A 57,671-nucleotide genomic window follows, 5' to 3' on the forward strand; every position below is an offset into this window, starting at 1 on the left:
AGCCGGTCGGCCTGCGCCTGTTCGGCGGTGATATTGGCCCAGGCCACCTGGGCGCGCGCCGCCTTCTCTCCAAAGCTCATTACCGCATTGCGGATCGCATCAATCCGGCTTTGGATCTCGGTTGCAAAGGCTTCGCTCACGCCGGGCGCAAGCTTCATATGCGACAGGGCCGTGTCAAGATTGGTGATCACTTCCTTGCCCTCGTCGGTACGCGCCGTGTCGGGCGAGGGTCGCCCTGCCTCGGCACTGAAATCGCTTTGCGCCAGAAAGGCAAAGGCCTGATTAAGGGCGGCAAGGTAATCGGTACGAAATTCCGGGTCAAACCGGCCTGGCTGCGCTGCCATCACCGCCCCCAGCCCGGCATAAAGATCAAACGCCGCCCGCCACGCCGCAATCGCATCCTGCCGCAAGGCCAATCCGTGCCGGGCCGCGTTCAGCGAAGCGGCATCAAGCATCCTGATTTCGGTGCGCATGGCATGGATGTCCCCCTTAAGCTGTGCCTCGTGATAGCCCTGAAACACCAGTCGCTCCAGATCGCCGGGAGAACTGAGCTCGAGTTCACGGCTTAAAAGCTCGCGCTGGATATCGGCGGTAAATCCGGCAAACAGGGTCACGACAAACCCGACATACAAAACCACCACCAACCCGGTCAGCATGACAGAGCCCAAAATCGCCGCCCCGCGAACATATAAAACCCGGCCAAACAGCACGCGCCAGATCAAATCGCCCAATCCTTTTGCGCCCGATCTGCCACCGGATGCACCAGAAGCGCCAGATGACCCCGGCCGTGCCGCAGCCCCCGAAGATTGCCGGTCATTCTCCTCTGCCATGGTCTGCGCCTTGCACTCCGTCCGGTTATGCCGTGATCACGGCGCCACGCGCCGCGTCAAACCTGACGCCCCCAGACCCGTCCTTGTGAAAGCGGCCTCTCCCTCATGCGCTTCCCGTCGCCCCCATTAATCCCGCCCCGGCACGCCCGCAAAGTCCAGAACCCATCGCTCCCCACAAAATAGCCTCAAACCCCGCCAATACTCCGACCGCAATTCAACCAACAGGTCAAAGATTTACGGAACAAAAGCCAGCCCCGCCGCTTTTACAAAGACAGGTTTTCAAAAAACGGCCCCAACCGGCACCATTCCGCCAACCGATCCGCCCGCAACAGCAGAGGATTTCCCATGTTCCATCGCGAAAACATCTGCCGCCCCAAATCACGTATTGCCGCCATCCCCACCAATAATGCCTACGACACTCGCCGCATGGCGCTGGCCGCCACGGCGGCCCTGCTTGCCCTTGGTGCGGCGATGGCGCTTATGCCCGGCCATGCCAGGGCGGGCGAGGAAGCCCAATCAAACTTTATCAATACAAGCGGTGCGGAAATCGGAACGCTGACGGTCAATGGCGTGCCGGATGCCGCGATCCTGAAGATCGCGCTTCGCGACCTTCCGCCCGGTCAGTGGGTGGCGTTTCATATCCATGAAAATGGCGAATGCGATGCACAGGGCGGCTTTAAATCCGCCGGCGGCCATTTCAACCCGATGAACAAATCCCACGGCCATGAATTTGCCGACGGCCCGCATGCGGGCGACATGATGAACCAGTATGTCAATGACAAGGGCGAACTTTACGCCCAGATTCTCAATAACGCCGTACGCTTTGACGGCAGCGGCGAAACCGACATCCACGGCAAGGCCGTCATCATCCATGCCGGGGCGGACGACTATAAATCCCAACCCTCAGGCGATGCCGGGGACCGGATTGCTTGTGCGGTGATTAAATAGAAGAAAAATCGTACGCCACTCAAGCGCTGCTCCGCTTTTCAAAAGAAACTATCTCCCAGCAAATCCAAGAAACCTTGCAACGATCTAGGTTTATATCCAATAGTTTCATCTCCTTAATTTTGAAGAGCATTTTTAACGTGTGGCACCACCTCTCCCCAGACTGGCTGAATTGGGCAGATCAACTCGCCCCCGCGGCACAAAAGATCAATCGACATCTGGTCGAAGCACTCGATCTGCCAGCTTTGGCGCAGGCCGCCGGCGGGAAAGACTTGGTTGTGCTTGATCTGGCGTCCGGGGTTGGGGAACCGGCCTTCGGGATTGCGAGGATCCTGGCTAGCGAAGATGATCCCGCCCTGCGCGGCTATGTGATCGCCTCCGACATCGTGCCGGGCATGTGTGCCGGATTGGTGGAACGCGCCGTGGCGGAGGGGATTGGCAATCTGTCGGTGGTTGCCGCCGATATGGAAAAGTTGCCCTTTGGCGCGGGCACGATGGATGGGATTTCGTGCCGGTTTGGCGTGATGTTCTGCAATGATCCCGATGCCGCGCTTCGCGATGCCAACCGGGTGTTGAGTACCGGTGGCCGGGCAGCTTTTATGTTATGGGCACCGATAGTCGATAATCCGTTATTTGCCGCCATGGATGGGATTCTGGGCAATATCCTTGGCACCGGCTTTGCCGATGCCGGGCTTGACCTGTTTGGTTTTGCTGATCCCACGTTGGCGACTTCGCGCGTGGTTCGCGCTGGGTTTGGCGATGTTACAATCACCACCCATAATCCCGCCGGGCGCATCCCGGAACGCGCGGCATTCTGGAAGCCGCAGATGGAAATGCTGTTTGGGCCGCAATTGCGCGCCGCCACGGATGCGGAACGCGGGGCGATTGATGCCGCGATGTTCGAAGCGCTCCGTCCTTATTTGACGGACGGGCATTTTCAGGTTCCGATTTGTTTTCATGTACTTGCCGGGGCAAAGGGATAAACCCCTGCGCAAAAGCAGCGTTTTTCCCTTGATTTCCGTGATCCTTCGTGTCAAACCGCGCGCCTTGGAAGGGATGTTTCCTTCCCCTGTCGTAGCACCAGGTTAAAAACACGAAAGACATGACATATGAAGACGATTGTCGTCTGCTCTGGCGGGCTGGATTCCGTCACGCTGGCCTATAAGGTCGCGGCCGAGCATAAACTGCATTCCCTGATTTCGTTCGATTATGGCCAGCGCCATAAAAAGGAACTTGATTACGCCGCGCGTGCCGCACGCGATCTTGGCGTCAAACATCACATTGTAGATCTGACGCCGGTTGGTGCACTCCTGACCGGGTCGTCATTGACATCTGATGATATCGATGTGCCCGACGGCCATTATGCCGAGGAAACCATGCGCATCACCGTGGTCCCCAACCGCAATGCCATCATGCTTGCGGTTGCGTTCGGGGCTGCGGCATCGGCCAGGGCGGATGCGGTGGCGGCCGCCGTTCATGGCGGGGATCATTTCATCTATCCCGATTGCCGTCCCGATTTCATCAAATCGTTCCAGACCATGCAGAACCACGCCCTTGAAGGTGTGCGCGATGTGTCGCTTTATACGCCGTTTCTTCACGGGTCGAAGGCGGATATCGCCGCAGAGGCCGGGCGTCTTGGCGTTCCGATTGATCGCACATGGTCCTGTTACAAGGGTGGTGAAACCCATTGCGGGCGATGCGGCACCTGTGTCGAGCGGCGCGAGGCGCTTGAACTTGCCCGTGTGCCCGATCCAACGGTTTATGTGGATCGCGACTACTGGAAACAGGCAAGGGCGGAGCATATGGCGCGCAGCCTTGGGGCTTCCCCCATCCCTCCCGCACAGGCGGGAGCCCATACGACTTCCGGGGACTAAGCCGCAGAACCGGGCACGGGGAACATCCCCATCGCCCGTATCGCCACACGTAACCGCCTTAACCAGATAAGACCAAACCGGTCGCAAGCCCTCCGCCATATCGCGGGCACGGGCGCGCCGTATCGAAAGCCATCATGATGTTTACTATCACCAAACAATTCGCCTTTTCCGCCAGCCACCAGTTGGCCGGGCTTGATGCCGACCACCCGTGCGCACGCCTGCACGGGCATAATTACATTGTCGAGGTCGAGCTTCGCGGTGACAGCCTTGATGCACGTGGCTTTGTCCGCGATTACAGCGAACTGGGCCCGCTCAAGAAAATGATCGACGACGAATTTGATCACCGCCATCTGAACGAGGTCCTTGGCCACGATCACGCCACCGCCGAACGGCTTGCCCTGTTCTTTTACGAATGGGCGCATGACCGCTGGCCCGAAGTCAGCGCGGTGCGGGTTTCCGAAACCCCGAAAACATGGGCGGAATACCGGCCATGAGCGGGACGGAACTTGCGCCAGTGCTTGAACCAGAGCTTGTGACGGATAAAATCCGCATATCGGAAATTTTCGGCCCGACAGTGCAGGGCGAAGGGGCACTGATCGGCATGCCGACGGTGTTTGTCCGCACCGGCGGCTGTGATTTTCGCTGTTCATGGTGCGATACGCTTTATGCCGTCGATCCGGCCTTTCGCGCCGACTGGAAACCGCATACGGCGGCCGAGGTCATGGCCCGCGTCCGTGCCCTTTCGGGCGGCAAGCCGATCCTTGTGACCCTTTCGGGGGGCAACCCGGCGATCCAGCCCCTAGGCGGCCTGATTGCGCTTGGCAAACGCGATGGTTTTACCTTTGCCATCGAAACCCAGGGCAGCATCGCACGTGACTGGTTTGCCGATCTTGATTACCTGACGCTAAGCCCCAAACCGCCAAGCAGCAGCACCGATTTTAACCCCGACGCCCTTGCGGCCTGCATTGAGGCGGCACGCGCCAATGGCGTGCTTGACGGCCCGGCGATCACGCTTAAATTCCCGGTCCGCGATGATGCCGATCTGATGTTTGCCGACCATGTCCGCAAACAGCACCCCGATATCCCGGTCTGCCTGCAACCGGTCAACACCACCCCCGCCGAACCGCACCCGGACGGCGCAAATGGCGTTGATATTGATGGCCTGACCGAACGCTATCGCTGGCTGGTGGATCAGGTCGCCAAACGCGGCTGGTTCGATATGCGGGTTTTGCCGCAATGGCACGTCCATGTCTGGGGCAACCTGCGCGGGGTGTGATTTTCGGCGGTCGCGTTATGCGATGTGGCGAAGGCTCCGCCCCCGCAGCAGCCACCGCACACCCTTTCCGATTACTTCCGTCCTCATACCGTCCCTCCCGCAAAGGCGGGAGTCCATGGTGCCAAGCTCTCCCCACCAACACCGAACCCGCCGCACAACATTCGTTATACGAGCAGTAATTTCTGGAAAATAAACCATAAATTGAAATAAATCCCGTGGCAAATGGCAAGCAATATCAGTTGATTACCCGACTTCGCCGGGTTTCGCTGCCGCCCCCGGTTTGCTTTTGCGCAGCGTTCTGACCATTTCTAGAGGGGAGGTCTATTTTGCCCTCCCGAACAGAAAGCAGGACAAAATGTCTTTTCGCAGCTTTTCACTGAATCATGTGAAGTCCGGGAAGCAAAAACCCGCAGAACCGCTGGAAGGCCGCCCGGTCGATATCCCGGAGGCCCAGCCGGAACATTCGCCGCTTGAAGGTCCGCCAACCGTCAAACAGGCAGAGAATTCAGCCGCGACATCCGTGCCACCGCAATAGCCGGTTTCACAAACAGGCGGGGGGATTGCCCCCTCCGCCGGTTTTGGTTCCTGTGTCACAGGCGCAAGGAGCTTGGATCATGACCATCACCCGCACCACGCATCGGACCGTCACGTTTTTCCATCCATTCCGGCTGGAAGGATATGACGAGCTGTTTCAGCCTGGTACTTACGAGGTCGAGACCCTTGAGGAACTTGATCTGATGGCTGCCACGCGCAGTTATAAAAAGGTCAAGAGCAACCTGCATATCTGGTCACGCGATGACAAAACGACCTCGGAACGCGTGCTGGTTCTTGATCCCGTCATTCTTGATAGTGCCCTGGTTCTCGATTCCGATCCCCTGCGCGAGGAAGAACGCGCCCGGATGATTGGCGAAACCGGCAACGATGCGGGGCAGGATGATGGAGAGGGTCCAGGGAATGCAGGGGACGACGACAGCCCAAGCCACACGACCGAGCCTGGCCGGGCCTTCCGCCTTTCCCAGCCCGATCAAAGGACGCCTTGAAATCATGCAGATCAGGATCGAGTTTTTTCGTGTGCATGACGGCTCTGACGCCCGTGCGCGCTTAAACCGGATTGATTGCGTCACACCCGATATCGAAGCGGCGATTGCACAAGCCGAAGACCTTTTGAAAGGGGCTGGCATGCCGCAAAAACCTGATGCCTTTGCGATTTTTGATGATCTCGGGAACGAGCTTTATCAGGCCCGCTTCACCCCGACCAACCCGCGATAGCCCCTTTGATCGCGCCTCATCCCATTCATGAAATTGATATTTTTCACATCGCCAAGGAACCCGCATGACCATAGATATGACCGAATTTTTCAAGATCACCGCCAATGCCCTGTCGCTTCTGGTTGCGACCGTGTTTGTATTCTGGATCACGCTTGGCCACGCATAAGCTTAGGGCAAATACACCAGCGGCGTGATCAAGCCCTGTTCCTGCAGGATTTTCACCCCCTCCAACACCGGCCCGGCGATCAGGAACCAGCAGCCATCGCGAATGGTGCGCAGAAATAACGGCGGCTGGCAAAGCAACGGATTTTCATCGCACCAGCGAAACGTTGCCGGGCGAAACCGCGGCACCGTAATCAGGTAACGGTAATAGCGGGGGCCGAAGCTCTGCTTTAACACCGCCTCCTCGCGCAGGGTCACCTCGCGCAGGACAATCCAGCAGACAATGGCAAACAGTCCGGCAATCACAAGGCTGCCGCTTTGCGCCCCCGCGCCGAATGCACCTATGATCGAAAACAGATAAAGCGGATTGCGGCACAGTGAATAAGGGCCCGTCATCACAAGTTCGGTCTTTTTGCGCCCGCCGATATAAAGCGCACACCAGCCCCGCCCGATGATGCAGATCATGATGGCGATAATCCCGGTCGCCTCGATCACATCATGGATGTTTGTCGTGCGTTGCCAGCTTGCCTGCGCGAGCATCACCAAAATCAGCATCATCAGACCGCCGATCCGAAAGGTCCGCTTGCGGATACGCTGCACATTCCGAAGGCCATCGTCATAGCCGCCGGTGGCGTTTATGACGGTGCCGGTTCGGACAACCGTGTTTCGGTCATTATTTTCGCTTGGTTTGCTATTGGTATTTTGGCTGGGCTTGAAATGGTTTTTTGGGCGGATCATGTAGGCAGGTTCCTGTTTTGAAATCCTGCCAACCCTGCCCTATTGCGCCACGTCCGGCGTCCGGCCCTGCCCATCCGGCCCGTCCGGTGTCACTCCGGACGCTTGGGTTTCTGCGGCCAGCCGTGCGTTTGCCCGCACCGCACTTGGCGTATCCCCGGTCAGCTTTTTGAACGCCAGATTAAAGGTCGATTTCGAATTGAACCCGACACTTAGCGCCACATCAAGGATCGTCCGGTCCGGCTCGGCCAGCAGCACCGCCCGGGCCTCTTCGATCCTCGCCCCATTGACATAGTCGAAGAAATTCTGCCCGACATGGTGATTCAGAACATAGGATAACTGATTGGGCGAAACCCCGACAGCACGGGCAAGCTTTGGCAGGGAAACCAGCGGGTCCAGCAGCAGATCACCGCGCTTGCGAATATCATCAAGCCGCCTGCGCGCCAATGCCACACCATCTTCGTCAAGCAACGGCCGCGTGATCGGCTCCACGTCGGAACCCGTTAGAGAAGGCGCAGCAGAAACCACCGCCGAAACAGTGCTGTTTTCGGAACCTTGTACTGGCTGGGTCAGGTCTTCTTCATCTACCTCGCCCTCGCCCGGCCAATCAGGCATGACAAACAAAACCGGCTGGGTCGCGATTTCATAACTAAGCGCGAACAGCAGCACCAAAAATGCCACCCCGGTTCCCGACATCGCTAGGTCTTCAACAAAGAAAAATGCCGCAATCTTACCGATCAGGGCTGTCAGGAAGATCAGGCTGACGCCACCAAGAATGACGCCCATCCAGCGGCACATCGCGTTGCGATCCGCGCCGAGCTGTTCCTGTGCCTGACGGAAATATCGATGTGCCACCTTCCAGATCAGCAAAACATAAATTCCCGCCTGCGCGAAAATCGCAAACCAGCAAAAACTGCTGATGGCGGCAGGAACAGTAAAACTATGTTGAAAATCATCAGAAATGGGCATGCCATTGGTGATCGACCATGCCATGAGATTCAGGATCACACCAGCCAGCACAAAATGCACCCAAGGCTGACGCGACGGCACACCCGAAACTTCGCGGAAGTAAAGATAAATAGCCGGGGCAATCAGGAAATTGGCCGGAATGAATATCATTTCGACAACCTGATAGCTCTGCGGGGAAAAGAAGACCTCGGCGACATCTTCGAACAGATTGAACGCCACGGCAGCCAGAAAAAGCATCATCCAGCGATTGGCGCGCAATGCACGCGCGCCTTCCGACCGAAGCAGCAGACAAAGGAATGCCGCCTGCGCGATGCCAGCGACGGCCACAATCAGATCAACATAGTCATATATATCGTTCATGAACCTGTCTTATCCCGTTTGATCGGAGCCCGGCATTGCCCCCTTGCCGGGATGAAGAATTATCGTCCTATATCGTTTCAATATGCACAAACAAACACAATCGGCGTCCGACAATGCACAGCCGGACGCCCAAACAGGCGAAATCAGACAACTTGCATCTTCGACCTGCATGGCTGCCCTGAAACGGATGATAAACATTCGTCAGTTTTGTAACAAACCACCTGCGTCAATCGTCATGAAACTATAAGGCACATTAAATTGACTATATCAGTTCGATATACTAAGAATCGACATATATCGAACTGATATAGTCATTCCGACACCTTTCCCTTGGGAATGATGATCGGATCGAGACGCATAACAGGATGGATACCGAACAGAATATGGATGTACGCACTTTGTGCCTTGGCGCCCTGATGGGTGGTGAAGCAACCGGATACGAGATTCGCAAAATGTTTGAAGATGGCACCTTCAGCCATTTCCAGATCGCGTCTCTTGGTTCGATTTATCCGGCACTGACCAAGCTGACGCAGGACGGGATGGTAACCTTTGTCGAACGCGAACAGGAAAATCGTCCCGACAAAAAGGTTTACCAGCTGACCAGTGAAGGCCGTAGGACATTCCTGCGGACACTTTTGCAGACCCGTCCGGGCGAGGATCGCTACCGGTCCGACATCCTTTTCATGCTGACCTTTGCCGAGGAATTGCCGATCGAGCTGACCGAGGCATTGATAGATGAATTTGCTGCCCGCCACGAAATGATGAAAATCGATATTGATCCGGACAATCCGCAAAAGGATGAATGTCCGCTTGCCCATGGTCGCGATGAAGACGGCCAACCGACCCCCGGGTGCCTCTTTGTCGCCGGACTTGGACAGGCGATGTGCGAAGCGACCCTTAACTTCATCCGCCAGAACAAGGCAGGACTGATCGAGGAATTGCGAACTCGCAAAGACAAGAAAGCCTGACCTGCCGATAAGAATAAAAACAATACCAGAAAGAACAACAAGAACCGCAAGGTCACCCTGAACGCGCCACCGTATCAAGTGCCACACGCATTCCGTTTGGGCATATCTGAGGGAATTGAACCATGAATGCTTCACGCCTTGTCGCCATCGTACTTGCCCTTGGGGCCGTACTTTGGGTTGGATCGGGATTACTGGCCGGGGATGAACCGGCCGAGACGGCGGAAACATCCGCATCCGGCATGGACGAAAATGCTGCCCCGGTTCCGACGGAATCACCATCAGTCGGGCACGCCCCACGTGCCGCTGTTCGCGTCAGAACCAGCGAAGCTGTCGAACATGTCGATATGCTGCGTATTTCGGGACGCACCGAAGCCGTGGTCTCCGTTGAAATTCGTGCCCAGATCGATGCCATGGTCGAAGAAATCGGCGCGATCAAGGGTCAGCGCGTAAAAAAGGGTGATCTTTTGGTCAAGCTGGCGGTTGAAGATCGTTTGGCTCGTGTTGAAAAGGCGCGTGCCCTTGTGGCCCAGCGCGAACTTGAAAACAGTGCTGCCAAAAGCCTTGCAGAAAAGAATTACCGTTCGAAAACCGGTGTTGCTGAAACAAAGGCGCTTCTGGAAGAAGCGCGCGCGGATCTGAAACTGGCGCAGATCGAACTGACCCATACCGAAATCCATGCCCCGTTTGACGGTGTCGTTGAAGACCGCCCGGCGGAAATCGGTGACCTTCTGTCGATTGGCGATCCGGTCGCGACCCTGATCCAGGCCGATCCGATGCTGGTAGTTGCCCATGTTCCCGAACATTCGATTGGCGATATCCAGCACGGACAGCTGGCACATATCACGCTGTTTGATGGGCGTGAGGCGGATGGCGTTGTGCGGTATGTATCGCGCGTTTCAGACAATTCGACCCGGACCTATCGGGTCGAGGTCGAAATCGATAACACCGATCTGAGCATCCCTGACGGCATGACATCGGAATTGCAAATCCCGATTGGCACCAAGATGGCACACCGTGTTGCCTCGTCGGTTTTGACGCTCAATGACGAAGGACAAGTCGGGGTGCGCGGAATCGTCGATGAGGACAAGGTTGCGTTTTATCCGGTGCAGCTTCAGGGCGGCAACCGTGACGGTATCTGGATCGGCGGATTGCCCGACAAGATCGACCTGATCGTGGTCGGCCATGACTGGGTCAAGGAAGGTGCGACTGTCGATGTCAGTCGCCTTGAGGCAGACAATGCGTCCGAAGGGGCGCAGGACATGGCTGCAGCCCCCAAGGAAACGGTCGCGCGATAAGCGTGGCATTGAGGAACCGGAGACAGAAGAATGTCCCTCATTGATATTGCGCTTGACCGTTCGCGCACCGTTATCCTGACCCTGATCCTGCTTTTGGTGACCGGTTGGGTGGGGTACAACGCGATCCCCAAAGAAGCCGACCCGGATGTCCAGATTCCGGTCCTTTATGTGTCGATGCATCATGACGGTATTTCGCCCGAAGATGCCGAACGGCTTTTGCTGCGTCCGATGGAACAGGAACTTCGCACCATCGAGGGTGTGAAGGAAATGACGTCGCAATCCTATCAGGATGGCGCATCGGTCACGCTTGAATTCTACTCAGATGTCGATATCGACGACGCGCTTGCCGATGTGCGTGAACGCGTCGACATTGCCAAATCCGAACTGCCCGACGAAACCGACGACCCCGAAGTTCACGAGGTTAACCTGTCGCTGTTCCCGGTTCTGGTCGTGACCCTTGCCGGTGAAGTACCCGAACGTACCCTGTTGCGTCTGGCGCGCGATCTGAAAGATGACATCGAAGGCATCCCTGCGGTCCTTGAAGCCAATCTTGCCGGCGACCGCGAGGAACTGGTCGAATTTGTGATCGACCCGATGAAGGTCGAGGCCTATCGCCTGAACGGTGTCGATATCGTATCGCTGGTCCGCAATTCAAACGCGCTTGTGGCGGCCGGTGCCATCGATACCGGATCGGGCCGTTTCAACATCAAGGTTCCGGGCCTGTTTGAAACGGTCAATGATATCCTTGATATGCCGCTGGTCGTCGACGGGGATTCCGTCATCCGGTTCCGAGATATCGGCGAAGTCCGCAGGACCTTCAAGGATGCCGAGAGCTTTGCGCGACTGAACGGACAATCGGCCATCGCGATCGAGGTTTCCAAACGTGTTGGCGAAAACATCATTGATGTGATCGACAACATCAAGTCGGTCACAGCCGAGGCCGCCCAATCCTTCCCGCCCAATGTCACCGTCAGCTATTCGCAGGATAAATCATCAGATATCCGCACCATGCTGACCGACCTTCAGAACAGTGTGATCCTTGCGATCCTGCTGGTGATGGTGGTTGTGATCTGGTCGCTGGGCTGGCGATCGGGGCTTCTGGTTGGGCTTGCCATTCCAGGGTCGTTCCTGACGGCAATCCTGATCCTTTGGGCGCTGGGCATGACGGTCAATATCGTCGTTCTGTTCAGTCTGATCCTTGCGGTCGGGATGCTAGTGGATGGTGCAATTGTTGTAACCGAATATGCTGATCGCAAAATGCTGGACGGATTACCGCGCAAGCAGGCCTATCCGTTGGCGGCCAAACGCATGGCGATGCCTATCATTGCATCGACGGCAACGACCCTGGCGGCCTTCCTGCCGCTGGCATTCTGGCCCGATATTGTCGGCGAATTCATGAAATTCCTGCCGATCACGGTTCTGTTTACCCTGTCAGCATCACTGGTCATGGCCCTGATCTTTGTGCCAACGGTGGGTGCATGGTTTGGCAAGCCCGGTTCGGCATCAAGCGAGGCACTGGACGCGGTTGCGGCAGGCCGGATGGATCGTTTGCACGATCTTAAGGGCGGCACGGGTTTTTATGTACGGCTGCTTAAAGGTTCATTGCGGTTCCATTGGCTGGTTGTGCCGATGGCGTTTGTCATCCTGATCGGCGTATGGGCGGCATTTGGCGTATTTGGTCGCGGGGTAGAGTTTTTCCCCGCAGTCGAGCCCGAAGTCGCCGCCGTTCAGGTACGTGCGCGCGGCAATATGTCCTACTATGAACAGGATGCGTTGCTCAAAGAAGTCGAGGACCGCATTCTGGGTCTTGATGCAAGGCATGAAGGCGAACACTGGTTTGATACGGTTTATGCCCGCTCGGGCCGTAGTGCAAGCAGTGGTGGCAACGACACTCCCGAAGACGTGATCGGTGTAATCCAGCTTGAATATGCCGATTGGCAATCGCGTCCGAAAGCGACCGAGATCGAACATCGCATCCTTGAAGAAACGGCCGATCTGGCCGGATTACAGATCGAAATTCGCGCCGCCGAAGCAGGCCCACCACAAGGCAAGGATGTCCAGATTCAGTTGCGTTCGCTTTATCCCGACGCGCTGGATGAAACTGCAACCATGCTGATGACCGGATTGCAGGAAATGGGCGGTCTTTACAATTTCGAAGACGGCAAATCGCCCCCGGGCATTGACTGGGAATATACTGTCGACCGTGCGCAGGCCTTGAAATTTGGGGCGGATATCACCCAGATCGGCAATGTGATCAAACTGGTAACCAACGGGATCAATTTTTCGACGTATCGTCCGGATGATTCGACCGAGGAAATTGACATTGTCGGGCGTTATCCGGCTGAACACAGATCGCTTGAAGAACTGCAAAGTCTTCAGATCGTGACCGACAAGGGTCTGGTACCACTGGCGAATTTCGTCAAACGCACGGCAAAACCCAAAACCGGCACATTGTCACGTGTTGACAGCCGCCGTGCCCTGACGGTGAAGGCCGACGTTGCCGAAGGCATTCTGGTCGACACCAAGGTCCAGGAGGTCAAGGAATGGATGAAAACCCTTGATATCGATCCACGGGTTTCAGTCGAATTCAAGGGTCAGGACGAGGAACAGCAAAAATCCGCAGACTTCCTGAAAAACGCTTTTTCGGTCGCCCTGTTCATCATGTTCGTCATTCTGGTGACCCAGTTCAATAGCATATCCAGTTCGCTTCTGATCATGATCGCGATCGTCATGTCAACGGCCGGTGTGTTCCTTGGTCTGATGATCACCGGGCAGGCGTTTTCAATCGTCATGAACGGGATCGGGGTCGTGGCACTAGCCGGGATTGTGGTGAACAACAACATCGTTCTGATTGATACGTTTGACCGGCTCAAACACAGTGCCGACAGTATCGAAACCGCGATCCTGCAAACCGGGGCACAGCGTTTGCGTCCTGTGATGTTGACCACTGTTACCACGATCCTTGGTCTGGTACCGATGGTGCTGCAGATCAATATCGATTTTGCCGAACGTTCGATGTCGATCGGAGCACCTTCTACCCAGTGGTGGGTGCAGCTTTCGACATCCATCGCGTTTGGTCTGGCATTTGCCACCGTACTGACCCTGGTCTTTACCCCCTGCGCGCTGATGATGCGTCACAAAGCGGGCATCGGCTGGCGGAAACTGAAAACACGTATGACAGAAAAATTTGGCCGGGGTGGTACACCCCAATCGGCCGATCACGGTGTATAAAACCCGGCGACATCTGACATAACAGAAAAACCGCGCGACATTCCCCCCGACCCCGCCGCGCGGTTTGACCGGCCCCCTGCTACGCATCGGGGGCCGGTCTTCTTCTTGGGGAAAGAATTAGACGGAACAATTTGTCCTGCCATCGCTCCGTCTGGCGAACGGCCAAAACGGATAGAATGGTCCGAAGCCATAACGGGCGTCTGTCCAATGTCATTGCCGGCTCATCGCGAAGAAAATTCCGATCACAAAATGGTAATTCCGTCGCGATTCTTGACGAAAGTCTAATGGCTTTATCGCACATGAGGCAGTGCAATTGCGGTTTCAAGACCAAACCTAGTGATAGGGGAAAACCTTCTTTTGGATAGCGGGGCCTACATAATTTACTAATGAATTCGGCGCTATCCTGATCACAAAACAATAACGATCCTTGTAAATTCGGGAACAGAACATGGGATTGCGGATGATGCGTTGGCGCAAATATCGCGCCGTATCCGGTCTGATCGGACTTGTTGCCCTGCCCTTCATGGCAGTGGTCGCCAACGCTGATGCCCCGGGCACCCTGACCTGGGCGGTCCCACCTTTCGCACCGGCCTTCATTTCCGAAGATGGTAAACTTACCGGCTATGCCTCAGATACTCAGAACTGGTTTGCCGCGCGGCTGGACGATTATCAGCACGAAATCATGGAAGTTCCTCTGGCGCGGCTTCTGGCGGAAATGCGCAACGGGGCTGCCGATGACCATCCCGGCCATATACGGTGCAGTACAACCCTGATCCCGACCGACGAGCGACGCGAATATATCAGCTTTGCCAAGACCATTCTGCTGCACCTGCCGATTTCGGTCGTCATCCGCGCAGAGGACGAGGCAAATTTCAAACCCTTCCTTGACGAAGAAGGTCATATCCAGCTTGGCAAATTGATGGCGAACGGGGATATGACCACCGCCCTGCGGATCGGACGATCTTACGGGGCACTGATTGACAATTATGTCGAAAGATATCGCAATGCCCCGCAGATCATGCCGGTGGCCGACGACAGCAAGCTTTTGAAACTTCTTGAACTGGGCCGGATCGACTGGACATTCTATTTCCCGTCCGAAGCGGAATTTTACCGGCGGGAAACCGCGCCAAACCAGATGATCAAGTCATTGCCGATCCGTGGCAACACAAACCTGCTTGAAGCGACCATCGGCTGTGCGAAAACACCGGCTGGTCAACAGGCGATTGCCCGGATCAACCAGATTGTCGCCACCAATCCCGACATGCCATGGACCAACTTTTATGCTGCATGGCTTTCCCCCCAGGATCGCGAATGGTTTGTCGCGGCGCGAGCCCATTATATTGATCCCAAGCAGTTCGAAGCACTTCTGACGCCAAGAAAATAAATCGCGTCTCCGTGTCTCACCAGACAACCCCCTATCCTAAAGTGACTATCCTTGCCCGGATATCGGGGACCGTTTTCCACGCCTACCCGCTTTCTGATATCCAGAATGTAAGCCCCTTCGCGGCAGTTAAATCGGGTTGCAACACGATTTTCTATTGCATGGCTATTGATCTATGCCAGCAACCCACCACTTTTGGATAAGCATGGATAGAAACACGGACCCGCGCATCTTGGCGACGGGTATATTGGTATGTGCCGTCGCTATTTCAGGTCCCTCATAATTGCCGGAATTTCGGCAATACTGGCTTCGCAAATACCTGCGGCAATGGCGCAGGAACCCGTGCCACTGCGTGTTGGTCCCGTAACTTCATCAACACCGGAAACCAGAACGGATATTGTCTGGGCAGTAGACGCCATCACACCGGGCTTCATAAAGGTCGAGGGTCGGTTGAACGGCTACGGTGCGCAAATGCTGGACTGGTTTATCACGCGCATGCCCGAATATAACCATCTGGTGCAAATCCTGCCGCGCCGTAGTGCCTATGATGCCATGCGCGCGGCTGCGGAAAACGGTAAAACCATCTGTATCCCCGGAACCCAATATACCCCGGAACGCGCACAGGATTTCGCCATAAGTGGCACCGTCGCGCCGTTGCTTCCGCTTTCGGTTGTCGTTTTAGGCAGCGCCCGCCACTCCTTCCGGCCATATATGCTGGAAAACGGGATGATCGATCTGGTCGCGCTGCTTGGTGATACATCACGTTATACAGCGCTGGCAAAGTCCCGGTCTTATGGACCCGAAGTTGACAGCATTCTGGCAGCTGCGATCAATGCGCCAAATGTTTTGCGCACTGATAACCAGTCGAGCTTTCCGATGATGCTGGAAATAGGTCGCATTGACTGGATGCTGGCCTATCCGGTTGAAATCGAGTTCCATCGCCGTCAGGCCAAGGATGCATCCGACACATTGTCGTTGCCCATTCAGGGGCTACCACGCCTTATGAATATCAGCGTGGCCTGCAGTCGGTCAGAAAACGGTATCGGGGCGGTAAACAAGATCAACGCCATCCTTGCCAGCCATCCCGTTATGCCGTGGCTTGAATATTATATCGATTATCTTGGCCACGAGGACCGCGCCCGTTTCCTTGATGCCCTGAGAGAATTCAAACAGTCACGAGACCTTCCGGTCGGACAATAACATCGCCCCCAAATGAAACAGGCACCGCCAAACACGGTGCCTGTCTGAGAATTTCGGCCGGATACGATCAGTTCTGATGAACCCGGTTCAGCCCTTCTTCCGGATCGTCATCGGGTTCGCCGTCATCATCTTCTTCCTCGGCGCGAACTTCGTCCTGCTGGTGTTCGACCCCCATGCGGCGGTACGAACGATATGACAGCGGGAAGGTCGCAAAATAGACCGCAGCAATCACCGAAAGCGTCAGCCACGGCGAGGACACCAGAAACGCGACAGACGCCCCGAATGCCAGCATCAGCGGCAAAACCCATGCGCGCGGGACCTTGACCTTCTTGAATGAATAGGTCGGCATCCGCGACACCATCAGACCAGCAATCAACACACCATAAGGTGCAACGATATAGGGGCTGTCAAACACGCCACGCCCGAACTGGAAAGTCAGCACAATCGGCCACATCGCAAGTGCGGCTGCTGCCGGGGCAGGAACCCCGGTAAAGAAACGATAGGCCCAGGTCGGCAATTCCGGCTCGCCCAGCATCTGGGTATTGAACCGCGCCAGACGCAGGGCCATGCACACCGCAAACAGCAGCGACAAGGCCCAGCCAATCGGACCGAATTCATGCAGCGACCAGAAATACAGCATCATCGCCGGCGCGACACCAAAGCAGACAAAGTCCGAGAGACTGTCAAGCTCCGCGCCAAAGCGGCTGGATGCGTTCAGCATCCTCGCCAGACGGCCATCAAGGCCATCAATGATCCCGGCGATCAGGATGGCGGCAACCGCGGCTTCCCATCGATCCTGCATCGCAAAGCGGATCGAGGTCAAACCCGCACACATCCCCATCAGGGTCGCCACATTCGGCGCCAGACGGCTTAGTGACAATGCCTTGAACCGCCGGGGGCGGCTCTGTCGGATGCCGCCTGCCATTAGCGGATCTCCCCGATTGCGGCTTCTGCCCCCTTGGCCGCAATATCGGCAAGGACGGTTTCACCGGCAATCGTGGTCTGACCAACGATGACTTTGGGTTCGACACCTTCGGGCAGATAAACGTCAACGCGCGATCCGAAGCGGATCAGACCGAAACGTTCACCAGCTTTCAACTGCGAACCACGACCGACATCGCAAAGAATACGACGCGCAACCAGACCGGCAATCTGGACAACACCAAACTCGCGGCCTTCTTTGTCACGCACCAGAAGAATCTGACGTTCGTTGTTTTCCGATGCCTTGTCGAGTTCCGCATTGACGAATTTTCCGGGCACATAGGCCTCGCCAATAATTTCGCCATTGACCGGACAACGGTTCACATGAACGTTGAACACGTTCATGAAGATCGAAACACGCGTGCGCGGCGTTTTATCGTCCAGTTCGAGTTCCTTAGGCAGTGGTGCCTTGGAAATCATGCAAACACGGCCATCCGCCGGCGAAATGACGAGATTCTCGTCAACCGGAGTAATACGGTCCGGATCACGGAAGAAATAGGCACACCAGAGTGTCAGGATCACACCGATCCAGCCCAGCGGTTCGGCAATCAGAAACAGAACCACGGTGATCGCCGCGAAAATCGCCACGAATTTCCAGCCTTCGGGATTGATCGGCACAAGAACGGATTTCAAAGTCTTTATTCCCTGGTTGCCATGGGTAAGGGCATAACAATTCCGGCAATGATTACCGGTCGGCCGCGTTACTACCATCTAGTGATGACAAAGGGCAACGCAACCTGCAAATAAAAAGGGGCAAAACACCATTATCACGTGTTTTGCCCCCGGAAAAGAAATGCAGTTACTGCTGTGCCGTCCCATTTTCCGGAAGCGCAAAAATCTGCCCCGGATAAATCAGGTCCGGATCACGGATCTGTTTGCGATTCTGGTTGTAAATCACCCAGTATTGCAGGCCGTCGCCATAGGTTCGGCGTGCAATCCGCCACAGGCTGTTGCCCGGCTGCACAACATAACGCGAACCCGGTTCCAGAATCTGATCTGGACGGGCACGTTCAAACGGCAATTCGACGCGTGCGGTTACCTTGTCAGACGGATCAAGCTGATCGGCGCGTAGCTGATACTGGCCCGGTTCGATCGGCTCACCGATTGTCAGAGCCCAGTTGCCATCTTCCCCGGTCGTTGCACTGCCGACAAATTTGTTATCAAGGTAAACACGGACGCTGGTGTCATCATCGGCCTTGCCAGACATGGCAACACGACCTTCTTCGTCATAATCGACAACATCAATCGACAGGCGTGGCATGGCGGCGGCAGGTTGTTCCCCGGTTGCAGCAGGCATTTCCGATCCCTGCGGCATGGCCTGGGCCAGTTCGCGGGCGGTTTCCTTGCTCATATCTTCGGGGGCCGGTCCCTGCAGAACGGTGGCAGCCCCCCCTTCCTTGGGAACCCGCATCGCAATGATCGGCTGTTCGGCGCTATCGCCGTCTTTTGCGGCATCATCCGGCGATTGGCCAGCCGTTGCGGCTTCGCCCGACGCCGGTTTTTCAGGAATCAGGACCACAACATTGTCATCGCCTTTGTAAATTTCACCAGTGCTGTCTTCGGATTCAAGCGACAGTTCCCGATCACCGCTTGCCAGAGGTTTCTCGGGCAAAACCACCCATTCACCGCGTTCATCGGCGGTTGCCTGCCCGATAACTTCGTCACCCTCGCGGATGCGCACGGTGCTGTTCGGGGCAGCGCGACCAGCAATCACGGCATTGCCATCCGGGCCGATGCGCACAACGTCAAAGCTCGGCGTGCGAACTTCGGGTGCGGCGTCGGTTTGTTCCGGCGCGGCCTGCTGCGTGTTTCCGGCATCCGGTGTCACTGCGGGCGGTGCTGTTGTTCGTGCCGGCGTATCGGCTTCGTCTACCGACTGTGTCAGCATGTAATTCAACGAGATCGCGGCAACAATCAGCAAAACGCCAATGATGACGAGGATATAAGGTCTTTTCACCGGTAATATCCTTGAACGGTGGTTATGATTATTACGGGTGGCGTCGAAATCTTGTAACTGGCAGTCATTAAGTCCCCCAAGCGCCCCACCCGACGCGTTAGTTCGAAACTTGTACTACTTTCGGCACACAGTTTCCATAACGTAACAAACCGAGATTACAGTGCAACAGTTAGGCAAAGATGAATAGAATCAGCGCTTTTGGTCAAGCCTTGTCCCACATTCCTTAAGGAATTGACTGCATTGTCGCCCCGATATAGGCCACAAGTGCCGCCACAAGCACCGGTAGTGCCAGAACCGATAACCGCACCAGCATCGCCAGAACCGCGCCGCCCGCCCCGGCATTCGCACCGATATCGACTGGCAAAAGCGCCACAATTCGCGCAGCCCCTGATCCGGCAAACACCACCAGAACCAGAACCGCCATCGCAAATGCCGACGCTGGTGCTGCCAGCATCACGCCAGATGCACTTGCCATCAGTGCAGTACTGATCGCCAGCCACAACGCGGCCCGATATTGCGGGGCGGCCTTTTCGGAAATCAGCGCCACCAAAAGGGCGACCGAAAGACCGGCCTGAAAAACCACCTGATCGCGCAGACCGAACTGGGCGGCGATAATCCCCTGCCCGACCGCAAGCGCCACAAAGGTCGCAACTGGTGCCGGTCTTGCGACATCCTCGTTGCTTGTGACATTGGATTTTGTCGATGTTTTGGCGGATTTTGCGGATTTGACGTTCTTTTTGCCCCTGCCCTTGGCCGTGCCCGGGTCTTCGTCCTCGTCAAAGTTCGGGCGTGTGACCCACAGAAAGGACGCCCCGATCAGGATATAGGCACCCCATACCAGCGTCACCAACCCTCCCGGATGATACAAAAGCCCGGTAATCGGAGCCGCCAGAACCAGCCAACCGCCCAGCAACATCAGAATGGCCGCAACAATCGCACAAGGCCGAGCCCGCAGATGTGCAAAATCAAGGATCGCGCCACAAACCCCGCCTAGCACCAGCATAAGAAGTGCTGCCCCCACACCACCACGCGCGGTTTCCGGCAAACCGATGGCCGCCGGAACAGCCACCGCTACCGCGGGGATGACAGCAGCCAGTACCATGCGACGGGCCATTGCCCGCTCAAGCCCCAGCCAAAGGGCGAGCATCAAAACCGTGGCGATAACACCGGACACCAGAATGGCGAGCCAAAAGGGACTGTCGACAAACACGTTGGGCGATCCTGCCTTCTTGTTGTTTCGTTTTCAAACCTGCGAGCGGAACGGCATTGCGCGCGCAGGCGCTGATATCCATCCCACAATCAGGTTCAGAACCTGTTAACCATCGGCGAAAAATTCGCCCCGGCTTATCGCGCCCGATCATGCCGATTGCCAAGGCAAAAATGCGGCAGGGTTCACATGCGATCAATACTGGCTGTCACAGGATCTTCGCAAAGGAAACTATTGACCCGATGATGGCGCAATAGGCTATGCTTGGCCTGTAGACGGGCCACATCGCCGGTCGGCATGGCGTGTTGCGTACGCCAAGACCGGGCGAAAGTTACCTGCGAGATAACAACAAAGAGGCAGGTTGCCATGACAAGAGTAAAATCGATCTGTGTTTTTTGCGGCGCTTCGAACGGCAAAAACCCCCAGCACATGGAAAACGCGATTGCGTTTGGCAAAATGATGGCCGAACGCGGTATTGCGCTGGTTTACGGCGGCGGGCGCATCGGCCTTATGGGGGCGGTTGCCGACGCGGTGATGAAAAACGGCGGCAAGGTCATCGGCATCATCCCCGCTCATCTTGACGATATCGAGGTCGGCCATAAGGGCCTGACCGAACTGATCGTCTGCAAATCGATGTATGAGCGCAAGGTTGAGATGTTCAAACGTTCGGACGCCTTTGTCACGCTTGCTGGCGGCCTTGGCAGCCTTGACGAAGCGTTCGAGGCACTGACCCTTCGCCAGCTTGGCATCCATGACAAGCCGCTGGTATTCCTAAATGCGCTGGGATACTGGGACAAATGCCTTGATATGATTGATGGCATCATCGAGGACGGCTTTGCGCGTGAGAGCAACCGCAACCTGTTTACGGTTGCCGAAACCCTTGATCAGGTTTTCGAACAGCTTGAAGCCGAACCCGCCCCGAAATTCGACCCGCGCGAAAAGCTTCTCTAAGCACGGTTTTCGGCCAATACATCAAATCCGCAAGATCGCAATATCTTGCGGATTTTTCTTTGTCAAATTCCAATTAATATACTGATATTACGTTTATTTTAGAACTTTGACATATATCATCGTGGCTGCATTTTACGCCTGCTTTACTTCCCGAACCACCATCATTTGGGAGAGAGCAAATGAAATCATATCGTGGTTTAGCGGGCTGCCTTGTTTCGGTTACTGCCATGCTGGGGATCGCCGGGAGCGTTCTTGCAGCAGAAACACCATCGCCTGCCGATCTGCGCGACGCCGCCCTTGAACATTTCGAAGTCATTCCGTCAATGGTACCGGCCGTTTCGGGCAATGCTGTTACCCGGGAAAAAGTCGAACTGGGCAAGATGCTGTTTTTTGATCCGCGTCTGTCATCCAGTGCGCTGATTTCGTGCAATACCTGCCACAATCTGGGAATGGGCGGGGATGACAACCTTGAAACATCCATTGGCCACGGCTGGCAGAAAGGACCGCGTAATGCCCCGACCGTGCTGAATGCCGTATTCAACGAAGCGCAGTTCTGGGATGGCCGCGCCGAGGATCTCAAAGCACAGGCCAAAGGCCCGGTTCAGGCCGGGGTTGAAATGGCCAGCACCCCCGAACGTGTCGTCGAAGTACTGAAAAGCATGGGCGATTATGTGCAGAAATTCGCCCACGCCTTCCCGGGTGAAGCAGATCCGGTAACGTTTGATAATATGGCCAGAGCAATCGAGGCGTTTGAAGCAACCCTGATTACCCCGGCATCGCGATTTGACCAGTTCCTGGAAGGCAACGATGCCATCCTGACCAAAACCGAAATGTCCGGGCTTGAACTGTTCATCGATACCGGTTGTGCATCCTGCCATAACGGCGTGAATGTCGGCGGGACCGGTTATTACCCGTTCGGCGTTGTTGAACAACCCGGTGCCGAAATCCTGCCACCCGATGACAAGGGCCGCTTTGCCGTCACCCAGACCGCGACGGATGACTATGTCTTCCGCGCCGGTCCGCTTCGCAATATCGCGCTGACGGCTCCCTATTTCCATTCAGGCAAGGTCTGGAATCTGGAACAGGCCGTTGCGATCATGAGTTCCAGCCAGCTTGGTGCCGAACTTGATAGCAATCAGATCAAGGCGATTACCGCCTTCCTTATGACCCTGACCGGGGAAGCACCGCGTGTGGAATATCCGATCCTGCCGGTCAGCACCGAGACCACACCCAAACCGGCCGCAATGGTCGCAAACTGATCCCACAGGGGTGTGGAAAAGCAGAAAGTATCCGCAAAGGTGCGAACCCCGACACGCTCTTTGCGAACCTGCCGCCCGACACAACCCGGGCGGCATTTCTTTTGCCTATTTCAGTTCCATGCCGTCACCACCATAGGCCCGCGCACCTGATAACTGAATCACCCGGCGCTTATACATATCGGCGACCCAGTTGGTGGCCTGCTTGATACCTTCGGCCGCCCGCAGATCGCGATGAACAATCAGCCAGATATCGGAATCCAGCGTCTCTATCGGGCGCGAAACCCGTGTCAGTGCCGGGTCACAGTCGCCCAGGAAGCACGGCAAAATCCCTGCACCGATGCCGGTGCGTAGTGCATTTTGCAACATCGCGGTATTCCCCGCACGAAATAGTGGTTTGTTGCCGTCAATGTTGGCCAGCAACCAGCGCTGGCTTTCATACAGATCAAATTCCTCGGAAAAACAGATCCACGGCGCATCCGCAAACACACGATCCGGTCCCATGTCACGCATGTCATACGCCAATTTCTCGGTCGCATAGACCGCGCAGGAAATAGTCCCAAGTCGCTTGGTAATAAAATCCCCGGTCAGGGGCAAACCATGCCGAACGGCAAAATCCGCCTCGCGCTTGGTCAGCAATTGGGTATCATCGGATTGCCGGATTTCAAGGTAAAGACCGTCGGGTTTACTATCGATCTGACCTGCCAGAAACAGCGCCGACCACGCACTGGCCGTCAGGCGGACCTGCCGGTCACGAATGCCCGATATAGCATCACCCTGCCGATGAAACGCAAAGGCGGCTTCTTCCATGGCCTCGGCGCGCGGGCGCAAATCGCGTCCGGCCTCTGTCATCCGCAATCCTTCGGGCAGGCGATCAAACAGCACCACCCCAACAACGTCTTCAAGGGCAGACAAATGCCGCCCCAATGTCGGCTGGCTGACGCCAAGCTCCTGCGAGGCAGCCCTTAGACTGCCGGTACGCGCAAGTGCCAGGAACACGCGAATATGATCCCAATCCGGTTTTTTGGTTGTCATCGGGGGCCTCGGTTGGTGGTGGGGCGCGATACAGGATTGAATAACGGACTATCAAACAACCCCGTCATTATTCATTATTGGATCACCACCTGCCCCGCAAGTCATGGTTGCACGAACACCGATGCAGAACCGCAAGCATTTGGAAGATATGACTATTCGGGATCGTTCGATTTGGGATGATGGTCAAAAATGCTGCCCGGCCCTGTCCATTTGCCATCAGGTTCGGTCGGCCAGCGTTGATCGACATCGGCGGCAAGATCGGCCAGCGTGACCGACGCAAACCGTTCAAGCAAAAGTTTTTCGGCCGCGTCAAACGAACTGCCAAGGGCGGCATTCACCGCCTGTTCAACCAGACATTCGGGGTGTTCGACCGCAACCCCCATGGCAAAGATCGACGGGTTGCCAAGCGCATTATGGATATCAAGAAACGTGATTTCCGATAACGGACGAATGATCACCCATCCGCCGCCATGGCCCTTTTCGGATCGCACATAGCCCGCGTCACGCAGCCCCGCCATGGTCCGCCTGACGACAACCGGATTGGTATCAAGCATCCGGGCAATCATGTCGGACGTCATCGCACCGCCAAACCGGTCCATGTGGATCAGGACATGCAACATGCGGGAAAGGCGGCTGTCACGGCGCATCAACGGTTTCCTTGGGGCTGGCATTCATCATATCCCAGACTATCGGGCTTTGGCGCATATTCGCAACACCAAAAGTTTCAAGATGCTTGACTCCAGAAAGTTACGACACTTATAAAGTTACATGATTAATTTTAAGGTATCACAGGAGTTCCGATCATGTCTGACGCCACCCCCACCCCGTCCGCAACCCAAGCGGTTTCGATGCCTGATTCCGAAAAACTTTATGACGTGATCATCATCGGTGCCGGTTTTGCTGGCCTGTCCGCCGCGATGCAACTGGCGCGCGCCCGAAAGCAGATATGCATCATTGATGCAGGACTATCGCGCAACCGGTTTGCCGCGGCCTCACACGGATTTTTCGGTCTTGATGGCAAAAGCCCGGATGAAATTTCGCGACTTGCGATTGGCCAGATCAGGGCCTACCCCACCGTCAGCATTGTGCACGGTATGGCAAAAGCGGCGAGCCGACTGGAACCGGATACAGCCGGAACCGGGAACGAAGACAACAACCGTTTCAAAGTGTCGCTTGATGACGGCCGCCGCTTTCAGGCGCGTCGCCTGATCCTTGCCACCGGGGTCGTCGATACCCTGCCCGATATTCCCGGCCTGATAACGCGTTGGGGCAAAACGGTCCTGCATTGCCCCTATTGCCACGGATATGAGGTCCGAGACCGGGAACTTGGCGTGCTGGCAACCGGGCCGATGTCCACCCATCAGGCAATGATGATCCCCGACTGGGGCCCCACGACCTTTTTCACGCAGGGGAAATACGAACCGGAACCCGAAATCCGTACCCAGATGGATGCGCGCGGCATCGCGATTGAACAAAGCCCGATTGTCGAACTGATCGGTGCAGCCCCCGACCTTGAAGCCGTTAAACTGGCTGACGGGCGCAGTATGCCCATCCAGGCATTGTTTGCCGGACCAACAGTTTCCATGACCAATCCACTTGCGGAAATGCTGGGCTGCGCGTTCGAGGCAGGCTTTGCCGGACCGTTCATCAAAGTCGATGCATCACAGGAAACCAGTATCCCCGGCGTCTTTGCCGCAGGCGATGCCGCCACCGCACGGCATAATGCGACGCTGGCATCCGCAGCCGGAGTTCTGGCCGGGGTTGGAGTGCATCAATCGTTGATTTTTAGCTGACGTTTAGCTGATTGGCGACCAATCAACTGTCATCCATATTCCTGCCCCGCCATTGGCTGAATATCTGGCTGATGGTGGGATGTCGCCGCGTGATACAAATTTGAATAACAGCCATCAAACATCGGGCATGGCTATTCATACCTGAATCCAAGAGACTGGCTAGGTTCATAACTTTTGAAGTTTTTTCATATGCCGGTTCTGATCCTCCTTGTCAGTACGACTGTCGTCTGGGCGATGCTTCTGGTGTGTAACCGGATTGCGTTGACAGCGTTTGATGTCGATGTCTATGCCATGACGTGCTGGCAGCTTGTTTTTGGCGGGATGGCATTGGTAATGATGGCGCCGGGACGGGCCATTCCGTGGCGGCAATTCACTTTGCGGATCAACTGGGCCTATGGAATTTTGCGCGTTCTGACCGGGGTCAGCTGGACCGCGGCACTGGTTTATATCAGCGCCCCCGAAAGCGGGATTTTATCGCAAACCGGCATGCCGATGGCGGCCCTTGCCGCGGCCTTTATACTTGGTCGCGCGCCAGCCAAAGCGGAATGGTTCGGCCACTGCATCCTGCTTGCCGGTGCGGGATTCCTGGCGTGGCATCTGCCCGACGGGTTTGCCAATCCGGCGGTGTGGCTGATGCTGGCCTCCGAGGTCACCGCGATTTCATCATCGGTTCTCGCGGAAAAACACCCCGACAACCAGATCAGCGATGCATGGTCGCATTTGCGCTTTACCGGTGTTTTGCTGCTGATTACCGCCTCGGTATTTCTAATTTTCCCACCACTGATCGGCTTTATCAGCCCGGTTCCAATCCCCTATACCTCGCTTGACGGGTTCTTCGGGATCGAGACCATACTGGCCGGTCTGATCCTTGGCACGCTATTGCGCGGTCCGGCAATGGTCCTAACACTGCGATCCATCAAGACCGCCGGGATTGAGAAATACATTCTGGCGACCAGTATCCTGCCCTTTATCCTGCTGGGCCTTGAAATGCTGGCCGCCCGATTTGGTCTGACACCAGCCCCGACCCATGACAGCGTTTTCTGGATTTCGGCCCTTCTGGTGATGCTGGGCATTGTTCAGATTACCTATTCGAAACGTCGCCATTCCAAGCGCCAGAAGGCACTTGACTCAAACAATCCGGCCGCGGCAGCCCCCACCGCGCCAGCCTGAGTACGGAAAGAACAAGACGCGCCCCCTTGCGCCACCAATGCAGGGTCGCCCCGCGGGCCAGGAGCCCCTTTCTCCTGACCGCATCCCCAAACGGCCAGCCTCCCAAAAAATTGGCCGTCCGACCCTGTTTCCATCCGGTGGTCTCCCTTGCCGGATGGACCGAAACGCCCGGTTTCCCCGACCGGGCGTTTCTTGTTTCTAAGGCCCCGCAAACTTCGCGATAAAATTGCCAGTCCCGCATCGATGAAACTTGAAATTGATACGCGCGCAAATTTGCCTAAACTGCCTTCACCCCAAAAAGGGGCAAGAGGGACAACAAGCGCCTGAAAACGGGCCGCGAACCGCGCGGGGATTATCCATGACAAGCCTGCAACAGCCAGACAATTACGAAACACTCAAAGCCAAGATCAGCACGGCGGCTATTGTCGGCCATACCACCGACAGCACCGCGAAAATCTGGGTTCGGGCATACAGGGACGGTCTCTGGACATTGATTGTAAGTGCACAAAAGCTGCCCGAGGATGCCTATGACCTGTCGGGTAAAAGCCTTGCTGCGATGAAGGATGAAAACAGCGACATCGTCTTCATGACCGAACGCAAACTCACCCATCAGACCGACCTGACCGCGACATTCGAGGTCGGCGGCCTTAAACCCGATACGCGCTATTACTATTATCTGGCATCTGACAAGCTTGGTCTTGATCGCTGCATCGAAATGGGGGGCGATCATGCATACTGGTTCCGAACCCTTGCCAAAAACCCGCAATCCCTGCAATTCGGATTTTATTCCTGCCATGACCCGTTTAGCGTCAAACCCAACAGCGAAGGTGCATGGGACAAGTTTTATGATGTGCTGAACGAACGGCGGGCTGATTTTGTTATTGGTGGCGGTGATCAGGTTTATTGCGACACCAACCATAAATCGCAAATCCAGGATGTCTGGGTGTGGCTAAAAAATAATAAAAACGCGCTTCTGGCCACCCATCGCAGGGACGATGGCAGCCTCGATGAACCTGCCATCATCGACTATTTCACCAAGCTTTACCGCACCTATTACCGGATTTACTGGCAGTTCGAACATCTGCGATATGTCTATCGCCGGTTCCCGCAATATATGATCTGGGACGATCATGAAATCATGGATGGCTGGGGATCTCTGACCGCGGATGAACGCAAAGCCAAGCTTGCCAATTTCTTTCAGGATGACGACGAGGATGCCAATTACGCACTCGTCATGCTGATGTTCAAGGCTGCGGCCCGTGCCTATCTTGAATATCAGCACGCCCATAACCCCGACAGCATGATCATCAATGGCGATCCCGATGCCAGCCACTGGGATTACAATTTTGATCAGGGAGGCTATGGCTTTTACATGCTCGATGTCCGTGGTCACCATGATTGTGAATTGCCGGACGGACAGCGATTGCTTGGCGCGGAACAGTTTCAGCGTTTCAAAAGCTGGATCAATTCAGCAGCAACAAAAAAGAAAAAGGCGATCTTTATCTGTTCGCCGGTGCCGGTCGTGCACTGGACGGAAAGTGCGGTCAACACCCTCGACTTTGGCGGGCAGAAGGATGATTTCATGGATGAATGGGGTCATGAAACCAACCACAAGGAACGAAACGCAATGCTTGAATTGTTGCTGATGCGATCTGCTGAAAGCAACATCCCCATTGTGATTCTGAGCGGTGATGTCCATTGCGCCAGCGCGTTTCAGATCACGCACAGCAAGTCCTATCCAAAAGCCCGTCTGTTCAATGTGACATCGAGCGCGATTTCCCGCAAACCGGCACCGGGCATCGCCACCGCCGCCATGCAGAAATCAGCCGACATAGACGGATTTGACGGTGGCCGGTTTGAACAGATGTTCCGCTTTGCCGGTGAAAACAATTTCGCCATCATCAATACCGCTTGCCGGGATGGTGACCTTAAAATAAGTGCCACCCTTTACTGGGCCGAGCCCGGATCGGAAAGTGTCACGCAACAGGTGATCAAGCTGGTTGGCTAAGAGAATAAAGGCCCGGAATTTCACCGGGCCTTTGCTTTCAAAACGTCTACCTGACGATTTACATCGCCTCTTTCGGCGTCACGATCGGCCACCAGAATTCGAAGGTATCCAAAGTGCTTCGGAATTCGTCGAAAGCTGCGGCATCGCCTTCAAGCGATGCCTTGCCGCTATCCACCTGATCCTTGAGCGTGGTCTGGCCCAGCATCACATCATTGAAATCGCTGCGCGCGACGCTGAGCGACACATTGGCGTTATCAAACGTCGATGTGTAATAGTTCAGCACCCCGTTTTCGAGCGCGACACCGTAGGATTCCTTGGTGTCGGTCATGGCGAAGTTCATGAATATCTGCTTGCCTGCTGCCCGGTCCCCATTCACATGCACCGCGAGGAAATCAAGGAACATGGTCAAGGGCATGGATTTGATCACATCCGGGGATGCGGTGTCGGGGGCTGCCGCCTCTACAATTCCGTCACGCAGTTCCTTTGCTCCGGACAGGTAGAAATTGCGCCACGGCCCGCTTTCGGCCTGATATCCCATTTGTTCAAGCGCATCGGCCAGAAGGTTTTTGGCGTCCTGATTGTCCGGTTCGGCCATCACGACCTTGTCGAGGACCTGCGCCACCCAGCGATAATTGCCTTCATCGAAATCGGCCTTGGCCTTTTCGATCACCGCATCGGCACCGCCCATATATTCAACGAATTTCGGACCGGCATCAGCAGGCGGCAAGGCATCAAGACGTGACGGGTTACCATCGAAATAGCCAAGATAGAAGTTCCAGACCGCCTTGATATCGTGCTTGACCGAGCCGTAATACCCACGGGCTGCCCAATAGGTTGCTAGCTCGTCCGGGATTTTGATCATCTCGGCGGCTTCTTCCATGTTGTAACCCATATTGGCCAGACGCAGGGTCTGGTCATTGAGGTACTTCATGATGTCACGCTGTTTTTTCAGGCGTTCGACGATATCTTCCTTGCCCCAGACAGGCCAGTGATGCGGTGCAAACAGGACTTCTGCCTCGCCACCCCAGATTTCAAGTGTCTGTTGCAGGTAACCTGCCCATGCCCGAGCATTGCGGACTTTGGCCCCGCGAAGCGTATAGAGGTTATGCAGAGTATGGGTGGCATTTTCAGCCGTGCAAAGCGCTTTTAGTTCCTTGATATAGAAATGCATTTCCGATGGGGCCTCGGAACCCGGAGCCATCAGGAACTGATAGGTCAAACCGTCCAGTTCAAACGTCTGACCGGTTTTCATGATGATGTCGGTCGGCTCGATCAGGGTGACTTCGCCCGACGAGGTACCAAGCCCGAGCCCGGTGCCCAAACCGGCCTGCGGGCCCTTTTCCAGAAGGTTGCCATACATATATGTCGCACGGCGGCTCATGGCGTTACCGGCAAACACGTTTTCGCTGATTGCTTCTTCGGTGAAGCCTTCAGGTGCAATGATATGTACCTTGCCCGCCTTTACGTCCGCTTCGTCAACAACACCGCGAATGCCACCGAAATGATCGACGTGGCTATGGGTATAGATCACGCCGACAACCGGCTTGTTGCCGCGATGCTGGCGATAAAGATCAAGTGACAGCTTTGCCGTTTCAGCCGAAATCAGCGGATCGACGATGGTGATGCCCTCGTCACCCTCGATAAAGGTGATGACCGACAGATCGGCACTGCGCACCTGATAGATCTTCGGGGTCACTTCAAACAGGCCGCCCTGAAGCATCAGTTGCAACTGACGCCACAGGCTGGGGTTGACCGTGGCGGGGGCTTCCTTGTCCTTGGCAAACTGATAGGCGGATAAATCCCAGATCGGGGTGCCATCCTTGCCAGTAATCACACCGTTATTTGGCAAAGGTGCAATAAAGCCACGCGCAGCATCCTCGAAATCATCCATGTTATCGAACGGCAATTGATCAAGAACGGCTGCATTGGCCGCTTTCGTCGTTTCGGTTGCCGGTTTTGGATCGGCTGCCGAAGCCGTTCCAGTCATGGCGAATGACAGAAAGATGCCTGTCAAAAGACCCGATGTGATCCTGCCTATGTACTTTCTCATTGCTCGAAACTCCATTTTGATTGTTCTGGAAAAGTCGAAGTCAAAGTTCCTTTGTCGCTACTTCGGAAACAGGAAAGTTAATTGCAGCCGGATACCCCAGCCGTCCGGCCCGGCATCCGGGCTTTCGGCCCAGTAGCGGACACCACCACCAACACTGATTTTCTGATCGCCGATACTGATAAGTTTGGTAACAAGCCCGTTGACCGGGACGGACCATTGTTCGGCCTCCCAGTCATAGGTTGTTTCGGTGTTCAGAACGAAGCTCCAGGCATCTGGCGTGGTATAGTTCAGAAACGGTTGGAAGAATGTTGCATTGGTTTCGGATGCAACCGAACCGTCGTCACCGCTCCAGATATGGTTGGCCAGCGCTCCATAGGTCCAGCCGCCGTGAGAGAACAAACCAACAGCGGTTGGCCCGGCACCCCATTGGTCTTTGCCCAGTGCATCGTTGGTTGCGGTCGGCAATAGTAATGCCGGACCAACGCCCCAGATCAGTCCGCCCGAGGTCGGCTCCACCGGGGAGATAAAGAGACTTTGCACCGTATCGCCAAGCCCGGTATCCGTGCCGCTATTGCCATTGATATCGTTTTGATGAACCAGCGGCAGGATGGTGCGCGAAATCAGGTTCCAGTCTTCATTCAGGCTGATCGGGATGACGGGCTGGGCATTGATAAAGGTTTTATCCCCGTCTTCTGAGCCATAGCCGCTATCGTAATTAAGCTGAATCGGGACGCTGATCAGGTTAGCGACCGGATTGGCAAGCTGTTTTGCCAGATCGGAATTTTCTGATGACTGGGCATATGCCATCGATGTCAGGCCAAGGAAGCCAATGCCAGACAGGCATACAAACCGCAGGATAAACAGAAACACAGACACCTTTCCATCCTCACGCAATGACGAAAACATCCGTTTTCGATTGGTAAGCGGTGCCAGGCTTGTCTCGCTATTCCGACGTCAGGTGTGAATATCCTTCCGGATCGTAATCCGGAGAAATCACCGAGTGTATTATTTGATCAGAGAAACCCGTGATCCATCACCCCAAGAACCTTCTGTCGTGCCCATTCCAAGTCAGTTTTTCTTTTGTTTATCTGATCTTACACCATCATATTTAGAATGAGAACAGGTTAATCATACCAATGATCCATGGTCACAAACATGTCATGACCAACGAAAAACCGGCCCCCGTTGAACGGGGACCGGCCAGGCCGCACTCAAGCTTTCGCTTGCGGGGTCGGGGGAACATGTGCGGCCTTTTCTGTCCTGTGCGGTCCGTATCCTGTTTTAATGCGCGTCAGTGGATGGCTTGCCCGTGCGGGCCGGACGGGCAAGCGGCAGAAGCAGCAAAGCCAGAAGGAAGATGCCCGCCATGGCAAGCTGCACGTCGTTAAACGAAATCATACTGGCTTCGCGGGTTACGATATTGACGATGGATTTCATCGCGCTTGCCTGCGGGTCAGGCAGCCCCATCGCGGTATAGCGTGCGGTCATCGTTGCCAGATAGTTCTGGAAACCGGTACTGGCGGTGTTGATATGTTCAGCCAGATGCGCGAAATGAAGGTCCGTGCGTTTATCAAGCATGGTATTGATCGCCGCCAAGCCAATAGCCCCGCCCAGGTTACGCATCAGGTTGTAAAGTCCGCTGGCATTTTTTATCTTTTCCGGCGGCAAGGTACCAAGTGCCAGATTGGTGATTGGCAGCATGCAGAACATCAGGGCAAAACCACGCACCGCCTGCGGCAGGATCAGTTCGTGAAACGATACCTGACTGTTCTGAAAACCGTTCAGGGCAACCCCCACCGCAAACAGCGCCAGACCAAAGCCCAGCACGACACGCGCAGGCAGCTTGGCCGTCAGACGACCAGCAATCGGTGCTGATATGAACTGACAAATACCGGTAACAGCCATGATGGTGCCGATTTCCAGACTGTCATAGCCGCGCACACGGCTAAGCAACAGCGGCAGAATATAGACACTGCCATAAAGCCCGATGCCAAGTGTGAAGCTGAAGATGCAGCCCATGGCAAAGTTGCGATCCTTGAATGAGCGCAGATCGACAATCGGATGATCATAGGTAAACATCCGCCGGAAGAAATAAAGCCCCGAAATCACGCAGATAATAGCCCCATACACAATGGCGCGCTCGTCAAACCAGTCGTCTTTCGGCCCCTCGTCCAGCACATATTCCAGACTGCCAAGAAATGCCGCCATCGCAAGCAACCCACGCAGATCAAAGCCCCGCAGCAGCGAACGGTCGCCACGATCGACGTCCAGCGTGACGGCCACGACAAGCGCAATCAGCATGCCCGGCAGAACGTTGATCAGAAACAGCCAGTGCCACGAAAACGACTGCGTCAGATACCCGCCCAAGGTCGGCCCCACAGTCGGTGCCATGGTCGCAATCAGACCGATCATCACCGAGGCGGTATTACGTTTGTCCGCCGGGAAAATGATATAGGTCGTGGCAAAGACGGTCGGGATCATTGCCCCGCCAAGGAACCCCTGCGCGGCACGGAACCAGATCATGCTTTCGATCGACCAGGCAAAGGCCGAGGCGATACTGAAAATCGTAAAGCCGATGGCGGATGCGACAAATAGCCAGCGCGTCGAAATCAGGCGCGACAGGAAACCGGAAAGCGGGATCATCACGACTTCGGCAATCAGATAACTGGTCTGAACCCAGCCGATTTCATCAGGGCTTGCCGAAAGGCCGGCCTGAATGTTTTCAAGCGAGCTTGCGACGATCTGGATATCAAGAATCGCCAGAAACATGCCAACCACCATCGCGACCCAACCAATGAACTTGGTGGTATCGACATGCTGCACCGGATCATCGGGGAGGGCCGTGGACGCGGGGCTGTTGGCGGCATTGCTCATTTCAGTTGCGCTCCGACAGTTCCGGCGCAGGCGTTACGACACTGGCAAGGCCGGTACCCGTCGCATGTTCCCCACCATCGTCATCGCGGACATCGACATTGACAACAACCGACAGGCCGGGGCGCAGTGCCTTGGCAAGTTCGCTGTCATCAAGGGCAATACGCACCGGAACACGCTGGGTGATTTTGGTGAAGTTGCCGGTGGCATTTTCAGGCGGCAGCAAACTGAACTGCGCGCCGGTTGCAGGGGCAAAGCTTTCAACCCGGCCAGTGATATCGGCATCAGGGAAGGCATCAACTTCGATATTGACCTTCTGGCCCGGCGCCATATGGCCAATCTGGGTTTCCTTGAAATTCGCCACAACATAAACGCCGGGCAACGGCACAAGCACCAGCAACTGTTCACCAGGTTGTACCAGTGCACCGGTCTGAACAGACCGGTTGCCGATCACACCGTCAAATGGGGCATAGATACGCGTGTCATCAAGAGCCTGCTGGGCGATATCGCGCGATGCTTCAGCCTGCGACACGGCACGTTCGGCTTCAACTTTCTGCGCACGCAGAACACCGATCCGGCCCTGTTCGACCGCGAGGGTCGCATTGGCGGCGGCCACCTGTGCCTGTGCGGTCTGACGGTCGGCCTTGGCGTAATCGAATTTCTGACGGCTGGCCGCACCCTTTTTCACCAGATCCTCGTAACGCGCGTAATCCTCGGACGTGCGATCAAGTTCGACTTTGGCGATGCGCAGATTGGCCGCTGCCTGATCGATGGCAGCCATCTGAAGGGTGATCTGTTCATCCATGGTCTGAACCGCGGCACGGCGGGCCTCAAGTGCGGCCTCGGCCTGTTTCAGTTCGGCCCGGTAATCTTCGTCCTTGATGGATAACATCAGCTCGCCCTTGCGGACGGGCTGGTTTTCCGCAACCCGGAGGTCGCCGACATAGCCCGAAACCTTCGGTGAGATCGCGACTTCATCGGCCTGCAGATAGGCGTTGTCGGTGGACTCGTGGAACTGACCTTCGGTCATCCAATAGAACCCGTAATAACCGCCGCCACCGATAATCGCCGCGGCGATCAGGGGCAGTATGATTTTTTTCACACTCATCGTCCGTTTGATCCTTTTGGTATTGATCAGTACCATTTGAACCTTTATGGTACCAATCAGTACCAAACGTCAAGTGCAGAATTGGAACAGTTGCTTGTCCGAGACGCGAAATATCGACCCAAGAACCCTGAAACGCCGCGAAGCGCTTATTGATGCGGCCCGTGAACTTTTTTGTGAGCACGGCCTTTCGGGCACGACACTTGAAATGATCACGGCCGAGGCAGGTGGGTCCCGCCGGACAATTTACGAACTGTTTGGCAATAAGGACGGCGTGTTCGAAGCGGTGATTCGCGATTGCACGGGACGTGTGGTTGCGGTCATGGCCGATCTGGAATTGTCACAGATGCCGTTGCGCGCCGCCCTGATCCGCTTTGGCGAAACACTGATGACACTTCTGACGACACCGGAAACCATCCGCTATATGCGGTTGTTTCTGTCCGAAGTTCCGCGTTTCCCGCATCTGGGCAAGGTGTTTTATGAAAGCGGCCTGATGACCGGACGCCGGATCATCACATCTTATTTCGAACGCCAGATGGAAGAAGGCACTTTCCCGAAAAGCGATCCAAAACAGGCGGCCGTTTTTTTCACAAGCCTGCTTAAGGCCGATTACGATTTTCGGCAAATGACCTATGTCGGCTGGGAACCGCATGCAAAGGATTTGCATAGCCATGTGATTGCCGCGGTCGATATGTTCCTGCGTGGCTATGGACTTGATCCGGCAACCGTCGACCAGAAAGCCTCGGTGCAGGCGTAAGTCTGCCACACCGGGCGTTTCCCGCTCAGAACATGATCAGTAGGCGATAGGCAATCGGCCCCATCATCGTGATCACCCCGATCCAGACAAGGGCAAGCCCCCATCCCCGGTCGCGGAAGCTGTATCCAACGCCCAAAAGGCAGAAGCCGACAATACACAACGCGATGATGATATTGGTTTCATAAGGCAGGTTCATGGTATCCCCCATGCGCTTCCGGTTTGGCGATGCCGGAGTCTTCCCCCTTGAACCCGACAAATGCGAGTTTGACCCATTCCATAACCGTTTTCTTTGATCAGGATCATGCCGCCTTACATGACATACCCCTTGCCCGTGTTTTGCATATTAATTCAGGCAATGGTGTAAATATCGGACAAACCAGCGTTTTTCCGGGTCATCTCGCAACCGGTCAAAGTGCAAAAACCCGCCAGTTTCCGCCTTGCGCGAAAGTCTTAACAACGATGTTGCGCCGCCCTCTTTGATTTTCTGATTTCATCCTGTATGTTGCGGGCTCCCGACGCGGCCAGGGCGCTCCCTCGCGCGCCGGATGACATGTAAAATGGCAGCCGCGCTGTATCCTGGCCGCGGCCAGAAAGGGAGTATTCCATGAGCAAGATTCAAGTGAAGAATCCCGTCGTCGAGCTCGACGGCGACGAAATGACCCGGATCATCTGGGACTTCATTAAAACCAAGCTGATCCTGCCGTATCTCGACATTGATCTTAAATATTACGATCTGTCGGTTCAGAAACGTGACGAGACCAACGACCAGATCACCATTGATGCCGCAAATGCCATCAAAGAACACCGTGTTGGTGTCAAATGCGCGACCATCACCCCGGACGAGCAGCGCGTTGAGGAATTCGGCCTGAAGAAAATGTGGAAGTCGCCGAACGGCACCATCCGCAACATCATCGGCGGTACGGTTTTCCGCCAGCCGATCATCTGCTCGAACGTTCCGCGTCTGGTTCCGGGTTGGACCCAGCCGATCGTTATCGGCCGTCATGCTTTTGGTGACCAGTACCGTGCGACCGACTTCAAGGTTCCGGGTGCCGGCAAACTGACCATCAAGTTCCAGCCAGCAGACGGCGGCGAGCCCATCGAACACGAAGTCTTCGACTTCCCGTCTTCGGGCGTTGCCATGTCGATGTACAACCTTGATGAAAGCATCATCGGGTTTGCACGCGCCTGCATGAACTATGGCCTTGCTCTTGGCTGGCCGGTTTACCTGTCGACCAAGAACACGATCATGAAAGCCTATGACGGCCGCTTCAAGGATCTGTTCGAGGAAGTCTTCCAGAACGAATTTGCCGACAAATTCAAGGCTGCGGGCATCACCTATGAACACCGCCTGATCGACGACATGGTTGCATGCGCGATGAAGTGGAATGGTGGTTTCGTCTGGGCTTGTAAAAACTATGACGGCGACGTTCAGTCCGACACCGTCGCACAGGGCTTTGGCTCGCTCGGTCTGATGACCTCGGTTCTGATGACGCCGGATGGACAGACCGTTGAAGCAGAAGCTGCACACGGCACCGTCACCCGCCACTATCGCCAGCACCAGCAGGGCAAAGAAACCTCGACCAACCCGATTGCGTCAATCTTTGCCTGGACGCAGGGCCTGAAATACCGTGGCGAGTTCGACAACACCCCGGAAGTCGTGAAATTTGCCGAAACCCTTGAGAAAGTCTGTGTCGACACCGTCGAAGCCGGCTTCATGACCAAGGATCTGGCATTGCTGATCGGTCCGAACCAGAAATGGTTGACCACCACGCAGTTCCTCGACAAACTTGACGAAGGCCTGAAAGTTGCTATGGGCTGATTGCCCTGCACCTTCCCTGAATGATGAAACCCCGCCGGTGCGAACTGGCGGGGTTTTGTTTTGCCCGAGATCAGCACGGTTGGGACGACAAAAAAAGCCCCGCCGGAGGGGACCAGCGGGGATAAGTTTGCTGCGTGTCCCAACCAAAGAACGTACAGCAGAAAGCAGGATCAGCTGCTTTTGATGAGGTCAGGTTGCGTCGGTTGTTGTATCGCCACCACCTGTATCACCGGTATCAGTGGTATCGTCCGTGTCGCCGCCACTGTCACCGGTGTCGCCGGTGTCACCTGTATCGTCTCCCGAATCTCCGGTATCACCGGTATCGCCAGTGTCGCCAGCATCCCCGGTGTCACCCGGATCAGGTTCACCGTCGTCCGGAGTATCGACATCGTCATCCGGGCGGGTCAGTTCTTTCCAGCCATGAACGATAATGTCCTGTTCAATGTCCGGGTCGATATCCGGCCCGGTCGGAGCCCCAAAGACCCGTTGAATTCCCGGCGGAAGCGCGCCAGCCAGCCCGGGAGCACGCCCGATACCCGGCGGCATGCCGCGTTCTACATCCTCACCCTCTACTCCCGCCGGGCCCAGCCCGCTGCGTCCGAAGGCTTTACCTTTCGACTGCAGGCCGAGGTCCTGTGCTTTTGATTTTGCGGCGGCACTATTGCCCGGGCCATCGGAAGCATCAGCATTTTTACCATTGCCGTTTCCGTTACCACCGGCATTGCTGCTGTTGCCCGGGCCATCGGGACCGCCAGGCCCGCCATCGCCGCCAGCACCATTGCCGTTTCCACCAGCATTCCCGCCGCCGTTGCCGCCAGCGTTCCCATTACCCCCGCCGTTTCCGTTACCGCCACCGTTTCCACCACCATTCCCGTTGCCGCCGCCATTGCCATTTCCTTGGGCAATTGCGGTTTTGGACGAGAAGTCCAGCTTGCCGAAATCAATCGATACCGGCGCGCCGATCAAGGCAAAGGTACCAACACCTAAAAGGGCCGCCGTGCAGATGCGGTTACGCATGATTGTTTTTTTACCGCTTTTCATTTTTTCGTACCCACCTATGAGGTCCAACCTTGTGGATGATTTCATCCGGTGATTTGCAAGGATAACGCGCACGCTTTCCATTTTCATCCCGCTGATTGAACTTTTTTTCAGATTTTTTGAACTGTGATGGAAGAAACAGACGCTCGCGCGCGTTATCTGCATAACAAGACACCAGATTTAGAAAGATGATCACGGTCGGGAGTTCGGTTTGGAACCGGCAATACGCGCAGAAATGACAGAGTTGCTGCCCCGCATCCTGCGATTTGCAAGATCGCTGACCCGTGACGCCACCGCAGCAGAGGATCTCGTTCAGACCTCCTATATTAAAGCGGTCGAGCGGATTGATCAGTATGAATGCGGCACACGTCTGGACAGCTGGATGTTCCGGATTGTCCAGACCAGCTGGATTGACGAAAAACGGCGCGAGCAACGCCGTGGTGTCGTGATTTCGTTTGAGGACGCGCGTGAGATCACCATGCCCTCGCATGGGCATGGTGGCACAGACCGCATGTTCCTTCAAAAGGCGCTTGGCAACCTGCCCGAAGAACAGCGCGCGGCCCTGACACTGGTTTTGTTTGAGGGTTACACCTATCGCGAGGCTAGCGGCATTCTGGATATTCCGCACGGAACGGTGATGAGCCGGGTGGCCCGTGCGCGCACCTATCTGGCCCGTCTTCATGACGAGGACGGCACCGAAAATGACGATGAAGACATTCAGCGAGGATCATCATGAGTAATAGTTTGTCAGAACAGGATTATGCCTTGCTGTCCGCCTATGTCGATGGTGAGCTGGGTCCGACGGATTGCCGTAAGGTGGAAGACCGGATCGGTAATTGCCCAAGGATGCGACGGCAATTCGAAATCATTGCCGGACAGTCGGTTATGTTGCGCAGCCAGTCCGAACGCCTTTTGAGCGATACGGTATATCCCGACCTCTCAAAGCGGATCGCCGGTATCCTTGACGGGCAATCCGCAACGGCACCATCCATAACCAATGACGCGCCGTCTGTTGCGATCCCGAAAGCGGCAAACTCCAATACGCGCACGGCCATTTTCACCGGCATCGGTGCGGCGGCTGCAGTCCTTCTGGCCTTTGTTGGGGGTAGCTGGTTTTCGCAAAATCTTGCGCCGAATGGCGTAATGTCTGGCACCAATGCGCAGCTTGCGGAATATTCACCGGTCAATAACCCGGTTCTGGATGCTCAGATCAGTGAAACGCTGGAAAACACGCTAAGCGGTACGATCCGCAAGGTATCTCTTCGCAAAACCGATATTGGTGAAAGCGAAACCCTGATCGAACCGTTGCGAACCTTCCAGCAGAACGGCTTGTATTGCCGTGAATATCAGGTGACCTTCCCGTCAGCAGCCACCGAAGCCAATGCCTTCTTCGGCCGTGCCTGCCGAACCGGTTCCGGCGTTTGGGAAACGGTTTATCGGCTGATACCGGGCGCTATGGATATGGAAAACCTGTCCAACGCGCCAGAACAGAAGCTCTAATCAACAATGTGGGTCGCGACCGCTTTTCAGGTCGCAACACCCTTATGGTCAACAGGCCCAAAACTAAAAGAACACTTGATAAAAAGAACACGAGGATCAGGATCGATGTGCTGCTTGACCGCTTCGCGATATGCGATGGCGATTTTTCCTTTTCTGGCGATGGCCGCAACCGCTGGCTGTCAGGTGACCAATACATTCGACAGTTTTTCCCAATCCCTGAATGAACTCAATGACGGCATGTCCGCCTATGCCACAGAACGGACCAATGATGGTCCGGATATGGGATCGGCGAATTTGCCGAAATTCGGAACCGGGGATGCTTTTGTCTTTGACAGTGGCCGGGCGGTGTACGTGACCCAAACGTCGGGGGGAAAAATCTTCTGGAATGGCGGCGGCGATTACAGTTTCGTCACGACGGACGATTTTACCCTGCCTAATCTTGAATGGTCCTATACCGATAAGGAAGGTCAAAAACGATCCGGCACGGCATCCCTTCGCGACGGATCAGAAAGCATTTGGCCGCTGTCATTTGACAAGCAGGTCCGGATTTATACCACGTCGGAAAATATCGATCCTGAAACCGGCAAGCCCGATCAGTATCAGCAATGGCTAAGCTGCAGCGTACCCGCAACGGAAACCGTGACGGTCGAAGCCGGGACCTTTGATACCTATATCGTTGAATGTGCACGTTACTGGCAGCAATGGTGGATGCAAACCACAAAATGGTGGTACGCGCCCGAAATCGGTTATTACGTCAAGCGCGAACGCAACTGGAAATCGGGTCAGGACCATAGCGAGGAACTGATTACTTTTGGCCCGGCGCCGACCAAAATCCCGGCAGCAGATCGCAAACGCCTTGCAGCATTGGTTCAGGCAACACTGGAAGATACGCTTTCAGGTAAAACCATGACCAGCAAGGGTAACATTAGGATTGCAGTTACCCCGCTTAAAACGGAGCAAACCGACAAGGGCGCTTGGTGCCGCACCTATCGCCAATCCCTGAGTGCACGCAACCGTACCAGCAGCCAGATAAAAACCGCATGCCGCACCAAAAGTGGTTGGGTTATAGAGGATGATGTTGCCGGAAAATCATGATTCTGGCGGATTTTTCGATCCGGTCAGGTGATCAGTATTGTGCGCGGTTCAGCAACCGGGCCAGTTCGCCACTGTCGCGTAATTCCAGAAGAGCGGCATTGAAATCCTGCATGATTTTGCCAGCTCTGGGATGGTTCAGGCCAACCACGAAATGCAATGGCATTGTGGAAAGCGGCTCATCAATATTGCCGAAATGATCCAGTTCCAGTCCGGCGGCGCGTATGGAATCGTGGGCTTCTGACCGTGGTGCAATTACAATATCGACCCGCCCTGCCTCCAGAAGTTTGAAACAGGTACGCATATCAGGCGGTGCATGGCGGGTTGCCCGCCCGGTTGCCAGCATCTGACTTGTCCTGCCGAGTTCGGCATAGCCCAGCGGCAGGCAAAGTGCCGTACCATTCAAATCATCGATGGTTTCAAAATTCTGGCGAGATTTGGCATACCAGCCAAAAGCCGACAGACTGGCAACCGGTTCGGAGAACAGGACCGTACGCGCCCGAAACGGGGTATAGGCATAGGGGAAAGTGCCTTCGACCTCCCCTTTGACCGTCATGTCATAGCCCTGACGCCAGGACCGCCAGATAATCTCGGCATGATCATATCCGGCAATCTCGAACGCGCGTCGGACAATCTCGGTCATGATACCGCCATCAGGAAGATCACGTCCGGTAAAGGGGGCAAAGTAATCCCCCGTCACGATCCGGACATGATCGGCCTTTGCCTGCGCCGCCATCATCAGCAACGCAGTCAACACCAGCATCATGACCCATTGTTTTTTCATTCTTGACCCACTCCGCAGGGCATTCCTGCCCCCTGCATCTTATAGGTTAGGGGGGCGGGTGCTTCTTTCAAGCCATGCAAGACTTCGAACCTGCCCACACAACAATATCGCCCGATACCCACAAAAGAAAAACCCCGTCAAAAGTTTGACGGGGTTTCTGGAACTTTATGAATATCTTTTTCAGGAAACAGCAGCCGCGCGGACAAACCGGCCACGCTGATAATCATCAAAGGCCTGCATCAGTTCCTGTTTGCTGCTCATGACGAACGGGCCATAGCGAACGACCGGTTCGTGCAGCGGACGGGCCGCGATCAGAAGCATCCGACCGCCTTCGGGCCCACCTTTAAGCGTAATGCTATCGCCATCATCGAGAACGGCCAGATGATGCGTGGTGACAGCCTTATCGGCAACAATCGCGTCCCCGATAAAAACGTAAACCATCGCGGCATGGCCTTTGGGCAGCGGCAGGGTCACCTCGCGACCAGCCGACAGTTTGGCATCGATAAAGACCGGCTTGGTAGCAATGCCATTAACCGGGCCGGTTTTACCCATGAATTCACCCGCAACAAGCCGCAGATCAATTCCGTCTTCGGGGCTTATTTCGACCACATCGCTGCCTTCGATATTCTGGTAACGCGGGGTAACCATCTTATCCTTGGCCGGCAGATTGATCCAAAGCTGGAACCCCTGCAAAAGACCGTTTTCCTGTTCCGGGCTTTCGGAATGCAAAATCCCGCTACCTGCGGTCATCCATTGCGCGCCGCCCGAACGCAGAACACCTTCATTGCCCATACTGTCCTTGTGGCGCATGGCACCTTCGACCATGTAGGTCACCGTTTCAAATCCACGATGGGGATGTTCTGGGAAACCGGCAATATATTCGTCGGCATTATCGGTCGAAATTGAATCGAGCATCAGAAACGGATCAAGCATATCGAGCTTCGGCGATCCAACGGACCGTTTGAGCGACACACCAGCCCCATCGGATGTGTCCATCGCGCGAAGTACGCGGGCAACGCCACGCGGGGTTCTACCCTGTTCAGACATCGGGTCCTCCTGTCAGCAGCCGGGCATGTATCTGGCTGCGATCTGTGAAACTCTCATATCCCTCAATCTGGCAGAAAACTGTCGCGAAACAATGATCAATCAGGCATCTGATTGTTTCCGTCCCCCCCCCAATCTACTCAGTAAAAAGGCCGCGCAGACATATCTGCGCGGCCTTTCATCAATGCAGCAATCCGTCAGACAGCCAGTTTTGCGGCCAGTTCGGCGACGTGCTTGCCCTGGAACTTGGCAATATCAAGCTCATTCTGCGATGGCTGACGTGAACCGTCGGCACCGGCCAGTGTTGTCGCACCATAGGGCGAACCGCCGGTGATTTCGTCCATATTGGTCAGTCCGGCACAACTGTATGGTACGCCAACAATCACCATACCATGATGCAGAAGCGTTGTATGGGTCGAGGTGATGGTGGTTTCCTGACCACCATGCTGGGTTCCGGTCGAGGCAAAGACCGAACCGATCTTGCCGATCAATGCACCCTTGGCCCAAAGGCCACCAGTCTGATCAAGGAAGTTACGCATCTGTGCTGACATATTGCCAAAACGGGTCGGCACACCAAAGATGATCGCATCATATTCCGGAAGATCCGAAACTGTGGCAACCGGCGCAACCTGATCAAGCTTCGCACCCGCAGCCTTGGCTACATCTTCGGGCATGATCTCGGGCACACGTTTGACATCGACATGTGTACCCGCCACACCGCGCGCACCTTCGGCCACCGCGTTCGCCATGGTTTCGATATGCCCGTACATTGAATAATAAAGAACCAGAACCTTGGCCAATTTTGCCTCCTTGATTAAAAAAAACTGTCGCCTCCAGCATGCGACAATTGCCGCCTTGCGAAAACGACCACATTGGAAACAGTCTATTTCGCCCCACCTGTCCGGATCAGAACGCGCACTGCCCCGAAACTGTTCCGGGACAGACGTATTTGATCCCTTTGATCAATCCTGTTGCGGCCTTACCGCCAGATATTCGACAACCTGATCGGGAAAGTCGGTAAAGATGCCATCGATTGCGGCATCATCAAAAATCGCCTTAAGCGCGATGTCCATGTCGCCTGCCCATTTCGGCAACTGATCGGCACGCAGGGTATAGGGATGGACTTTCAACTGCGCGCGCTGGGCCGCGATCAGGGTTGGCGTCATGATGGCCGTGCCATCGGCACTAAGCCCCTCGATGACCTGGGGCAACCAAGGACCGATACCATCCACCACGGTTGCCATTTCCGCGACACCGTCATCGGTTTTCAGATAATCGTAATCCGTGCCAACAGGTGCCCCCCACTTGTTTTCACCCAGCAGCTGAACCAGTTTGCCCTGATATTTCAGTTCGTTGCGGATGCGCTTGGTTTCTTCCCAGTCAAAGCATTGGACATAGGAATTGGATTCTGGCGTGCCATAACCCCACTGTTCCATGACCTTGATGACCGCCGCGGTCACATCCTGCCCTTCGGCCTTATGCCATGCCGGGTCCTTGATTTCCGGATAGATGCCGACATCGCGCCCGGTTGATTTGTTCAGCCCCCGGATCATGGCGATTTCTTCTTCCAGTGTGGGAATTTTAAAAATCGCATATTCGCCAGGAAAGCGATCCGGATATACCTGCTCGCCGGTATCGGCCTTAAACCGTTCGGTGACGTTCAGGCTTTTGAGTTCTTCGAGCGTGAAATCAATCGCGTAGTACCGGCCATCTTCACGTTTGCGGTCGGGGAATTTTTTGGCAACATCGGTCGTGGTGTCGATATGGATGTCATGCAGGATGACCGGAACACCATCCTTGGACATCACCACATCCTGTTCAATGAAGTCCGCCCCCATACCGTATGCCAGCGCCTTGGCCGGAAGGGTATGTTCGGGCAGATAGCCCGATGCGCCGCGATGGGCGATCACAACCCGTTCAAGGGTACTGTCCTGTGCCATCACCGGTGCAATAGACAAAGGCAGAATGGCAAGTGCCGTCCCCAGAATGGCAGCGCGCGCAGATTTCATCAGCATCCCGTAACTCCTTATTTACCCATACATTTTGCCCAGCATAGTGACGAAACGATGCGGCAGGAACAAGGCAGAAGGCGATAGTGCAAAGTTTCATGCAACTGTTACGCTTGCTCGCCTTCTATGGATTGCTTTGCAAAATGCTGATCATCCCAAAAGCTCGCCCGCAATTTCTGCCAGGAAATCGGGCAACACATGATAGGCATAGGGCGCATAAAGACGTTCATGGCGTTGATGATACTCCCTGCCCCACGGACCGATATTGACCACCGGATAGACCAAGGCATTGTCAACCGGGCGATCCACCAGTTCGGCTATCGGGGTGCTCGCGGCGATGATTTCGGTATCGCTGGCATCGGTCGCATGGCCGAAAAAGCTCATATCCGAGATCCCCATGAAATAGCCGCGCTCACAAATTTGCGTCTCATGACGGGCCTCTATCGTCGTGCGGGCGCGGTCAATCGCATCCAAAAACTGCCGATCCATGTCCTTTGCCGGATCAACATGCACGGCGGGGTAATGCAAACCGGCCATACCGGTTACCACCGCGGGGCCACGCAGATGTGCCTCGGCCAGCATGGCACGAACCAGAATGCGGGTGCGGTTCAGCGGATTGTTATCCTGTGCGGTTTCAATGGCCACCGCATCAATCCGGTCAAGCGCATCACTGCCCCCGGATGCAAACGCCATATCGCGCAGTTGCGCAACCGTTACCATGCGCAAAGGCGGCAAAGGCGGCAAAGGTGCCGGGGCGTCCTGCCCGTTGGCCTTGGCATACCCGGTTGCATTGACAGCGAACCGTTCAAGTGCGCGGTTTCCGGCATCCTTCACGATGGCGGTAAAATCGCCCATCAGTTCGGCACAGCTTTTGCCCATCACCAGCCAGTTAAATGCCATCCACACATGTTCTGGCGTGGTGACTTCGTAAATATCGCGGACATCGCGGGCCTCAAGACAGACCGGGGGTGGTGCGGTTTCATGCATGCCGCGATCACACAGTCCGCTATTGGCCTCAATCGCCTGCATGATTTCCGATGCAATGGCATGGGCGGAAATGCCGTCAAACGGATAACCGACATGGGTTGGCAAACCGGCGACAAGGGCAAAGGGTAAAAGTTTTCCGACCGAGCCATGGAAAATTGCGCGCCCGATCTCACCATTACCGGAGTCACTGCTGGCATCAAGATTGACCCCACCGACAATGTCGAGGCCCCATCGCGCAATCAGGTCGGGCAACGCGTTACGCAGGCTGCGCATGCCGCATGAATTGCGTTCTTCGTCGGGTGTCAGGAACAGGACGACATTGCCCTGCCGGTCCGGCTGCTGGCTGAAATGTTCCAGAAACGCAATGCCAGCTGCATCGCCGCTTTTCATATCAAGCAACCCGCGCCCAGGGATAAAATCGCCGGTCTGAAAATCGCGAAGAGCGAGTTCTTCCGCATCGCTCAGATTTTCCCTACTGGAAAGATCGGCAATCAGGGCTTCGCAAAGCGCATCGGGGGTAAAGGCCAGATGTTTCAGATCATGATAATTTTCAATCGAGACAACATCAAAATGCCCGGCCATTGCCAGTGTTTTGCGACCACGCCCGCGCACCAGTGCGACAACGCTTTTTGCCATTCGGCTGCCACCCGCAACCAGATGGCTGTCGATCACCGCGATATTGTCGGGGTTGTCCTGAAAATAGGGAATTTCATGCAAAATATCGATGATCAGCCCTGCGATATCGGCTTCACCGGCGCTGCCGGTAACACTGCCAAAACGGGTCAGGCGGTCGGCGATTTCAGCAGTACGGGCATAAGGTGCCCATCGTTTCCCCGGCATGGTCATATTCTTGCTCCCTGATGACGTCACAGCAGGATATGCTTTGCCGAAGTCAGTTAAAATCCCAGTTTGATACAATTTTCGATTGGAAATTGATGATTTCGCCAAGATAATTGACGAAATCATCAAACCGGAATGAAACCATGGATGATCTGGATCGTCGCCTTCTTGCCGAACTGCGCATCAATGCGCGTGCATCCGTCCCGAAACTGGCGCAGCTTTTGGGGGTTGCGGCCGGAACGGTTAAAACCCGTATGGACCGCCTGATCGATCAGGGGGTGATTGCCGGATTTACCGTGCGCCTGCGCGATGATGCGTCGGACGGCACCATTCGGGGCGTGATGATGATCGAGCTATCGGGTAAGAACGTGAAAACACTGGTCGCAAGCCTTCGCAAAAACCTTGGCTTTGCCGCCCTTCATACCACCAATGGCGAATGGGACCTGATCGCGGAAATTCAGGTGCCTGCCCTTTCAGATTTTCATCAGGTTGTCACGACCGTGCGCGCCATGGAAGGAATCGCCAAAACCGAAAGCTATCTGTTTCTCGGGCCTGCCTGAAATGTCACACGGGCAAAGACCTAAGGGCATTTAGCGGTTTAGGGCACCAGTCATCCGATCAAGCCCCTCAAGGGTCAGCGGATACATCCGCCCTTCCATCAGTTTGTGCATGATCTGGATCGAGCCATGATATTGCCACCAGTTTTCCGCCTGCGGATTGATCCAGGCGGCATGCTCGAAATGATCGAGCAAACGTTGCATCCAGACCGCCCCGGCTTCCTGGTTCCAGTGTTCAACCGAACCACCGGGATAGGTGATTTCATAGGGGCTCATGGTGGCATCGCCGACAATCACCAGCTTGTAATCCGCACCATAGGTCCGGATTACATCCCATGTTGAAACCTGATCGGTGCGGCGGCGCGCATTGTCCTTCCACAATCCTTCATAGGGACAGTTGTGGAAATAATAATATTCCAGATGCTTGAATTCGGTTTTGACCGCCGAAAACAGTTCTTCGCAAACCTTGATATGGTCATCCATCGACCCGCCAATATCAAACAGCATCAGCACCTTGACCGCATTATGCCGTTCGGGTCGCATCTGCACATCAAGCCATCCCTGACGTGCAGTTGATGAAATGGTGCCGGGAAGGTCAAGCTCATCGGCAGCACCAGTCCGCGCCCATTTGCGCAAACGCCTCAAGGCCACTTTGATATTGCGTGTCCCGATTTCGACACTGTCATCAAGGTTTTTGAATTCGCGTTTGTCCCAGACCTTTACCGCACGCCGATGGCGGGATTTATCCTGCCCAATCTGCACTCCTTCGGGGTTATAGCCATAAGCGCCAAAGGGCGATGTCCCGGCAGTGCCAATCCATTTATTGCCGCCCTGATGACGGCCTTTCTGTTCCTCAAGCCGCTGCTTGAGGGTTTCCATCAGTTTTTCCCAGCCGCCAAGCGCCTCGATCTCGGCCTTTTCCTCGTCGGTCAGGAATTTTTCGGCAAGCTTGCGCAGCCATTCTTCGGGAATGTCAGCCTCGGCAACTTCATCCATGCCGTCCGTCAGATCAATCACGCCCTTGAAATGGGCACCAAAGACCTGATCGAACCGGTCAAGATGGCGTTCATCCTTCACCAGTGCTGCGCGTGCCAGATAATAGAAATCCTCGACCGCATAGTTCGCAAGGCCCTTTTCGACGGCCTCCAGCAGCGTCAGATATTCCCGTAAACTGACCGGAATGCGGGCCTCTTTCAGCTTATAGAAAAAGCCGGTAAACATGATGCTTTAACGCCCTTCGCGCCTTGCCATGAAGGCAAGCCGTTCGAACAGATGAACATCCTGCTCGTTTTTCAGCAATGCCCCATGCAGCGGCGGCACGGCGGTTTTGGCATCCTTGGCGCGCAATGCTTCTGGCGGCAAATCTTCGGCCATCAGAAGCTTCAGCCAATCAAGCAGTTCCGATGTTGACGGCTTTTTCTTAAGCCCGCCAACGTCGCGCATGTCGTAAAACAGGTTCAGGGCCTCCGAAACCAGACGTTTCTGGATATCGGGGAAATGGACAGCAACGATTTCGGCCATGGTTTCGGCATCCGGGAAGCGGATATAATGGAAAAAGCACCGTCGCAGGAACGCGTCGGGCAATTCCTTTTCATTATTCGATGTGATGATCACGATTGGGCGGTTGGTCGCCTTGATGGTTTCCTGTGTCTCGTAGACAAAGAACTCCATGCGATCAAGCTCCTGAAGCAAATCATTGGGAAACTCGATATCGGCCTTGTCGATTTCATCAATCAGCAGAACCGGCGCGCTTTCATCCTCAAACGCCTCCCAAAGCTTTCCCTTGACGATGTAATTGGCAATGTCATGCACGCGTTCATCGCCAAGCTGACTATCGCGCAGGCGCGAAACGGCGTCATATTCATACAATCCCTGCTGGGCGCGTGTGGTGGATTTGATCGACCAGGTGATCAGTTTCTTGCCCAGCGACTTGGCAATTTCCTCGGCCAAGACGGTTTTACCGGTCCCCGGCTCGCCTTTGACCAGAAGTGGTCGCTGCAACGTGATAGCGGCATTGACCGCCACCATCAGATCCTCGGTCGCGACATAATTTTCCGTACCCTGAAACTTCATTTTGCCCTGCAACATAAGTTGACGTTTACGTTAACCTAGGATGTTGCGGGTCGCGGAGCAAGGGACGAGTTCACAACCCGTCATATCCAACGAACTTGTAGAGTTAAAGCCGATAGCTTACGATCGTTGAAAATCATACAAATTCCAGACTGTTATAAAGTCCTGGTGCCTCGGGGGAGTTACAAAGCTTGCGCCATTGCAATTTTGCAATGCGTCACGGGGACGTTTGTGTGACATATCTTGAGAATCATCAGGTTTTATCATCACGTGATCTGAACGAGACACGTGCCCTTCTGGCTGATCTGAATTCCATTGATTCACTGGATCTGATCGAAAGACCTGCATTTTTCGATGTTGTGGTTCGGGGAACTACCTTGGGCGATTTGCAGGTTTTGCATTCGTCCTTTGGCGATTGCCGCATTCAGCTTCGGACACCTGAAAGCGATAACGATGCGCTGTTCTTGATCATCCCGACCGAAGGTCGGGGTAACGTGAAGCATCAGGGTCAGGATTACACGATTTCGACCAGACGCGGAATGATCCGCGACATGCGCATGCCCCTTTTCGCGGACGAAGACAGGTTTGCCTGCTTCGGCGTCCTTTTACCCAACGATATTCTCGCCAAACATTGCCGGATGCTTTTGGGCAATGATAGCACGACCATGGATCCAGACTTTGAAATCAGCCTTGATCTGGACTCTGCCCCGGGTCGGCATGTTTGCAATACCCTCAATTACATCGCACAGGCACTTGAGGGCCCGCTGCACAATCTCGACAATGCCATTGTCCTGAATGGTCTTCAGGATTTGCTTTTGACTAACATCCTGATGATGCTTCCGAATTCCTGTTCGGAACTTCTGCATGGACTACCGAAATCCAACGCGGTTCCGCATTATGTGAAACGGGCGCGCGAATACATCCACGCCCATGCCCATACACCGATCACTCTTGAAACGCTGGTAGAGCATTCGGGTTGCGGTTATCGGACATTACAAACGGCGTTTAATGCCGCCTATGGCATGTCGCCGATGGCGTATCTTAAATCGGCGCGCCTGAACCACGCCCATAAAGATCTTCTCGACAATGAAGTTGGGCCAAATGTTGCTGAAATTGCATTGAAGTGGGGCTTTTCCCATGCTGGTCGCTTTTCTCAAAGCTATGCAAAGCAGTTCGGTGTTCTACCGTCTGAAACCCTGCGCAAGCGACAATAATTTGTGATCGTCATCTGCCGTCGCGAGCAGGTTTGACTTTCTGCAGATCGGGGGTGGAAATGATCGTCCCACCGCCTATAATCCCATCGAAATTCGATAAATTTGATGTTCCGGGCAACGGAATGACACCAAGGTTGGGAGAATTTGCATGACCACGATGTCCTTTGCGGATATGGGTCTTGCCGCGCTTAAACGCCGCCAATATGACGCTGCGATCAATATGTTGCGTCAGGCACTCGGCGAGGATGAGGATAATCTTGAAGCACGGTTCGGACTGGCCCGCGCCCTGCATGAAAAAGGTTCGCTGACCGAAGCACTTGGCGAATATCGTACTGTGCTGCAATCTGATGAAGACCATGAGGAATGCCTGCATCACATTGCACGCGCACTGCTTGAAAACGGGGATGCCCGTTCTGCCCTTAACCATGTCGATGTCGTGTTGCGTCATCATCCGACCGATCCCGATTTGCTGATTTTACGTGGACAGGCCCTGCTGGAACTTGAACAACCCGAATATGCGCTAAGTGCCTTTCAGAATGCCGCCCACCACCAACCAGGCAATGCCAACATCCACCGCCTGATTGCCAGTGCGCATCGCGCCAATGATGATATCGAAAGTGAACGCCGCGCGATCGAGCAGCTTTTGCGGATCGATCCGGCATCAGTGGTCGCATCGAACGATCTGGGCGTTATCAACCTGCGCGAAGGGCATCTGATTGCAGCCTTTGAAGCGTTCGAACTGATCCTGAGCCATGATCCCGAAAATGCAGAAGCCGCCCTTAACCGCGCTATCACGCTGACCGTAATGGGCGGTATGGATGACAAGGCGATCTGGGACCGGGTCATGGAAATCAGTGCCGATCTGGACGGAACCGAAGAAACCCGTGTGCTTGCCGACGATCTTGCAAAACTGCCGGGCAAGAACCGCAAAGACAGCAAAAAGGCGGCCGAGCTGATTGCACGCGCCGCCCATGCACCGATTGATATCTGAAAGACGTGTCAGGACTTAAGCCGCTGGAACGTCCGCCGTTGCAGCGTAATTTTCCGTACCCTGCAACACAAGTTCACGTTTGCGTTGACTTAGGCTGGTAAATCCTGTGCGCAAGCAAGCTATTTGACACAGACTTGAGCTACCCTCCCTTCGTACAGTTTATTTATGTATTCTAAGGCATTAACGTCTTAAGCAAGAACGTTTGAGGGAAGCACATGTTTAAAACAATTCTTGCGATGGGGCTTTCAGTTTTTCTGTCAGCTTGTCTGATGACCGCTCAGACAGAGCTAGAAACAAAATTCCCTGTTGGATCTCAATTTACCGACAAGATTGAGCTTCCGCAGGGAGACATTCTATTGCCGCAAGGCGAGTGGACGGTACTTGCCACAGATATTGGCCGCAATAATACCTATGAGGCATTTGGCTCATTGGTGCTCGGCAAGATCGACGCCAACAATACCCTGCGAGGCTTCATCACAATCGCCAGCCCTATGTCAGCGGGAATGGGATACGCCTTTTATTCCAACAGCTTTTGCGATCAGCAGCAAAATTATCTTTTCCATCAAACAAACGGAAATCATGACTTCGGCTATCAAAGCTGTTTTGGGATCAAAAAGAAAACGCTCGCTGCGTTTGATGGCTTCAAGGATTATGTAAAGCTGGGAACCAAATATTTGGTCACGAAACGTACGGACCGCCCCTACGATATGATCAGCAGCGCATTTCGCATCACTCGCGGCCACAAATTCCTGTATGTCGAGTACGGTTTCGATTATCGGCAAAGCGCGATCGAAATGCTGCCTGGGTACGAAAGCGGTGAGGCTGTGGAACTGGGTCGGTATTTCTTCCCGGAAGAAAAGACCGACAATGTGAAAGCGGTAATTCGCTGGTCGCTCGTTAATGGTCCAAAGATCGAAGACGCTTTTTTGAACTAGGCAATCTAAAATTTGCTCCGCGCTTGGCGAATATCTAGCGGTGCTGCAACCTGGTGAAGGTCACGAAAAATGCCTGCATCACATTGCACGCGCCGCCCATGCACCGATTGATATCTGAAAGACAAGACGTCGGGTAACTTAAACCGCCGGCACATCTGCCTCTGCCGTCGTTTGACGAATGCGCAGCCATCCCAGAATGCCGATCACACATAGCATCGCCGCGATGAAACCAAGGAAGAAGGGCGCGTAGCTGGCGATACCGGCCAAAACCCCACCGATCAGAACGGCCGCAGCTTCGGCCAGGACATGGGCAGAACGGTAAACGCCAAGCGCCTGCCCCTGTTCATGCGATCCTGCCGCATTGGAGATGAACAAACTGGTCGTCACCTCGCACCACGCAATACCGAATGCCGCCAGACACATGGGTACAAATATCCACACCAGTCCATCCGGGATCAGGAACGTGATCAGGCCGATCCCCAAAAACAGATGGCCAAGAGTTCCGACACCGATCAGGCCGCAAATCTTTTGTGCCCGATCAACCGTCAACCCGGCCAGAATAAGCGGGATCGAAATTATGGCTGAACACATGCCAAGGAAGCTGCTGGTGACATCGTAATTCTGCACCAGATAGACCCCGAAAAAGGCAAAGAAAATATAAACCGCGATATAGCTGAAAAACGAAATCACATAACCCGGCAAAAGATCCGGATCCGTGATCGTCGCCCAAACGGTGCGTGTAGCAGGTGCAACCATGCCCTTTGGCGTGCCGCGACGACGTGCATATTCGGGGATACGCAGGATCACGAACACCACCAGCAGGTTAAAGGCATACATACCCGCGGCAAAATAGAACGGCCAGGACACGTTAAAGGACGGATGAATGGTCGGATCCGAGAAAAAGCCGCCCATCAGCGGGCCGATGATCCAGCCAACATTGATTGCGACCGTGATCAGACCAAAATTACGCACCTTGGTTTCCGGACGACTGATATCCGATGCAATCGACTGGGCAATCGCCATATTGCCCTCGCACAGACCCGACACAAAACGTCCAATCAAAACCAGCGGCAAATTGGCAGTCGCCACCCCATAGGCGGTAACCAGATAGCCAAGAGCCGCACCTGTCAGGGACGCCATCAAAACCGGACGGCGACCAAGCTTGTCCGACACCCGCCCCAGCCACGGCGCACCGATAAACTGCCCGATGGGATAAAGCGCCATGGCGACCCCCAAAAGCATCGTGCGGTATTCGGTGGGCACAGATGGATCAAGAAAGCCCAGTTCGGGTTTCAGGAACATCGGGCTGAAAACCGGATAAGGCAGGCTGAATCCGGCAAAACCGAACAGCACGGTCAAAAAGACCGCTGACATGGTTTTGGTTTCCTGGGACATGGGGCGAATACTCCGTGGGACGTTTTGGTGGTGGCAGTTGATTGAAAGCGTCGCCCGTGGCTATTTCAGATCGGCATAGCGTGCGGCAAGGTCGCGCACGATCTGGCGAGCGTCATCGACATGCCATCCCGCCCCGGCCAGAAGATCGGCCAGACTGTCGCAGAAGATGTCAATCGCATTGCTGCGCAATTCAGTGCCGTAATGGCGGTCGGTTATTTCTGAAAGGGCCAGGGCATTCATGCCAAAGGAAAGCCCCCAACTGCCAAGGTTGAGGTTACGGGTCTGCGCGATCACATCGCCCGACACCCCCAGTTCATCGGCGGCGTCGGACAGGAAGCTTTGGAACATTTCGGTGATACGTCCGATCCCGGCGAGCTGGCTTTGATGGTGCGACGGGGTTGCGCGCTGCCAGATCGAAGGGGCCAGAGCGAGATATTCGGCCTCGAACCATTGCGGGTGATCGATAGAAAAGCGGATATCAAGCAGGCTCGCAACAATGAACTTTTCCATCGCACTGCCGTCATGGGCACGGGCATAATCGAAAAATCCAGCGCGTTTTTGCCCGGCCAGGATTGCAAGCCCAAGCAGCAAATCCTCCTTGCTGGCGAAATGGGCATAAAGTGTGCCAACCGAAATATCGCAGGCGCGCGCCAGATCCGACATCTTCAGTTCGAAAAACCCGTATTCCGCAATCAGCTCGCCCGCGCGTTCAAGGATCAGTTCCTCGCGCTGCTGACGTTTTTCAATGCGGTTTGGCCGCTGTCTCAGCGGTTGCTTTTCCGGGTTGTTCGGGGCTGACATACCCTTGCCTTTTCAATAAATGACGCAAAATCGAATTTGGTTCATTTTTTAACACCAAACAATCGCGAATTTTGCATGGGTGGCATTCATCCGAACACTCAACGGATGCACCCAAACGCAGAAAACAGGGAACCGGCTTTAACCTCATACGTTTAACACTGGATCGCTGTCCCGGTTTCGGCTTTGCCAACGGGCGGCATTTGTCGCCACGCAAAGCACACGGCAAGAACAGGACCGCAGTAAATGTTTCACCGATTTATCCGGATATGGGAATTTCTTGGTCACAGCTTGTGGTTTATTCCGCTGCTTTATGCGATTGGCGGTGCCACTGTTGCCTTGCTGGCAATTCGCCTCCCGGGCGAGGACATGATTGCCAGCCTACCGGATTTCTGGCCGCGTTTCGGAACAGTTCAAACGGTACAGGACCTGACATCGACCCTTCTTGCCACCCTTGTCACCATGACCACCTTTGCCCTGTCCGTAACCATGGTGGTTCTGACACTTGCCGCCGGATCACTGGGCCCACGCACCATTCGCAATTTCATGGGCGATCCCAAAACACAAAATGCACTGGGCAGTTTTGTCGGATCCATTCTGTTTCTGATCACGGCCCTTGTCATCATGGGGGGCCAGGGCAAGGAGGATCAGGTCCCGCAAATTGCCGCCATAACCGGGATTATCCTTTTTGTCGTAAGCCTGTTTGTGCTGATTCTGTTTGTGCATCATCTGGGCCGATCCATTGTGGCGGATCAGGTCATCCAGAAAGTCGGCGGAAATCTGGAAGAAACGATTGCATCGTCGCTGGAAACGCTTTCACAACCAATCGACCATGCAGCAGAAGCCGGATGCACCCTGCCTGATGCGGGAACAATCAACCCTGACAGAGCCATCAAAGCCGCAAAATCTGGTTATGTACAGGGCATCGACTATGAAGGTTTGCTGGAGGTTGCGACCAAGGCAGACATTCATATCGCCCTGACAGTCCATGCCGGACAGCATGTGATTGCCGAAGACATTATCGGAGAAATCAGCATAAATGCCGCCAATGCAACAGACGACATCGGCGAATACCGGAATTTCATTACCGAACAGATACTGATTGGCAATCAGCGCACCGCGATGCTTGATATCGAGTTCGCCCTGCGCCAGCTGGTCGAGGTCGCCCTGCGCGCATTGTCACCGGGCATCAATGACCCGTTTACCGCAATTGCAGTGATTTATCGTCTGGGCCGGGCCATGCCGCAGGCGATGAATTTTCATTCCCCGTTGGGCCTTTGGCGGGACGAGCAAGGACAGGAACGGATATGTGCCCATCTTTCGGATTTCGGCGAGATGCTGGACGCGGCATTTAACCAGATCCGACAATCGGCAAGCACCAAGCCCTATGTGTTGTTGCCAATGGCAGAAGTTCTTGAAAGTCTGATCGGACAGGCCAAAACAGCCAAACAGCAGGACACCCTGCGCGATCATGCGCGCCTTATCGGACGGACGGCCACGCGAAACATCGCCGAGGCGGCTGATCGCAGGGCGGTTGAACGTGCCGTCAACCGTGTCCTGCGACAGCAACAGGCCAAAGACGATTATTCAGCAGCCTGAACACGTGAATGGCGGGTCAGGTTATTTGCGATGCGCGTCACCGTGCCGCCACTGATCAGAACCAGCGAAAAGGCAATAGGCCAGGCAATGACAAATGCCCGCCCCCAGCGCAGCAGAAATTCGGGGTCGATACCAGTATTGATCAGTGTCACCAGCCCGGTCATCAGGGTCGACAGCCAAATCGACATCAGACCGGAAAATACAAAACGATAAAAACGTGCCGGAAGCATGTGAGGCTCCTTTGATTTGGTTCCCGTTTACGGTGGGCATGGAACGGACAATGCGATAATCTCATTTTCGGGAATAGTAGATATTTTCGGGATTTGAGTTTCCATATATGGAACATGCGCAACTGGACGATTTCGCCCTTTTCATTCGCATAGCCGAACTTGGCAGCCTCCGGCAGGCATCGATTGCCCTGGAGGTTCCGATGGCGACACTTAGCCGACGCCTGCAAAAGCTGGAGGAAAAGCTGGGCTGCAAACTGCTGCTACGCGGCAACGGACGGTTCGCCCTGACTGATGCCGGGCATACCTATTTCGACCAGTTACGCCCGCTGGTCACCGAAATGAACAGAACGCTTGAAAGTATCGACACACGCCATAACGAGCCTGCCGGAATTTTGAAGATCGCCTTGCCTGTCAATCTCGCCCGAAGCTGGCTCGCCCCGTTTTTCAGCACTTTTCTTCGTAATCATCCCCATATCGATCTGCGGCTGACCCTGTCCAACCGTGTATTGCCGCTTGGCGAATTCAATTTTGATGTCGCCATCCGTGTCGGCAAGCAAACCCAGCAATCTCTCGTCCTGCGCAAGCTATGTGACACCTATCTGGTTGCCTGTGCCGCCCCGGAATATCTGGCGAAATTCGGCACACCGACATCGCCCGAAGAACTGCGTTATCATGCGATGATTGTCGCAAGTCCGCTTCGAACCTGGCGGTTGACCCACCGCAAAACAGGCCGCAACGAGGTATTCAGCGTTGATGGCCGGTTTGACGTCGACGAGATCGAACTGGCGTCACTTATGATAGAAGAAGGCCACGGCATCGGCCTTGTACCACACAGCATTATCAGCAATAGCCTGCGGGCTGGACGACTTGTAGCGCTTCTGCCCGACTGGGAAACCGAACAGCGCGATATCTTTGCTGTTTGGCCCGAAACCGATTTCATGCCCAAACGCCAACGTGTTTTCATAGATGAACTGGTGGCCTTTGCCACGCAAAACCCGGCAGACCGATAACCGGAAACCATCAACGCATGACCGGCGGCGGCATGCGCCGTTCAACCGACTTCGATTTCACGATTGATGTGTTGGTTTCCGCTTTGTCGACAATGCGATCCAGCAACGTATCAAGTTCCCCCA

General features: G+C 55.0%; 55 protein-coding genes (1 of these 55 running past the window's edge). 29 read left to right on the top strand and 26 right to left on the bottom strand.

The annotated features are described in order from the left end of the window. On the bottom strand, positions 1–830 hold an 830-nt coding region (locus TH5_RS09870), incomplete at its 3' end, for a hypothetical protein (protein ID WP_147250089.1). Between the two features lie 345 nt (positions 831–1,175). Between TH5_RS09870 and TH5_RS09875 the strand changes: the two genes are divergently transcribed. The 8 genes from TH5_RS09875 to TH5_RS09910 all read left to right on the top strand — a co-directional run bounded on the left by TH5_RS09875 (position 1,176) and on the right by TH5_RS09910 (position 6,194). Beyond that, entirely contained in the window at positions 1,176–1,778 is a 603-nt protein-coding gene (locus TH5_RS09875) for a superoxide dismutase family protein (RefSeq protein WP_208638434.1), read from the top strand. A gap of 137 nt (positions 1,779–1,915) precedes the next feature. Beyond that, complete coding sequence (locus tag TH5_RS09880; RefSeq protein ID WP_244204866.1) at positions 1,916–2,758, top strand: class I SAM-dependent methyltransferase; 843 nt, start codon at positions 1,916–1,918, stop codon at positions 2,756–2,758. 126 nt (positions 2,759–2,884) lie between these two features. Continuing rightward, the gene (queC, locus tag TH5_RS09885; protein ID WP_114121729.1) at positions 2,885–3,649 is read left to right on the top strand and encodes a 7-cyano-7-deazaguanine synthase QueC; all 765 of its coding nucleotides are present in this window, start codon (positions 2,885–2,887) and stop codon (positions 3,647–3,649) included. 134 nt (positions 3,650–3,783) lie between these two features. Further along, the gene (gene queD / locus TH5_RS09890; RefSeq protein WP_244204867.1) at positions 3,784–4,143 is read left to right on the top strand and encodes a 6-carboxytetrahydropterin synthase QueD; all 360 of its coding nucleotides are present in this window, start codon (positions 3,784–3,786) and stop codon (positions 4,141–4,143) included. Then, complete coding sequence (gene queE, locus TH5_RS09895) at positions 4,140–4,925, top strand: 7-carboxy-7-deazaguanine synthase QueE (RefSeq protein ID WP_114121730.1); 786 nt, start codon at positions 4,140–4,142, stop codon at positions 4,923–4,925. Before queD ends, queE begins: the two co-directional genes overlap by 4 nt. Positions 4,926–5,280: 355 nt before the next feature. Beyond that, positions 5,281–5,460, top strand: a complete 180-nt coding sequence (locus tag TH5_RS09900) for a hypothetical protein (protein ID WP_114121731.1) — start codon at positions 5,281–5,283, stop codon at positions 5,458–5,460. A 79-nt stretch (positions 5,461–5,539) separates the two neighbouring features. Further along, complete coding sequence (locus TH5_RS09905; protein ID WP_114121732.1) at positions 5,540–5,965, top strand: hypothetical protein; 426 nt, start codon at positions 5,540–5,542, stop codon at positions 5,963–5,965. 4 nt (positions 5,966–5,969) lie between these two features. After that, positions 5,970–6,194 carry a hypothetical protein gene (locus TH5_RS09910; protein ID WP_114121733.1) on the top strand — a complete coding sequence of 75 codons (225 nt, stop codon included), beginning with the start codon at positions 5,970–5,972 and terminating at the stop codon, positions 6,192–6,194. 168 nt (positions 6,195–6,362) lie between these two features. Here TH5_RS09910 and TH5_RS09915 read toward each other — a convergent pair whose 3' ends face one another. Both TH5_RS09915 and TH5_RS09920 read right to left on the bottom strand, forming a co-directional pair. After that, a complete protein-coding gene (locus TH5_RS09915; RefSeq protein WP_114121734.1) occupies positions 6,363–7,094 on the bottom strand; it encodes a methyltransferase family protein in 732 nt (243 codons plus the stop codon). Positions 7,095–7,133: 39 nt separating this feature from the next. Further along, positions 7,134–8,420, bottom strand: a complete 1,287-nt coding sequence (locus TH5_RS09920) for a helix-turn-helix domain-containing protein (protein ID WP_114121735.1) — start codon at positions 8,418–8,420, stop codon at positions 7,134–7,136. A 365-nt stretch (positions 8,421–8,785) separates the two neighbouring features. Between TH5_RS09920 and TH5_RS09925 the strand changes: the two genes are divergently transcribed. The 5 genes from TH5_RS09925 to TH5_RS09945 all read left to right on the top strand — a co-directional run bounded on the left by TH5_RS09925 (position 8,786) and on the right by TH5_RS09945 (position 16,495). Further along, complete coding sequence (locus tag TH5_RS09925; protein WP_114121736.1) at positions 8,786–9,388, top strand: PadR family transcriptional regulator; 603 nt, start codon at positions 8,786–8,788, stop codon at positions 9,386–9,388. Between the two features lie 122 nt (positions 9,389–9,510). Further along, a complete protein-coding gene (locus TH5_RS09930) occupies positions 9,511–10,683 on the top strand; it encodes an efflux RND transporter periplasmic adaptor subunit (RefSeq protein ID WP_114121737.1) in 1,173 nt (390 codons plus the stop codon). A gap of 30 nt (positions 10,684–10,713) precedes the next feature. Then, complete coding sequence (locus TH5_RS09935) at positions 10,714–13,914, top strand: efflux RND transporter permease subunit (RefSeq protein ID WP_114121738.1); 3,201 nt, start codon at positions 10,714–10,716, stop codon at positions 13,912–13,914. Between the two features lie 463 nt (positions 13,915–14,377). After that, on the top strand, positions 14,378–15,298 hold the full coding sequence (locus TH5_RS09940; RefSeq protein WP_244204868.1) for a TIGR02285 family protein: 921 nt from the start codon (positions 14,378–14,380) through the stop codon (positions 15,296–15,298). Positions 15,299–15,622: 324 nt separating this feature from the next. Next, a complete protein-coding gene (locus TH5_RS09945) occupies positions 15,623–16,495 on the top strand; it encodes a hypothetical protein (RefSeq protein ID WP_114121740.1) in 873 nt (290 codons plus the stop codon). A gap of 67 nt (positions 16,496–16,562) precedes the next feature. Here the strand turns inward: TH5_RS09945 and pssA are convergent, their stop codons facing one another. The 4 genes from pssA to TH5_RS09965 all read right to left on the bottom strand — a co-directional run bounded on the left by pssA (position 16,563) and on the right by TH5_RS09965 (position 20,643). Beyond that, a complete protein-coding gene (gene pssA / locus TH5_RS09950; protein ID WP_062952820.1) occupies positions 16,563–17,420 on the bottom strand; it encodes a CDP-diacylglycerol--serine O-phosphatidyltransferase in 858 nt (285 codons plus the stop codon). Next, positions 17,420–18,118 (bottom strand): phosphatidylserine decarboxylase, encoded by a 699-nt coding sequence (locus TH5_RS09955; protein ID WP_114121831.1) that lies wholly within the window; start codon positions 18,116–18,118, stop codon positions 17,420–17,422. Before TH5_RS09955 ends, pssA begins: the two co-directional genes overlap by 1 nt. A gap of 157 nt (positions 18,119–18,275) precedes the next feature. Further along, the gene (locus tag TH5_RS09960) at positions 18,276–19,433 is read right to left on the bottom strand and encodes an Ig-like domain-containing protein (protein ID WP_114121741.1); all 1,158 of its coding nucleotides are present in this window, start codon (positions 19,431–19,433) and stop codon (positions 18,276–18,278) included. A 223-nt stretch (positions 19,434–19,656) separates the two neighbouring features. Further along, complete coding sequence (locus tag TH5_RS09965; RefSeq protein WP_114121742.1) at positions 19,657–20,643, bottom strand: hypothetical protein; 987 nt, start codon at positions 20,641–20,643, stop codon at positions 19,657–19,659. 363 nt (positions 20,644–21,006) lie between these two features. On the opposite strand from TH5_RS09965, the gene TH5_RS09970 reads away from it, so the two are divergent. Continuing rightward, complete coding sequence (locus TH5_RS09970) at positions 21,007–21,591, top strand: LOG family protein (protein WP_097050973.1); 585 nt, start codon at positions 21,007–21,009, stop codon at positions 21,589–21,591. 179 nt (positions 21,592–21,770) lie between these two features. Beyond that, positions 21,771–22,850, top strand: coding sequence for a cytochrome-c peroxidase (locus TH5_RS09975; RefSeq protein ID WP_114121743.1), 1,080 nt, complete (start codon positions 21,771–21,773; stop codon positions 22,848–22,850). A gap of 105 nt (positions 22,851–22,955) precedes the next feature. On the opposite strand, the gene TH5_RS09980 is transcribed toward TH5_RS09975, so the two are convergent. Both TH5_RS09980 and TH5_RS09985 read right to left on the bottom strand, forming a co-directional pair. Continuing rightward, positions 22,956–23,882 carry a LysR family transcriptional regulator gene (locus tag TH5_RS09980; RefSeq protein WP_114121744.1) on the bottom strand — a complete coding sequence of 309 codons (927 nt, stop codon included), beginning with the start codon at positions 23,880–23,882 and terminating at the stop codon, positions 22,956–22,958. Between the two features lie 152 nt (positions 23,883–24,034). Further along, positions 24,035–24,529: an Rrf2 family transcriptional regulator gene (locus TH5_RS09985; RefSeq protein ID WP_114121745.1), complete on the bottom strand. Its 495-nt coding sequence runs from the start codon at positions 24,527–24,529 to the stop codon at positions 24,035–24,037. A 156-nt stretch (positions 24,530–24,685) separates the two neighbouring features. On the opposite strand from TH5_RS09985, the gene TH5_RS09990 reads away from it, so the two are divergent. From TH5_RS09990 to TH5_RS10000, 3 genes are all read left to right on the top strand, one after another. Further along, the gene (locus tag TH5_RS09990) at positions 24,686–25,675 is read left to right on the top strand and encodes an NAD(P)/FAD-dependent oxidoreductase (protein WP_208638435.1); all 990 of its coding nucleotides are present in this window, start codon (positions 24,686–24,688) and stop codon (positions 25,673–25,675) included. 174 nt (positions 25,676–25,849) lie between these two features. Continuing rightward, the gene (locus TH5_RS09995; protein WP_244204870.1) at positions 25,850–26,845 is read left to right on the top strand and encodes an EamA family transporter; all 996 of its coding nucleotides are present in this window, start codon (positions 25,850–25,852) and stop codon (positions 26,843–26,845) included. 358 nt (positions 26,846–27,203) lie between these two features. Next, complete coding sequence (locus tag TH5_RS10000; RefSeq protein WP_114121747.1) at positions 27,204–28,853, top strand: alkaline phosphatase D family protein; 1,650 nt, start codon at positions 27,204–27,206, stop codon at positions 28,851–28,853. 58 nt (positions 28,854–28,911) lie between these two features. On the opposite strand, the gene TH5_RS10005 is transcribed toward TH5_RS10000, so the two are convergent. The 4 genes from TH5_RS10005 to TH5_RS10020 all read right to left on the bottom strand — a co-directional run bounded on the left by TH5_RS10005 (position 28,912) and on the right by TH5_RS10020 (position 34,882). Then, complete coding sequence (locus TH5_RS10005) at positions 28,912–30,903, bottom strand: alkyl/aryl-sulfatase (RefSeq protein WP_114121748.1); 1,992 nt, start codon at positions 30,901–30,903, stop codon at positions 28,912–28,914. A gap of 57 nt (positions 30,904–30,960) precedes the next feature. Further along, the gene (locus tag TH5_RS10010; protein WP_208638436.1) at positions 30,961–31,779 is read right to left on the bottom strand and encodes a transporter family protein; all 819 of its coding nucleotides are present in this window, start codon (positions 31,777–31,779) and stop codon (positions 30,961–30,963) included. 405 nt (positions 31,780–32,184) lie between these two features. Beyond that, a complete protein-coding gene (locus tag TH5_RS10015; protein ID WP_114121750.1) occupies positions 32,185–33,777 on the bottom strand; it encodes a DHA2 family efflux MFS transporter permease subunit in 1,593 nt (530 codons plus the stop codon). A gap of 1 nt (position 33,778) precedes the next feature. Next, a complete protein-coding gene (locus TH5_RS10020) occupies positions 33,779–34,882 on the bottom strand; it encodes an HlyD family secretion protein (RefSeq protein ID WP_244204871.1) in 1,104 nt (367 codons plus the stop codon). Between the two features lie 94 nt (positions 34,883–34,976). Here TH5_RS10020 and TH5_RS10025 point away from each other — a divergent pair, with 94 nt between their 5' ends. Further along, complete coding sequence (locus TH5_RS10025) at positions 34,977–35,636, top strand: TetR/AcrR family transcriptional regulator (RefSeq protein ID WP_114121752.1); 660 nt, start codon at positions 34,977–34,979, stop codon at positions 35,634–35,636. Positions 35,637–35,661: 25 nt separating this feature from the next. Here the strand turns inward: TH5_RS10025 and TH5_RS10030 are convergent, their stop codons facing one another. Further along, positions 35,662–35,832 (bottom strand): hypothetical protein, encoded by a 171-nt coding sequence (locus TH5_RS10030; protein ID WP_167443516.1) that lies wholly within the window; start codon positions 35,830–35,832, stop codon positions 35,662–35,664. Between the two features lie 408 nt (positions 35,833–36,240). On the opposite strand from TH5_RS10030, the gene TH5_RS10035 reads away from it, so the two are divergent. Then, positions 36,241–37,455, top strand: a complete 1,215-nt coding sequence (locus TH5_RS10035) for an NADP-dependent isocitrate dehydrogenase (RefSeq protein ID WP_114121753.1) — start codon at positions 36,241–36,243, stop codon at positions 37,453–37,455. Between the two features lie 189 nt (positions 37,456–37,644). On the opposite strand, the gene TH5_RS10040 is transcribed toward TH5_RS10035, so the two are convergent. Further along, positions 37,645–38,496, bottom strand: coding sequence for a hypothetical protein (locus tag TH5_RS10040; protein WP_114121833.1), 852 nt, complete (start codon positions 38,494–38,496; stop codon positions 37,645–37,647). 208 nt (positions 38,497–38,704) lie between these two features. Between TH5_RS10040 and TH5_RS10045 the strand changes: the two genes are divergently transcribed. The 3 genes from TH5_RS10045 to TH5_RS10055 all read left to right on the top strand — a co-directional run bounded on the left by TH5_RS10045 (position 38,705) and on the right by TH5_RS10055 (position 41,088). Beyond that, entirely contained in the window at positions 38,705–39,229 is a 525-nt protein-coding gene (locus TH5_RS10045; RefSeq protein WP_114121754.1) for an RNA polymerase sigma factor, read from the top strand. Further along, a complete protein-coding gene (locus TH5_RS10050) occupies positions 39,226–39,993 on the top strand; it encodes a hypothetical protein (protein ID WP_114121755.1) in 768 nt (255 codons plus the stop codon). Before TH5_RS10045 ends, TH5_RS10050 begins: the two co-directional genes overlap by 4 nt. Before the next feature lie 135 nt (positions 39,994–40,128). After that, a complete protein-coding gene (locus TH5_RS10055) occupies positions 40,129–41,088 on the top strand; it encodes a hypothetical protein (RefSeq protein WP_114121756.1) in 960 nt (319 codons plus the stop codon). Positions 41,089–41,119: 31 nt separating this feature from the next. On the opposite strand, the gene TH5_RS10060 is transcribed toward TH5_RS10055, so the two are convergent. The 5 genes from TH5_RS10060 to TH5_RS10080 all read right to left on the bottom strand — a co-directional run bounded on the left by TH5_RS10060 (position 41,120) and on the right by TH5_RS10080 (position 46,755). Next, on the bottom strand, positions 41,120–41,869 hold the full coding sequence (locus TH5_RS10060; RefSeq protein WP_114121757.1) for a substrate-binding periplasmic protein: 750 nt from the start codon (positions 41,867–41,869) through the stop codon (positions 41,120–41,122). Positions 41,870–42,049: 180 nt separating this feature from the next. Continuing rightward, positions 42,050–42,916 (bottom strand): pirin family protein, encoded by an 867-nt coding sequence (locus tag TH5_RS10065; RefSeq protein ID WP_114121758.1) that lies wholly within the window; start codon positions 42,914–42,916, stop codon positions 42,050–42,052. A 194-nt stretch (positions 42,917–43,110) separates the two neighbouring features. Further along, positions 43,111–43,713, bottom strand: coding sequence for an NAD(P)H:quinone oxidoreductase (gene wrbA, locus TH5_RS10070; RefSeq protein ID WP_114121759.1), 603 nt, complete (start codon positions 43,711–43,713; stop codon positions 43,111–43,113). Positions 43,714–43,875: 162 nt separating this feature from the next. Further along, the gene (gene glpQ / locus TH5_RS10075) at positions 43,876–44,928 is read right to left on the bottom strand and encodes a glycerophosphodiester phosphodiesterase (RefSeq protein ID WP_114121760.1); all 1,053 of its coding nucleotides are present in this window, start codon (positions 44,926–44,928) and stop codon (positions 43,876–43,878) included. Positions 44,929–45,072: 144 nt separating this feature from the next. Continuing rightward, positions 45,073–46,755: a M20/M25/M40 family metallo-hydrolase gene (locus TH5_RS10080; protein ID WP_114121761.1), complete on the bottom strand. Its 1,683-nt coding sequence runs from the start codon at positions 46,753–46,755 to the stop codon at positions 45,073–45,075. Positions 46,756–46,892: 137 nt separating this feature from the next. Here TH5_RS10080 and TH5_RS10085 point away from each other — a divergent pair, with 137 nt between their 5' ends. After that, complete coding sequence (locus TH5_RS10085) at positions 46,893–47,309, top strand: Lrp/AsnC family transcriptional regulator (protein ID WP_114121762.1); 417 nt, start codon at positions 46,893–46,895, stop codon at positions 47,307–47,309. A gap of 30 nt (positions 47,310–47,339) precedes the next feature. Here TH5_RS10085 and TH5_RS10090 read toward each other — a convergent pair whose 3' ends face one another. Further along, the gene (locus TH5_RS10090) at positions 47,340–48,527 is read right to left on the bottom strand and encodes a vWA domain-containing protein (RefSeq protein ID WP_114121763.1); all 1,188 of its coding nucleotides are present in this window, start codon (positions 48,525–48,527) and stop codon (positions 47,340–47,342) included. Between the two features lie 6 nt (positions 48,528–48,533). Then, complete coding sequence (locus TH5_RS10095) at positions 48,534–49,379, bottom strand: AAA family ATPase (protein ID WP_114121834.1); 846 nt, start codon at positions 49,377–49,379, stop codon at positions 48,534–48,536. Between the two features lie 230 nt (positions 49,380–49,609). Between TH5_RS10095 and TH5_RS10100 the strand changes: the two genes are divergently transcribed. The 3 genes from TH5_RS10100 (at position 49,610) to TH5_RS10110 (ending at position 52,516) form a co-directional block, all read left to right on the top strand. Then, entirely contained in the window at positions 49,610–50,590 is a 981-nt protein-coding gene (locus tag TH5_RS10100) for an AraC family transcriptional regulator (RefSeq protein WP_167443517.1), read from the top strand. A gap of 148 nt (positions 50,591–50,738) precedes the next feature. Further along, positions 50,739–51,581: a tetratricopeptide repeat protein gene (locus TH5_RS10105; protein WP_114121765.1), complete on the top strand. Its 843-nt coding sequence runs from the start codon at positions 50,739–50,741 to the stop codon at positions 51,579–51,581. 215 nt (positions 51,582–51,796) lie between these two features. Beyond that, positions 51,797–52,516: a hypothetical protein gene (locus TH5_RS10110; RefSeq protein WP_114121766.1), complete on the top strand. Its 720-nt coding sequence runs from the start codon at positions 51,797–51,799 to the stop codon at positions 52,514–52,516. 138 nt (positions 52,517–52,654) lie between these two features. On the opposite strand, the gene TH5_RS10115 is transcribed toward TH5_RS10110, so the two are convergent. After that, positions 52,655–53,911: an MFS transporter gene (locus TH5_RS10115; protein WP_114121767.1), complete on the bottom strand. Its 1,257-nt coding sequence runs from the start codon at positions 53,909–53,911 to the stop codon at positions 52,655–52,657. A 60-nt stretch (positions 53,912–53,971) separates the two neighbouring features. Then, the gene (locus tag TH5_RS10120; protein ID WP_114121768.1) at positions 53,972–54,712 is read right to left on the bottom strand and encodes a TetR/AcrR family transcriptional regulator; all 741 of its coding nucleotides are present in this window, start codon (positions 54,710–54,712) and stop codon (positions 53,972–53,974) included. Positions 54,713–54,955: 243 nt separating this feature from the next. Here TH5_RS10120 and TH5_RS10125 point away from each other — a divergent pair, with 243 nt between their 5' ends. Then, positions 54,956–56,308 (top strand): DUF2254 domain-containing protein, encoded by a 1,353-nt coding sequence (locus TH5_RS10125; RefSeq protein WP_114121769.1) that lies wholly within the window; start codon positions 54,956–54,958, stop codon positions 56,306–56,308. On the opposite strand, the gene TH5_RS10130 is transcribed toward TH5_RS10125, so the two are convergent. Continuing rightward, positions 56,293–56,538, bottom strand: coding sequence for a DUF2798 domain-containing protein (locus TH5_RS10130; protein ID WP_062952845.1), 246 nt, complete (start codon positions 56,536–56,538; stop codon positions 56,293–56,295). The genes TH5_RS10125 and TH5_RS10130 overlap by 16 nt on opposite strands. A 107-nt stretch (positions 56,539–56,645) precedes the next feature. Between TH5_RS10130 and TH5_RS10135 the strand changes: the two genes are divergently transcribed. Further along, positions 56,646–57,548: a LysR family transcriptional regulator gene (locus TH5_RS10135; protein ID WP_114121770.1), complete on the top strand. Its 903-nt coding sequence runs from the start codon at positions 56,646–56,648 to the stop codon at positions 57,546–57,548. Positions 57,549–57,558: 10 nt separating this feature from the next. Here the strand turns inward: TH5_RS10135 and TH5_RS10140 are convergent, their stop codons facing one another. Further along, on the bottom strand, positions 57,559–57,671 hold the 3' portion of the coding sequence (locus TH5_RS10140) for an Lrp/AsnC family transcriptional regulator (RefSeq protein ID WP_114121835.1). It continues 331 nt past the right edge of the window; the window shows 113 of its 444 coding nt (coding positions 332–444); the start codon falls outside the window, past its right edge; the stop codon is at positions 57,559–57,561.

Origin of the sequence: Thalassospira xianhensis MCCC 1A02616 (genome assembly GCF_003326475.1) — a bacterium.
Classification (GTDB): domain Bacteria; phylum Pseudomonadota; class Alphaproteobacteria; order Rhodospirillales; family Thalassospiraceae; genus Thalassospira; species Thalassospira xianhensis.

Excerpts from the sequence above, each read along its gene's own strand:
- TH5_RS09920 (WP_114121735.1), bottom strand. The coding sequence starts at position 8,420 with ATGAACGATATATATGACTATGTTGATCTGATTGTGGCCGTCGCTGGC.
- TH5_RS09910 (WP_114121733.1), top strand. The coding sequence starts at position 5,970 with ATGCAGATCAGGATCGAGTTTTTTCGTGTGCATGACGGCTCTGACGCC.
- TH5_RS10000 (WP_114121747.1), top strand. The coding sequence starts at position 27,204 with ATGACAAGCCTGCAACAGCCAGACAATTACGAAACACTCAAAGCCAAG.
- TH5_RS09925 (WP_114121736.1), top strand. The coding sequence starts at position 8,786 with ATGGATACCGAACAGAATATGGATGTACGCACTTTGTGCCTTGGCGCC.
- queD (WP_244204867.1), top strand. The coding sequence starts at position 3,784 with ATGATGTTTACTATCACCAAACAATTCGCCTTTTCCGCCAGCCACCAG.
- TH5_RS10005 (WP_114121748.1), bottom strand. The coding sequence starts at position 30,903 with ATGAGAAAGTACATAGGCAGGATCACATCGGGTCTTTTGACAGGCATC.
- TH5_RS09930 (WP_114121737.1), top strand. The coding sequence starts at position 9,511 with ATGAATGCTTCACGCCTTGTCGCCATCGTACTTGCCCTTGGGGCCGTA.
- TH5_RS09935 (WP_114121738.1), top strand. The coding sequence starts at position 10,714 with ATGTCCCTCATTGATATTGCGCTTGACCGTTCGCGCACCGTTATCCTG.
- TH5_RS10090 (WP_114121763.1), bottom strand. The coding sequence starts at position 48,527 with ATGTTTACCGGCTTTTTCTATAAGCTGAAAGAGGCCCGCATTCCGGTC.
- TH5_RS10125 (WP_114121769.1), top strand. The coding sequence starts at position 54,956 with ATGTTTCACCGATTTATCCGGATATGGGAATTTCTTGGTCACAGCTTG.
- TH5_RS10055 (WP_114121756.1), top strand. The coding sequence starts at position 40,129 with ATGGCGATTTTTCCTTTTCTGGCGATGGCCGCAACCGCTGGCTGTCAG.
- TH5_RS10015 (WP_114121750.1), bottom strand. The coding sequence starts at position 33,777 with ATGAGCAATGCCGCCAACAGCCCCGCGTCCACGGCCCTCCCCGATGAT.
- TH5_RS10020 (WP_244204871.1), bottom strand. The coding sequence starts at position 34,882 with ATGAGTGTGAAAAAAATCATACTGCCCCTGATCGCCGCGGCGATTATC.
- TH5_RS10050 (WP_114121755.1), top strand. The coding sequence starts at position 39,226 with ATGAGTAATAGTTTGTCAGAACAGGATTATGCCTTGCTGTCCGCCTAT.
- TH5_RS10135 (WP_114121770.1), top strand. The coding sequence starts at position 56,646 with ATGGAACATGCGCAACTGGACGATTTCGCCCTTTTCATTCGCATAGCC.
- TH5_RS10060 (WP_114121757.1), bottom strand. The coding sequence starts at position 41,869 with ATGAAAAAACAATGGGTCATGATGCTGGTGTTGACTGCGTTGCTGATG.
- glpQ (WP_114121760.1), bottom strand. The coding sequence starts at position 44,928 with ATGCTGATGAAATCTGCGCGCGCTGCCATTCTGGGGACGGCACTTGCC.
- queE (WP_114121730.1), top strand. The coding sequence starts at position 4,140 with ATGAGCGGGACGGAACTTGCGCCAGTGCTTGAACCAGAGCTTGTGACG.
- TH5_RS10110 (WP_114121766.1), top strand. The coding sequence starts at position 51,797 with ATGTTTAAAACAATTCTTGCGATGGGGCTTTCAGTTTTTCTGTCAGCT.
- queC (WP_114121729.1), top strand. The coding sequence starts at position 2,885 with ATGAAGACGATTGTCGTCTGCTCTGGCGGGCTGGATTCCGTCACGCTG.
- TH5_RS09970 (WP_097050973.1), top strand. The coding sequence starts at position 21,007 with ATGACAAGAGTAAAATCGATCTGTGTTTTTTGCGGCGCTTCGAACGGC.
- TH5_RS10080 (WP_114121761.1), bottom strand. The coding sequence starts at position 46,755 with ATGACCATGCCGGGGAAACGATGGGCACCTTATGCCCGTACTGCTGAA.
- TH5_RS10095 (WP_114121834.1), bottom strand. The coding sequence starts at position 49,379 with ATGAAGTTTCAGGGTACGGAAAATTATGTCGCGACCGAGGATCTGATG.
- TH5_RS10065 (WP_114121758.1), bottom strand. The coding sequence starts at position 42,916 with ATGTCTGAACAGGGTAGAACCCCGCGTGGCGTTGCCCGCGTACTTCGC.
- pssA (WP_062952820.1), bottom strand. The coding sequence starts at position 17,420 with ATGGCAGGCGGCATCCGACAGAGCCGCCCCCGGCGGTTCAAGGCATTG.
- TH5_RS09915 (WP_114121734.1), bottom strand. The coding sequence starts at position 7,094 with ATGATCCGCCCAAAAAACCATTTCAAGCCCAGCCAAAATACCAATAGC.
- TH5_RS10115 (WP_114121767.1), bottom strand. The coding sequence starts at position 53,911 with ATGTCCCAGGAAACCAAAACCATGTCAGCGGTCTTTTTGACCGTGCTG.
- TH5_RS09900 (WP_114121731.1), top strand. The coding sequence starts at position 5,281 with ATGTCTTTTCGCAGCTTTTCACTGAATCATGTGAAGTCCGGGAAGCAA.
- TH5_RS09975 (WP_114121743.1), top strand. The coding sequence starts at position 21,771 with ATGAAATCATATCGTGGTTTAGCGGGCTGCCTTGTTTCGGTTACTGCC.
- TH5_RS10105 (WP_114121765.1), top strand. The coding sequence starts at position 50,739 with ATGACCACGATGTCCTTTGCGGATATGGGTCTTGCCGCGCTTAAACGC.
- TH5_RS10120 (WP_114121768.1), bottom strand. The coding sequence starts at position 54,712 with ATGTCAGCCCCGAACAACCCGGAAAAGCAACCGCTGAGACAGCGGCCA.
- TH5_RS09990 (WP_208638435.1), top strand. The coding sequence starts at position 24,686 with ATGTCTGACGCCACCCCCACCCCGTCCGCAACCCAAGCGGTTTCGATG.
- TH5_RS09980 (WP_114121744.1), bottom strand. The coding sequence starts at position 23,882 with ATGACAACCAAAAAACCGGATTGGGATCATATTCGCGTGTTCCTGGCA.
- TH5_RS09940 (WP_244204868.1), top strand. The coding sequence starts at position 14,378 with ATGCGTTGGCGCAAATATCGCGCCGTATCCGGTCTGATCGGACTTGTT.
- TH5_RS10030 (WP_167443516.1), bottom strand. The coding sequence starts at position 35,832 with ATGAACCTGCCTTATGAAACCAATATCATCATCGCGTTGTGTATTGTC.
- TH5_RS10035 (WP_114121753.1), top strand. The coding sequence starts at position 36,241 with ATGAGCAAGATTCAAGTGAAGAATCCCGTCGTCGAGCTCGACGGCGAC.
- TH5_RS09875 (WP_208638434.1), top strand. The coding sequence starts at position 1,176 with ATGTTCCATCGCGAAAACATCTGCCGCCCCAAATCACGTATTGCCGCC.
- TH5_RS10085 (WP_114121762.1), top strand. The coding sequence starts at position 46,893 with ATGGATGATCTGGATCGTCGCCTTCTTGCCGAACTGCGCATCAATGCG.
- TH5_RS10040 (WP_114121833.1), bottom strand. The coding sequence starts at position 38,496 with ATGAAAAGCGGTAAAAAAACAATCATGCGTAACCGCATCTGCACGGCG.
- TH5_RS09945 (WP_114121740.1), top strand. The coding sequence starts at position 15,623 with ATGGCGCAGGAACCCGTGCCACTGCGTGTTGGTCCCGTAACTTCATCA.
- TH5_RS09905 (WP_114121732.1), top strand. The coding sequence starts at position 5,540 with ATGACCATCACCCGCACCACGCATCGGACCGTCACGTTTTTCCATCCA.
- TH5_RS10130 (WP_062952845.1), bottom strand. The coding sequence starts at position 56,538 with ATGCTTCCGGCACGTTTTTATCGTTTTGTATTTTCCGGTCTGATGTCG.
- TH5_RS09985 (WP_114121745.1), bottom strand. The coding sequence starts at position 24,529 with ATGCGCCGTGACAGCCGCCTTTCCCGCATGTTGCATGTCCTGATCCAC.